This is a genomic window from Acidobacteriota bacterium (assembly GCA_016208495.1).
Taxonomy (GTDB): Bacteria; Acidobacteriota; Blastocatellia; order Chloracidobacteriales; family Chloracidobacteriaceae; genus JACQXX01.
On sequence record JACQXX010000021.1, the window covers coordinates 1 to 50889 of the forward strand.

43 protein-coding genes are annotated in these 50889 nt (G+C 51.3%); 23 read left to right on the forward strand and 20 right to left on the reverse strand.

Annotation, left to right across the window (positions count from 1 at the left end; translation table 11 throughout):
* Positions 1–206 precede the first annotated feature (206 nt).
* The 5 genes from HY774_03995 (at position 207) to HY774_04015 (ending at position 5698) form a co-directional block, all read left to right on the forward strand.
* On the forward strand, positions 207–401 hold the full coding sequence (locus tag HY774_03995; GenBank protein MBI4747622.1) for a type II toxin-antitoxin system HicB family antitoxin: 195 nt from the start codon (positions 207–209) through the stop codon (positions 399–401).
* Positions 402–528: 127 nt separating this feature from the next.
* On the forward strand, positions 529–1839 hold the full coding sequence (gene aroA, locus HY774_04000) for a 3-phosphoshikimate 1-carboxyvinyltransferase (GenBank protein MBI4747623.1): 1311 nt from the start codon (positions 529–531) through the stop codon (positions 1837–1839).
* Between the two features lie 137 nt (positions 1840–1976).
* Positions 1977–3119, forward strand: a complete 1143-nt coding sequence (bshA, locus tag HY774_04005; protein ID MBI4747624.1) for an N-acetyl-alpha-D-glucosaminyl L-malate synthase BshA — start codon at positions 1977–1979, stop codon at positions 3117–3119.
* Between the two features lie 335 nt (positions 3120–3454).
* Complete coding sequence (locus HY774_04010; GenBank protein MBI4747625.1) at positions 3455–4864, forward strand: sigma-54-dependent Fis family transcriptional regulator; 1410 nt, start codon at positions 3455–3457, stop codon at positions 4862–4864.
* 72 nt (positions 4865–4936) lie between these two features.
* Positions 4937–5698, forward strand: a complete 762-nt coding sequence (locus HY774_04015) for an HNH endonuclease (protein MBI4747626.1) — start codon at positions 4937–4939, stop codon at positions 5696–5698.
* 45 nt (positions 5699–5743) lie between these two features.
* Here the strand turns inward: HY774_04015 and HY774_04020 are convergent, their stop codons facing one another.
* The 9 genes from HY774_04020 to icd all read right to left on the reverse strand — a co-directional run bounded on the left by HY774_04020 (position 5744) and on the right by icd (position 14716).
* The gene (locus tag HY774_04020) at positions 5744–6067 is read right to left on the reverse strand and encodes a hypothetical protein (protein MBI4747627.1); all 324 of its coding nucleotides are present in this window, start codon (positions 6065–6067) and stop codon (positions 5744–5746) included.
* A 141-nt stretch (positions 6068–6208) separates the two neighbouring features.
* Positions 6209–6661, reverse strand: coding sequence for an IS200/IS605 family transposase (tnpA, locus tag HY774_04025; GenBank protein MBI4747628.1), 453 nt, complete (start codon positions 6659–6661; stop codon positions 6209–6211).
* A 494-nt stretch (positions 6662–7155) separates the two neighbouring features.
* Positions 7156–8130, reverse strand: coding sequence for a D-glycero-beta-D-manno-heptose-7-phosphate kinase (rfaE1, locus tag HY774_04030; GenBank protein ID MBI4747629.1), 975 nt, complete (start codon positions 8128–8130; stop codon positions 7156–7158).
* Positions 8131–8180: 50 nt separating this feature from the next.
* Positions 8181–8891 (reverse strand): FHA domain-containing protein, encoded by a 711-nt coding sequence (locus HY774_04035; GenBank protein MBI4747630.1) that lies wholly within the window; start codon positions 8889–8891, stop codon positions 8181–8183.
* A gap of 111 nt (positions 8892–9002) precedes the next feature.
* Complete coding sequence (locus HY774_04040; GenBank protein ID MBI4747631.1) at positions 9003–9179, reverse strand: hypothetical protein; 177 nt, start codon at positions 9177–9179, stop codon at positions 9003–9005.
* A gap of 26 nt (positions 9180–9205) precedes the next feature.
* Positions 9206–10018 carry a hypothetical protein gene (locus HY774_04045; GenBank protein ID MBI4747632.1) on the reverse strand — a complete coding sequence of 271 codons (813 nt, stop codon included), beginning with the start codon at positions 10016–10018 and terminating at the stop codon, positions 9206–9208.
* 881 nt (positions 10019–10899) lie between these two features.
* Positions 10900–11460, reverse strand: coding sequence for a hypothetical protein (locus HY774_04050; GenBank protein ID MBI4747633.1), 561 nt, complete (start codon positions 11458–11460; stop codon positions 10900–10902).
* Positions 11444–13129 (reverse strand): hypothetical protein, encoded by a 1686-nt coding sequence (locus HY774_04055; GenBank protein MBI4747634.1) that lies wholly within the window; start codon positions 13127–13129, stop codon positions 11444–11446. Before HY774_04055 ends, HY774_04050 begins: the two co-directional genes overlap by 17 nt.
* Positions 13130–13471: 342 nt before the next feature.
* Entirely contained in the window at positions 13472–14716 is a 1245-nt protein-coding gene (gene icd, locus HY774_04060; GenBank protein MBI4747635.1) for an isocitrate dehydrogenase (NADP(+)), read from the reverse strand.
* Between the two features lie 369 nt (positions 14717–15085).
* On the opposite strand from icd, the gene HY774_04065 reads away from it, so the two are divergent.
* From HY774_04065 to HY774_04115, 11 genes are all read left to right on the forward strand, one after another.
* Positions 15086–18445, forward strand: coding sequence for a CHAT domain-containing protein (locus HY774_04065; protein MBI4747636.1), 3360 nt, complete (start codon positions 15086–15088; stop codon positions 18443–18445).
* 223 nt (positions 18446–18668) lie between these two features.
* Positions 18669–20345: a methylmalonyl-CoA mutase family protein gene (locus HY774_04070; protein MBI4747637.1), complete on the forward strand. Its 1677-nt coding sequence runs from the start codon at positions 18669–18671 to the stop codon at positions 20343–20345.
* A 132-nt stretch (positions 20346–20477) separates the two neighbouring features.
* Entirely contained in the window at positions 20478–21176 is a 699-nt protein-coding gene (locus tag HY774_04075) for a response regulator (GenBank protein MBI4747638.1), read from the forward strand.
* Between the two features lie 276 nt (positions 21177–21452).
* Positions 21453–21860, forward strand: a complete 408-nt coding sequence (locus HY774_04080; protein ID MBI4747639.1) for a cobalamin B12-binding domain-containing protein — start codon at positions 21453–21455, stop codon at positions 21858–21860.
* Positions 21861–22014: 154 nt separating this feature from the next.
* Entirely contained in the window at positions 22015–22818 is an 804-nt protein-coding gene (gene pgeF / locus HY774_04085) for a peptidoglycan editing factor PgeF (protein ID MBI4747640.1), read from the forward strand.
* Positions 22819–22855: 37 nt separating this feature from the next.
* Positions 22856–25054 (forward strand): DUF2723 domain-containing protein, encoded by a 2199-nt coding sequence (locus tag HY774_04090; protein MBI4747641.1) that lies wholly within the window; start codon positions 22856–22858, stop codon positions 25052–25054.
* 6 nt (positions 25055–25060) lie between these two features.
* Complete coding sequence (locus tag HY774_04095) at positions 25061–25909, forward strand: 5'-nucleotidase C-terminal domain-containing protein (protein MBI4747642.1); 849 nt, start codon at positions 25061–25063, stop codon at positions 25907–25909.
* Entirely contained in the window at positions 25906–26817 is a 912-nt protein-coding gene (locus HY774_04100; GenBank protein MBI4747643.1) for a metallophosphoesterase, read from the forward strand. The genes HY774_04095 and HY774_04100 overlap by 4 nt, the downstream gene beginning before the upstream one ends.
* 304 nt (positions 26818–27121) lie before the next feature.
* Entirely contained in the window at positions 27122–27670 is a 549-nt protein-coding gene (gene rpiB / locus HY774_04105) for a ribose 5-phosphate isomerase B (GenBank protein ID MBI4747644.1), read from the forward strand.
* A 218-nt stretch (positions 27671–27888) separates the two neighbouring features.
* Positions 27889–28644, forward strand: a complete 756-nt coding sequence (gene deoC / locus HY774_04110) for a deoxyribose-phosphate aldolase (protein MBI4747645.1) — start codon at positions 27889–27891, stop codon at positions 28642–28644.
* Positions 28645–28784: 140 nt separating this feature from the next.
* The gene (locus HY774_04115) at positions 28785–29447 is read left to right on the forward strand and encodes a class I SAM-dependent methyltransferase (protein ID MBI4747646.1); all 663 of its coding nucleotides are present in this window, start codon (positions 28785–28787) and stop codon (positions 29445–29447) included.
* Positions 29448–29715: 268 nt separating this feature from the next.
* On the opposite strand, the gene HY774_04120 is transcribed toward HY774_04115, so the two are convergent.
* From HY774_04120 to HY774_04130, 3 genes are all read right to left on the reverse strand, one after another.
* Positions 29716–30822 (reverse strand): serine/threonine-protein phosphatase, encoded by a 1107-nt coding sequence (locus HY774_04120; protein MBI4747647.1) that lies wholly within the window; start codon positions 30820–30822, stop codon positions 29716–29718.
* A 109-nt stretch (positions 30823–30931) separates the two neighbouring features.
* Entirely contained in the window at positions 30932–31597 is a 666-nt protein-coding gene (locus HY774_04125; GenBank protein ID MBI4747648.1) for a DUF480 domain-containing protein, read from the reverse strand.
* Positions 31598–31852: 255 nt separating this feature from the next.
* Positions 31853–33520, reverse strand: coding sequence for a protein kinase (locus HY774_04130; GenBank protein ID MBI4747649.1), 1668 nt, complete (start codon positions 33518–33520; stop codon positions 31853–31855).
* A gap of 310 nt (positions 33521–33830) precedes the next feature.
* Between HY774_04130 and HY774_04135 the strand changes: the two genes are divergently transcribed.
* The gene (locus HY774_04135) at positions 33831–35147 is read left to right on the forward strand and encodes a DUF58 domain-containing protein (GenBank protein ID MBI4747650.1); all 1317 of its coding nucleotides are present in this window, start codon (positions 33831–33833) and stop codon (positions 35145–35147) included.
* 88 nt (positions 35148–35235) lie between these two features.
* On the opposite strand, the gene HY774_04140 is transcribed toward HY774_04135, so the two are convergent.
* Entirely contained in the window at positions 35236–35526 is a 291-nt protein-coding gene (locus HY774_04140; GenBank protein MBI4747651.1) for a hypothetical protein, read from the reverse strand.
* Positions 35527–35645: 119 nt separating this feature from the next.
* On the opposite strand from HY774_04140, the gene HY774_04145 reads away from it, so the two are divergent.
* Both HY774_04145 and HY774_04150 read left to right on the forward strand, forming a co-directional pair.
* The gene (locus tag HY774_04145) at positions 35646–36059 is read left to right on the forward strand and encodes a MaoC family dehydratase (GenBank protein ID MBI4747652.1); all 414 of its coding nucleotides are present in this window, start codon (positions 35646–35648) and stop codon (positions 36057–36059) included.
* A gap of 128 nt (positions 36060–36187) precedes the next feature.
* Entirely contained in the window at positions 36188–37168 is a 981-nt protein-coding gene (locus HY774_04150; GenBank protein ID MBI4747653.1) for an Rpn family recombination-promoting nuclease/putative transposase, read from the forward strand.
* 112 nt (positions 37169–37280) lie between these two features.
* Here the strand turns inward: HY774_04150 and HY774_04155 are convergent, their stop codons facing one another.
* From HY774_04155 to HY774_04180, 6 genes are all read right to left on the reverse strand, one after another.
* Entirely contained in the window at positions 37281–38009 is a 729-nt protein-coding gene (locus HY774_04155) for a lysophospholipid acyltransferase family protein (protein MBI4747654.1), read from the reverse strand.
* A 9-nt stretch (positions 38010–38018) separates the two neighbouring features.
* A complete protein-coding gene (locus HY774_04160; GenBank protein MBI4747655.1) occupies positions 38019–38540 on the reverse strand; it encodes a hypoxanthine phosphoribosyltransferase in 522 nt (173 codons plus the stop codon).
* A gap of 267 nt (positions 38541–38807) precedes the next feature.
* On the reverse strand, positions 38808–39785 hold the full coding sequence (locus HY774_04165) for an ABC transporter ATP-binding protein (protein MBI4747656.1): 978 nt from the start codon (positions 39783–39785) through the stop codon (positions 38808–38810).
* A 5-nt stretch (positions 39786–39790) separates the two neighbouring features.
* Positions 39791–40684: an ABC transporter permease gene (locus HY774_04170; GenBank protein MBI4747657.1), complete on the reverse strand. Its 894-nt coding sequence runs from the start codon at positions 40682–40684 to the stop codon at positions 39791–39793.
* Positions 40685–40738: 54 nt separating this feature from the next.
* Positions 40739–41740 carry an ABC transporter permease gene (locus HY774_04175; GenBank protein ID MBI4747658.1) on the reverse strand — a complete coding sequence of 334 codons (1002 nt, stop codon included), beginning with the start codon at positions 41738–41740 and terminating at the stop codon, positions 40739–40741.
* A gap of 222 nt (positions 41741–41962) precedes the next feature.
* A complete protein-coding gene (locus tag HY774_04180) occupies positions 41963–43579 on the reverse strand; it encodes a peptide ABC transporter substrate-binding protein (GenBank protein MBI4747659.1) in 1617 nt (538 codons plus the stop codon).
* A gap of 384 nt (positions 43580–43963) precedes the next feature.
* On the opposite strand from HY774_04180, the gene carB reads away from it, so the two are divergent.
* Positions 43964–47197 (forward strand): carbamoyl-phosphate synthase large subunit, encoded by a 3234-nt coding sequence (gene carB, locus HY774_04185; protein ID MBI4747660.1) that lies wholly within the window; start codon positions 43964–43966, stop codon positions 47195–47197.
* A 277-nt stretch (positions 47198–47474) separates the two neighbouring features.
* Here the strand turns inward: carB and HY774_04190 are convergent, their stop codons facing one another.
* Complete coding sequence (locus tag HY774_04190; GenBank protein MBI4747661.1) at positions 47475–48278, reverse strand: sulfotransferase; 804 nt, start codon at positions 48276–48278, stop codon at positions 47475–47477.
* A 166-nt stretch (positions 48279–48444) separates the two neighbouring features.
* Between HY774_04190 and HY774_04195 the strand changes: the two genes are divergently transcribed.
* The 3 genes from HY774_04195 (at position 48445) to HY774_04205 (ending at position 50687) form a co-directional block, all read left to right on the forward strand.
* A complete protein-coding gene (locus HY774_04195; GenBank protein ID MBI4747662.1) occupies positions 48445–49050 on the forward strand; it encodes a thymidine kinase in 606 nt (201 codons plus the stop codon).
* Between the two features lie 4 nt (positions 49051–49054).
* The gene (locus HY774_04200) at positions 49055–49534 is read left to right on the forward strand and encodes a 2-C-methyl-D-erythritol 2,4-cyclodiphosphate synthase (protein ID MBI4747663.1); all 480 of its coding nucleotides are present in this window, start codon (positions 49055–49057) and stop codon (positions 49532–49534) included.
* Between the two features lie 256 nt (positions 49535–49790).
* Positions 49791–50687 (forward strand): sulfotransferase, encoded by an 897-nt coding sequence (locus tag HY774_04205; GenBank protein MBI4747664.1) that lies wholly within the window; start codon positions 49791–49793, stop codon positions 50685–50687.
* Positions 50688–50889 lie beyond the last annotated feature (202 nt).

Below are 50889 nucleotides of genomic sequence, written 5' to 3' on the forward strand. Positions count from 1 at the left end.
TCATTTCGGCTTCTCCTTTCAAGGTCCTTGTTTTTTTAACCTTTTCATCTTGCCTGGAGAATGCCTTCCTGTCATTTTCTTATTACCTTATCCTGTTTATTTGTAACATTTTGCGTTCCAACTCAAAATAGCCGCACCCAACTGATTTTTTGGGGCGAACACGCTTCGCCCCATTGTTTTTTCCCGCAAAAAGCAAGGGGCCTGGTATGAAGAATGTTTACACGGCAGTGATCAAACAAGATGGTGACTGGTGGATTGGTTGGATCGAAGAAGTGCCAGGAATCAATTGTCAGGAAGCGACCCGCGCAGAGCCACTGGAAAGCCTCACTATAACATTACAGGAAGGACTGGATGAACCTCAGGATTTGAAAACCAGGGCCTGGGTCTCGTCCTGGTCCTAACCGTGGGCTTCGCACCACGGCTATTACACGACGACCCTTCGGGCCTGAAATCTTTATCCTGGTACTTAATGACCCTGAACCCTGAACCCCGAACCCTGGTTTTCACCGCCAGAACCCTCAATCAAATATGTCATCAACTGTTTCGCTCTCAAAAACTTTAAGTCTTGCCGGCACTCTCACGTTGCCGGGAGACAAATCCATTTCTCATCGGCTTGGGATGCTGGCGTCCCTGGCCGATGGAACCACCCACATCATCAATTTTGCCACCAGCGCTGATTGCCAGAGCACGCTCAATTGTATGCGGGCACTTGGGGTCACGGTCGAGGTGACGGATTTGGAGACGAACTCGATTGCGATTGAGGGCAGGGGGCGGACCGGGTTGCAACCTCCGAGTCGGGTGCTTGATGCCGGCAATTCGGGGACGACCATCCGACTCCTGTCAGGAATCCTGGCCGGACAGCCGTTTGTCAGTACCATCATGGGTGATGAGTCCCTGTCTCAGCGTCCAATGCGGCGCATTATGACACCGCTGACCACAATGGGCGCCCGGATCGAGGCGACCAATGACCAGTTTGCCCCATTGACAATTCATGGCGGCGCATTGCATCCAATTCAATACGCCTTGCCAATGGCCAGTGCCCAGGTGAAGTCGTGTATCTTGCTGGCCGGGCTGTATGCCGACGGTGAAACCTCGGTGATTGAACCAGTTCCAACGCGTGACCACACCGAGCGCATGCTGCGTGCGTTTGGGGTCAACCTGACAACAGACGGGAAGGAAATCCGAATCCAGGGCGGCCAGCGGTTGAAAGCGCCGGCGACGAGTTGCACGGTGCCATCGGACTTTTCGTCTGCGGCCTTCTTTCTGGCGGCGGCGTTAATGGTTGAAGAAGCCGATTTGACCATTCGCAATGTCGGCATGAACCCCACCCGGACGGGAATGCTCCAGTTACTCCAGTCGCTTGGGGCCGAAATTCAGATTGAAAACGAACGAGTTGAGATTGGCGAACCAGTGGCTGATTTGCGGGTCACTCACCATCATCGAGTGGCCGCCGCACCCCTGGTGCTCAAGGGAGACATCATCCCCAACATCATTGATGAATTGCCGATTCTGGCTGTGCTCGGGGCATGTTTAGGCGGGGTTGAAATTCGCGACGCCAGAGAACTCCGGGTCAAAGAAAGCGACCGCATCCGGCTGGTGGTTGAAAATCTTCGGCGGCTGGGAGCTGAAGTCACCGAGTTTGAGGACGGATTAAGCGCGCCGGGCAATCAGCCCTTCCGCGGAACAGTCATTGATACCGCCGGAGACCACCGCATTGCCATGGCGTTTGCCATTGCCGCCCTGGTTGCCGATGGAAACACCCATATACAAGGGGCTGAATGCGTTGAAGTTTCTTTCCCGAAGTTTTACAACGTTTTACACGCTGTCAGGCAGGCGTGAAATACACTCGAATCATTTTCGAGTCTCTGGTGATTGGTTCCTGATGCGTTTAACCAACCAGGAATGTCACATCCCAGAAATACAGAGTCATTAACCAGGCCCTGAGCATAGAGAAACCAACCAGTTGGGGGTGTACGGTGAACATTGGAATTACCTGTTATGCAACATATGGCGGGAGCGGTATTGTCGGATCGGAATTAGGCATGGAACTGGCCCGGCGTGGCCATCAGGTGCATTTTATTTCTTCGGCTTTGCCCACCCGAATTACTGAACTCAACGACAATGTGCATTTTCACGAAGTCGAAATTGCCAATTATCCGCTCTTTGATCATCCTCCCTATACCCTGGCGCTGGCGGTCAAAATGGCTGAGGTCATTCGCGAACAAAAACTGGATTTGTTGCACGTCCACTATGCCATTCCACACTCGGTGGCGGCCTTTCTGGCGCGTGAAATGCTGGTTGATTTCAAACATATTCCGTTTGTGACCACCCTGCATGGTACTGATATCACACTGGTTGGGGCTGATCGTTCATATCTTCCGATTACGCGGTTTGGGATTCTGAAAAGCGATGGCGTAACGGCGGTTTCCCAGTACCTGAAAACGGCGACCTGCGAAGTATTTGACGTGCCCCAGGATGTGATCGAAGTGATCCCAAACTTTATTTCACCCCAAATTTATCAGCGCAAACCACAGGATTGTCTGCTTGAGAAATGTGCTCCCAAAGGCGAAAAGATCCTGATGCACATTTCGAATTTTCGTGCGGTCAAGCGGGTAACTGATTGTATCCGCATCTTTGCCCGGCTCAACGGCAAGTTAAAAGCCAAATTGTTGATGGTGGGTGATGGCCCAGAGAAATCACAGGCCGAGTGGCTGGCGCGTCAGCTTGGGGTTCACAAAGACGTGGTGTTTGCCGGTAAACAGCCCAATATTCCGGCCTACCTGTCGCTGGCCGATGTCTTGCTGTTGCCGAGCGAAACCGAATCCTTTGGACTTTCCGCACTTGAAGCCATGGCCTGTGAAGTTCCGGTCGTTGCCAGTCACGTCGGCGGCCTGCCTGAAGTCGTCATTGATGGCGAAACCGGGTACCTGGCTGACGTCGGCGATATTGAAGCCATGGCAAAATATGTTCAAAAAATATTGACGAGCGAGTCATTAGGCAAAAAAATGGGCGCGCTTGGGCGACAAGTAGCTATCGAACGATACAGCGCAGCGAGTATTATTCCGCACTATGAAGCCTATTATCAGAAAGTGCTGGATCGAGCGAATTCAGCCGCTTGAAGGTGTTTTTCACGTGCCGGTTTTTGGTTTTGCATCGCGAAGCGCTGCCGTTCGGATAGCCGGTCGGTTGGCCGCTTTGGGCCTACCACCGGACACGACAGCCTCTTCTTTTCTCCCCGCTCCACCCGCGCCCCTGCGGGGCGTGGGTGGAGCGGGGAGAGGTTGGAATAACATTTTTCCGGTGGTAGCTCCCAAAACCTCGCAACACACCGGCTATCCGAACGGCAACCCTTCGGGGTGCTCAGAGTAATTCGGAGAGACAATCAAAACTCCAATCAACTGGTGGTCATTACCTGCACAATACCAGTCACCAACTCTCATTTCCCCAAATTCACATGGCCAAAAAAGGTTCAATTCTTGTTGTTGACGATGAAGAAATCATGCGAGACGTGCTTGAGACCTTGCTCTCAAGCGCCGGGTATCGCGTCGGACTGGCAAAAACCGGTGAAGAAGGGCTGGAACTGTATCAACAGCAGCCGTTTGACCTGGTTTTGCTCGATGTCTCAATGCCGGGAATGGGAGGCTTAAACACCCTGGAAGCGCTCCTCAAGCACGACCCGGAAGCCGTGGTGATTATGATTACCGCCTATGCCACCTTTGACACCGCTGTGACCGCGTGGCAGGTCGGCGCCTATAACTGCATCCGCAAACCTTTTGAAAACAACCAGATCCTGCGAGTGGTCGAAGGCGGGCTTCGGCGGCGGCGCAAGGACGAAGAGCACCGCGAACTCAAGAAAACGCTCCGTCAGGTGAGCCAGAAAAACGAGATCATCGCCCGCAGTCCACGGATGCTCGAAATTCTGGAACTGGTTGAGCAGATTGCCCCGGCGCGGACGACGGTTTTGATTCAGGGCGAATCCGGAACTGGAAAAGAGTTAATTGCCCGGGCATTGCATTTTTCGAGTCCGCGTTCTGAAAGCGGCCAGTTTGTGACGGTCAACTCGGGCAACATTCCAACTGAACTGCTTGAAAGTGAATTGTTTGGCCATTTGCGGGGTGCGTTTACCGGGGCCTTTACCGCCAAAAAAGGGTTGTTTGAAGTGGCCGACGGCGGCAGTATTTTTCTGGACGAAATTGGAAATCTGGCAGTCGAGACCCAAAGCAAACTGCTGCGGGTAATTCAGGAGCGCGAGTTCATTCCATTGGGCGATACGTCGCCGCGTCGGGTAGATGTGCGGATCATTGCCGCCACCAACGTAGATTTGCGCCAGCACGTCGCGGAAGGGAAATTCCGCGAAGACCTGTTTTACCGACTCAACGTGATCAGCATTGACCTGCCGCCGCTGCGTGAACGCCGCGAAGACATTCTCCCGCTCGCCAAACATTTCATTCACAAGTACAACGAAGAGAATGCCCGCCACCTGGCTGAAGAAATCCGTCCGGAAATCCTGGCCTTGCTCGAAGCCTACCCCTGGCCGGGCAATGTCCGCGAACTGGCGAGTTCGATTGAGCGGGCCGTTGTGATTTCCCGCAGCAACGAACTGGAGCTGGAATACCTGCGCGATGAGATTTTGCATCCCGAGCGCAAGTCAGGCACCTTCGGCAGCGAGACTGGGCCGCTGTCGCCGCCGGTGGATATTTCCCAGGGCATCTCGTTTTATGACGAAGTTGCGCGTTTTGAAGTGAGCCTGATCCGCAAGGCCATGGACCTGACAAGCGGCCACCAGAGCCGCGCTGCCAAGCTGTTGGGCCTCAACGCCACTACGCTCAACAGCAAGATCAAGACCTACAACATTAAAGTCTGAACATTCTGAAAAAATATGGCGGTTGGCAAGAAGAAGGGAAAACGATGGTCCCGTGATGAATTGCTGTTGGCAATGAATCTGTATTGTGAAATCCCATATGGAACAATGCACGCGCGTAACCCCAAAATCATCACGTTCGCGCAGGCACTTGGGAGATCACCTGCCAGTATCGCTATGAAGTTGGTCAATTTTGCTTCATTAGATCCATTTCATCAGGCACGTGGCATTAAGGGGCTTCAAGGTACAAGTCAAGCCGACCGTGAAATCTGGACAGAATTTCATTCCGACTGGGAAAAACTAGCCACCGAAAGCGAATCTTTGCGCCTACAAACTCTTGGGGAAATTGAAGTAGCCGAAACAACGCCGCAACGTCAATCAAGATTGAGTCAAACTGAAATTCAAGCGCCAAGCTTGCCGTATTCCGGCCCAACTGAAAAAGTCCAATCTGTGAAAGTTCGACTGGCTCAAAACTTCTTTCGCCGGACGGTATTGGGGTCGTATGGTACGCGCTGCTGTATCTCCGGAATTTCGTTACCGGAGCTTCTGATTGCCAGCCACATTTTACCTTGGAACCGATTTCCTGATTTTCGGACCAACCCCCACAATGGTCTGTGTTTGTCTCGACTTCACGATGGTGCTTTTGATCGCGGATTGATCACACTTGATGAAGACCATCGAGTGGTTTTGAGTCAGTACCTCAAAGACGCACTTCCCAACAAAGCGTTAGAGCTGAATTTTGTTGCATTTGAAGGTGTTCCGATTCGACTGCCTGAGAAATTCCAACCTGAACCGAACTTTCTCAAACAGCACCGGGAAGAGATTTTTCTTGGATAAGTGAAACCCCGAGTTTTAGAGTAGGTTCTTGACCTCTTTTAATGGTTATTCAACTTGTAGAAAAGCAGAGGTAAAGACACCTTCTTGGGTTAAATTGCAAATCGTCTCGCGAATTACTTCAGGAGTCAGCTTTTCCACAACAATCATATCTGGTGTGCAAAAATAGAGACCAGCCGCACATTCTCCAGTCCTTTTATTTTTGTCAAAGAGTGATTGTAAGTTTTTTAGGGTAAAGAAGGTGGCAACATACCGTGTCCCATTTTGGAATTGGACTTCTACGTCCACATTATCGTCATCTGGATCAAGTTTTTGTTCTCCGGTAAAAATAATTGTTTGGTAAGTTTCTTCCGATTGAACGATTTTCCACATTTTTTCTTCCCAAATGGATCGTAACTCTAGGATTACAGCGAGGTTTCAGTTTTAACCTTCGAAGCAGGTAGTAAACAATAGCCTATGGAGGGCTGGTTGGCGGTTCGGGTTAGTCTCGAAGCTTGCGGCAAAGAAGGGGTATCAATCAAATATGTACCGCTCATCATAGGGAATTCCATGGGCTTTTAGAAACGCCACAAATTCCTCTTCAAATGTCATTCGATGGTGATGAGATTCTTGATTTTGGATGTATTGACGAACTTTTTCCATTTGTGATTGGCTGACTGAAAAGGCGCCATATCCACGCTGCCATTCAAACCGCGAATGAATGAAACCGGATTCATTGACCCATTTAGAAGTGCTTGATTTCAAACTGCGAAGAAAATCAGATAGAGAATACTTTGGGTGCAAGCTCACCAACAAATGGACGTGATCTGCCACACCTCCCACCTCAAGGGCGACACTGTCCATGCCTCGGACTGTGCCGCCCAGGTATTGATGAAGCTGTGAACGCCAACTTTCATCAATACATCGCTGACGGCGTTTGGTCGAAAAAACGATATGCATCAATGAATTGGTGAAGGCATGGGACATCGGTTGCGTTCGCGCCTTTCTGTCGGCTGCTTCGCAGGTTGAAATTTGATGGTGTGCGGTTCACCAGGATTATCGGATTCCTCTGGCTGCATTCGGGATGAGCCAGCCATTATCCGTAGTTTGCACAGCCGATGGCAGGACGTCGTCCTCAAGGGATCGGTTGGCCGCCATTCTAACCTGCGAAGCAGGTGATAGACAGTAGCCCCCGGTGCAACCGGGGGATTGGTTGACCCTCACCCCAACCTGCGCAGCAGGTGACAGACAGTGATCAGGGGAATTGTTGGTAACCGGGAATTGTATTATTGAAGGTGCGTGATTGGGTGGCGTTTGTTTCTTTCTGTCACCTGCTTCACAGGTTGGGATGTGACAGCGTGCGATTCCCCCGGTTGCACCGGGGGCTACTCTCTTTAACCTGCTTCGCAGGTAGAAAATGTTGACTCTCCTACTCATCGAACCCATCACGGAACAATTTACCGACGGAACTGTTTTGATGGCTAACTAAAACTTGCCAACACTTCCTGTGGTCGTGCGGTGGCGGTGCCGACTTTGCCGACGACGACGCCGGCGGCGTGATTTGACAAAATCGCCGCTTCGAGCATGGACGCTCCGGCGGCCAGCGCCAGGGCCAGGGTGGCCACAACAGTGTCTCCGGCACCGGTGACGTCATAGACTTCGCGGGCAACGGTTGGAATGTGCGTCAGGTCGCCCGAAGCCGCAAATAACGACATGCCTTCTTCGCCACGCGTGATCAGGACGTTGGGGAAGTCGAGCATCCGGCGGACTTCGTGCCCGATCTCGATCAGGGTTGCTTCGGACTCAATTGTGCGGCGGGTAATCGCTTCGGCTTCGTGATGGTTTGGGGTAATCACCGTCACGGGTTTGTAAAAGGGAAAGTTCCTCAGCTTCGGATCCAAACAAACCGGAAGGTCCTGGCGCCGGGCCTGGGGCAACACGGCCTGTAAAAGTCCCGGCGTCAGGACTCCCTTGTCATAGTCGGAAATGACCACGGCATCAACTTCGTCGAGAAATTCAAGCGCGGTTTCGATCAAATCCTGTTCGATCTGGGCATTGACTGGTGACCGGTTTTCACGGTCCACCCGCACCACCTGTTGCGAATGGGCAATCACACGGGTTTTGACCGTGGTCGGACGCGACGCATCGGCCACCAGTCCGCAGGCTTCAAGTCCAAGCTTTTCAAATTCAGCTTTCAGGATTTCACGTGAGGTGTCGGTTCCAGTGACTCCGACCACCAGCGGGATGCCGCCCAGGTTCAAGATATTGGCCCCGACGTTGGCCGCTCCGCCAAGGTGGCGGGTCTCGCGTTCGACCTCAACCACGGGAACGGGGGCTTCGGGGGCGATTCGGCGGGCACGTCCCCAGGTGAATTCATCCAGCATAATGTCGCCCAGGACCAGGACCCGACGACCTCGAATTTCATTGAGCAGTTTTTGAGCACGAGTTCGCTTCATTCGGTTCGGTTCAAATGTTCCTTTTCAGAAAATGCCCCCGGCAAAATGGCTTATTCGAGGGTGATTTTGACTTCGATGTCGCCAAACTGAACGATCTGGCCAGAAGCAATTGGGGTGCTGCCTTCAAGCGCCGTTGGCGAACCGGAGAGAAAAGTTCCATTTGTACTGCCTAAATCCTGCAAAATCAAATGATCTGGTGGAGAAAAGCGCAACACGGCGTGAAACTTTGAAACACTTGGATCTTCAATGACCAGCATGTTGTCACGGGTACGACCGATTTTGATGGCGATATCTGACGGGAGAAGCTGGCTGAAAAGTTCCTGACCATCCGAAGTGCGGATCACCTGGAGGTAAATTGGCCGCACGGTGGACGTCGTGGCGACCGAGACCGGTGCTTCAAACCCGACCCGCAGGGTTGGCGAGTCGTGGAAAACATCACTGATGACCTGAACCAGCACTCCGGCGCGCAGGCTGTAGCGCCGGTCACGAATAAATTGTTCGATGGATTCTTTGAGTTGTTGTGTCAGTTGGTCGCGGTGGGTGTCGGAAAGTTCGCAAAAGAGTTTGTAGGGCAGGGCGACGGTAATGACGTGCGGTGCGATATAGCGCGTTCCGTCGCGTTCGAGGCTTTGCTCCAAAAGTCGTTGCAACCGTGGGCTCAGCTTGAGATAGAGTTCGCGCAAGTTTGTGTCTTGACCGCTTCCGGCGGAATCCAATTTACCTCCCAGGCTTTCAAGAATGCGGCGAAACCAGTGTTCCATACAGAATGAGGATTCAGAGGAAAAAAATAGCTAACTATCAGTAATTCAACTGGATAGCTGTTTTGCGGGTCATTCTTCAATACTGGCATAAACAGTGTTTGGGAAGCAACGTCAGCGACGCTTTACCGATTGATACAGGACCTCCGCCAGCCAGCCAAACCCAATCCCCAACACAATACCAACCAGAAATTGTACAATCTGTCCAAATCCAAGAAATCGAGCGGTGCCCGCGCCCAGGATGACACCTGCAAAAAAGCCGGCGGTGTTGACAACTTCCTTTGTTTTCATGGAAAACCCCACGCAAGTGCTTCAAGTTAAGGTTTTAAGTTCAGGAACATGTGCGTTCGAACACATTCCATAAGGGTCGCTTTGACAAGGCCATCAGCGATCAGGCAGCCAATGCCAGCAGCGATTCGAAGTCGTCGAGAAGTATCTGGCGGATGAGTTGCTTCCGTCAACTGCCTGAAGGACCAGGCTGTAACTTCATAGGTAATAAATAAATAACCACACCCGCGCAAAATGGACCAGAGATGCCAGCCCAGAACCAGCGCCAGCCAGCGGTTGGTGCTGACACCGATGAGTTGCGCGTTGTAATAATTCATCAAATCAACTTCGTAAAACCCCTGGAAAAAAATGATGCTGCCCAACGAGGTATAGCCAAAGACAATGGCGGCTCCCAGCAGCAGGAAATGAGCCGGCACCCAGTTGGCCAGTTGATATTCCGGTTCATACCCGGTTTGTATCCAGGCCCAGGATTTTTTCCAGTAGGCTTCGGCATCGGGTAAAACCAGTGCCATTCCCTGGGGATCATGGATGGAAAACAGAATTACCACCAAGGAATGAAACAGATAGGCTAACGCCAGGGTTGCCATTCCCTGGGGCCAGGCATTGATTCGAATACTGTATAAACACACCACGGTCAACAATATCGCTGAAATCAACTGATGACCTTTGACCGACAGCCAGTACGAGCCGACAACCGGCAAAACCCCAATCAGAATCGCGGTTCCGATCCACCGCTGATGGCGACAGCATGGCTCGGCCAGATCTATGAAACGGCCAGCCGCTTTTCGCCACGCGGTTGGGATCGGAAATGGCCAGATCCAGTATGGATGGCGGTGCATCATGGGTTGGAATGGGCAATTCCCAGTTTGGAAAGGTACTCATACCAGTTTGTAGTCAGTAGATCGTAGTCAGTAATTCACTAACTTCAATTGATTGAATTACTTGACTGTTTTCTAAGACGATCACTTCATTCCAAAATGGTATCACTCTGTGGAGTTGAGACTGAGAATGCTGGTCATGCGTGAGGCTGATAGCCAGCTTCACGGCAAATCAATAATGTGAAAAAAGAGTTGAAAAAAGAGCAGTTTTGAACCCGCGAAGCGGGTGGCAGGTTCGTCGCCCAGGGTGCAATCCTGGGAAAAAGTTCGTTCCTCACCCCCCGTCCAGCCAGCCGCCGCCTACGGCGGCTGGACGGGCGGGGAAAAGGTAGGGGATGACCAGGTTCCCAGGGCTCGAAGACTCGCCCTGGGCTACGAGCCGGCGCCCAGTTCTGGGCTGAGAACCAAAAACGGCTTCAGCTCTTAACTGGTATCAATGGTTAACGTCTTGGAATTGGAATAATGTACCATCCCGTGGTGAAATAAAGGATGGCATTTCCGACTACAAAGATGAGGATAAACCAGACAATCCCACCCCACCCGCTATCATCATCATCGTCACTCATACAGTTTCCTCGCTTTCTCAACGATTCATTCAAAAAACTGGTGTGAAGTCTCCCTGCAGGTTGGCACGTTCAGGAGAACGACTGATCATTACCTGGGCGCTTCCAACGACTGGTCGTCGGAAAACCAAAAAATGGCTGTTTATAACCTGCAAGATTGAATGTTGTTTGATTGTAACTGACACTGAATGAACTACTTGTTGCGATGTAACTTCCCAACAATACACATTTGCTCAAAGGCCGGCAAGGTCAAAACAAAGGAAATGACAAAAGAATTTTTACTTACCTGATTGGAGCGCGCCCAATTGTATTTTCTGGCTGTAATGCCTGCTGAATTTGCTCAACCAGGGCGGTGTCGTGGCGTTGCTCAGCCCAGTTCAGTGCTTTTTGAAGGATCGGAATGGCTTCTGAATGGTTTGACTGCTCCAGAAAGAAGACCGCTCGCCGTTGCTGGTCAGGGTTTCCGCAGACCAGCGTTCGTTCGGCACGCGTCAGATACAGTGGTGCATCCAGTCTGGTCAGGAGGCGCGGGGCAAGGTCAGATGGATTGGCGGCAAGCATCCAATCGTCATAGAGTCGAAGCCGGTCAGGCTGGGGTAAGTGTTGAAACTGGGTTATTTCAGAGACTGAGAAATCTCCGTCCACGGCTGAATCAACCAGTGGTTTCAAATTTGCCGGGAGTGCCTGATAGGTTTCAGACCGGTATTTTTCAAAGAACGTGCGTTGCGTGGCAATTCCAGCCGCCAGGACCACACTGCCAGCAAAAAGGCCGCCAATCAGAAGGAGTTGTCCCGTTAGTGATCGAAGATCATCCGGTGAGAGCCGTTTATGAAGCGGTTGCATGTCCAAACCGTCCTGCAAAAACCCGTTTTACCTGCCACTGAAGACCGATGACCACCAGGACCAGCAGGGCCAGGTATCCGGCAAAAATGGGTGCTGATCGAAGCGCTGCCACGTGGGCAACGCCAAAAAATAAAGCTGCCGTATTGATGGCTGCGGTTGTTCCAACATTTCGACCGAGAATTCCTCCTCTGGCCAGCGGCATTGAAAAAGGCAATCGGCGCGTCACTCCAAGCAGCGCCGCTGAACAGCCAGCATCCACAACCAGCCACCCGGTGATGCCATGGAGCAGGGCATAGAGTGGCTGCTGCCACTGGATTCCAAGCACCAGGATCATTCCCAACAGGACTGGGAGCAGAATCTGCGTCATCACCGCTTTGCGCATCCCCTGGGCCACCGCAAGTGGGTTCTGGAGCGGGGCTGTCTGTACTATCCAGGCGGCTTCATAGGCTTGACTGTAGTTCAAATTGGTGAAGATGGTCGGAATCGGCATCACGAGCAGGTACAGGCTCATCACCGGGATTGCCGCCTCGCGTGACGGCATCCAAAAGGGACAGTCCAGTCGGTTTGTCAGAAAGCCTAAACCAAAAAGCGCAACGGCCATTCCCATTGTCGGCCAGATTCGCATGCGAAGATCCTGATCCCGGCGCAGCATCGTGCCGCACAGCCAGTACACGGCACGTTCGGGACGTGATCTGGTCAGCCAATCGGTTATCTGTCCACCCAGACGACCTGGAATTGCGAGTGGGGGAAGTTCGATGCGCTGCCAGGCGGCATTCCCTGGACTTAAATGTTGAAACGACTGTGAAAGTTGACGCAGGACCAGGGCCCATAAGCCAATCATCACCACGAAGGCAATTCCGAAAATCCACCACTGCGCCTGCATCAGGCCATCTCGGAAACTATCAACGGCGGACGCCAGCCAGCTTGATGGCAGGTAGACGAGCCACGGCGGCGGGGTATAGGCCACCATTTCAATCCGCCCCTGAGTATCTCGGAAAATAGCCTGTCCGCCATAAAAGGCGACCATAATCAAAATAATTTGAGTCCAGGCCAGCAACTCGCGGGCTTTATCGCCTGGATGTGTCTGAAACCAGAGGGCATACACCAAAATGATACTGGCGACCGTGATCAGATTGGCTATGGTGGCAACCGTGAGATAAACCAGCGGAAATACCCAGGTGGTATCGCGCAATCCAAGCCCAATGATAGCTGGAAAGAGGTTCAAAGCGGCAGTCATCATCAGCACGTAGCCAAGCAAATTGGTCAAACGTGCCGCCGAATACGTCCGACCAAAGACAGGATGATGCCCAAGGGTATTGATATCGCCCGGATCAAAAACCACTTCATTGAATTCAACAATGATGGCCGTCCCAATCATGGCCATTGAAGTTGAAAGACAGACAAAGGTGAAAAACCAGGCATCAACGCGAGTAAACAGGACAGTCGCCACTAGCCCGCCCAGGATCAGGTATTGACCGACGATCCAAAAGAGCGGAGAGATTGCTTCCGTTGGTTTTGAGGCCGTGGCACGACCAAAAAACTGACTGCGCAGGTCCATGACGACAAACACAGTCAGCAATGCTCGAAACGAGCGGGTGTGAATCCCAAGCCAGTTTAAAAACCGGTCAATGGCTGTGCCTGATCGCTGCAATCCATCATGAGGGGTCATAAACAATCAGAAAAACCGCGGGAAGTAATACCATTTAGGGCTGAAGGGTATCGGGCTAAGGGATAAGGGAACAGAGCCCGATCTGGACAAGGGGACAAGAGGACAAAGGGACAAGGAGAAAAACATTCTCCCGCTCCCAACGCCGGGAGGAGGATCTCCTTGTCTCCCCATCTCCTTATCTCAAACAGGCTCATATTTCCTTATCCTGGCGCTTATGACCGGCACCGTGGTCCGGGTATCCTCCGGCAGCTTGACGTCGCTTTCATAAAAAACGGCTTGACACTCGTTCAGTGTCAAGCCGCGGGATTTCAAAGCCGCGTCAAGCTGCGGCACTCCAAAAAATTACATGTTTTCCACAATCGCGGCGGCAAACTCGCTGGTTTTGACCTTGGTGGCGCCTTCCATCTGGCGTTCAAAGTCATAGGTCACGCGTTTTTGAGCGATGGTTTTTTCAAAGCCGCTCATGATGAGATTGGCGGCTTCGTTCCAGCCCATATGCTCAAACATCATCACGCCTGAGAGAATCACTGATCCGGGGTTGATGACATCTTTGTCGGCATATTTCGGAGCTGTTCCGTGCGTGGCTTCAAACACAGCGCCAAAATCGCCGATGTTGCCACCGGGAGCAATCCCAAGTCCGCCAACCTGGGCCGCGGCGGCGTCTGACAGGTAGTCACCGTTGAGGTTTGGCGTCGCCAGCACGTCATATTCATCAGGACGAATCAAGATTTGCTGGAACATTGAATCGGCAATCCGGTCTTTGATCAGGATTTTGCCTTCGGGCATCTCGCCGTCATATTTGTCCCAGAGTTCCTGTTCGCTCACGGTGACATCGGCAAACTCTTCACGAGCCAGTTCATAGCCCCAATCCCGGAACGCGCCTTCCGTAAACTTCATGATGTTGCCTTTGTGGACCAGCGTCACACTGGGGCGATTGTGATCAATCGCGTATTGAATCGCCCGGCGAATCAGCCGTTTGCTGCCAAAGGCCGACATGGGCTTGATGCCAAGTCCGCTTTCCGGTCGGATTTTTTTGCCGAGTTTATCGCCCAAAAACTCAATCAACTGATTGGCTTCATCGGTGCCAGCTTTAAATTCAATCCCGGCATAGACGTCTTCGGTGTTTTCACGAAAGAGCACAATGTCGAGTTTGTCAGGATTTTTGACCGGTGACGGCACACCGCTGAAATAACGAACCGGACGCACACAGGCATAGAGGTCCAGATCCTTGCGGAGCGCGACGTTGAGCGAGCGAAAGCCTCCGCCGACCGGCGTGGTCAATGGTCCTTTGATCGCCACGACAAACTCGCGAATGGCATTGAGGCTGTCTTCTGGAAACCAGTTGCCAAACTTTTCATAGGCTTTTTCGCCAGCGAAGATTTCAAACCATTTGACTGACCGCTGGCCGCCGTAGGCTTTTTCAACCGCGCCGTCAAACACCAGTTGTGATGCCTTCCAGATGTCGCGACCCGTGCCGTCGCCTTCGATAAAAGGAATAATCGGATGGTTGGGAACATTCAATTTCCCATTCTCAATGGTAATTTTCTGTCCGTCCGTAGGGACTTCGACCCCGTTAAATGAAGCCATGTGATGCCTCCTAAATTTCGATGTTTCAAAGGAATAATGACGTGAGGACACTACAGGATACTGTAATGAATGTTGTGGAAGCGCTGAGTCTATTCAGTTGGGGGAAAGTGTCAAGAAGGCTTTGTTTATTATTTTCAAGCACAAGCGTGGTGGTTCCTTGTTTCAGACCCCAGATTCAGCGAAGATACTCTCTCCATCCCAAATCACGTTTCATTTCTTCAATTTCCAGCTCAAAAACGACTGTATATGAAGCCCATTTCTCTCTTTTCTCTGTGCATGACTGTGTGCCTTGCCGTCAATGCTCCATATTTAGCGGGAGTATCTGATCTGTTTTCACGAATTTATCCTGGTTTGGTTCAGGTACAACCCATGACCGAACTGGTACCAGGGGGGCATGTCTTGCGTGACTTAAAGGGTGGGGAAACACATAGTTACACGCTGAAGCTAAAAGTGGATCAATTTGTGGACCTGCAGGTGATGCAAAAAGGCGCGGATGTGGTGCTGCGCATTTGTGGCCCGGATGGGGCAAAACTTCAGGAAATTGACAGCCCAAATGGTTCGGACGGCCCGGAATCGTTGTTTTGGGTTTCGTCTATCGCAGGCGAGTATCGGGTGGAAGTGAGGTCCCTCGAAAAAAATGCACCTTCCGGCCAGTATGAAATTGAACTCCGAACCGTGCGTCAGGCAACTGAGGCAGATCGTGAGCTTGGCAGCACCATTCAACTTGATCTGGAGGCGGCTGAATTCCTGAAAGCAAACCAGCTTGATCGGGCGCTTCCACTCGTCGAAAAAGCCCAGGCGATTCGTGAAAAATTTCTGCCAATTGAACATGTACAGGTACTTACCGGGCTCGACCGGTTGTCGCGTCTCTACCAGGCAGCAGGTGAAAATGCCCGCTGGATTTCAACCGAAGAACGGCGGGTTGCTGCCTACCGCAAAGCTTTAGGACCAGAGCATCCAAATGTTGCGGTGATGTTCAACGATCTGGCAGTGGCCTATCAGAGTCTTGAAAATTTGGCCCAGGCTGAATCCCTCTTTCAACAGGCGCTGGCGATTTATGAAAAAACCCTTGGCCCGGAACATCGGGAAGTCTCGGTGACGATGAACAATTTAGGGCTTTTGTACCAGGCCAAAGGCGAATATACGAAGGCCGAAACTTTCTTTTTAAAATCACTGGTGATGCGAGAAAAGCTTTTTCCTCCAGGTCACCCAATAATTGATCAGGCCCGCAACAACCTGGGCTGGCTGTATCGGGAAAAGGGGGAGTACGGTAAAGCCGAAGCCATTTTGCAGCAAGCGTTAATCGGTTTAGAAAAATCCATTGGCCCCCAACACCGCAATGTGGCTTATGTGTTGCTCAATTTGGCGAGCGTGTATCAAGACCTGGGCAACCTGGGAAAATCTGAGCTTTTGCTACAGCGGGCTCTCAATATTCGGGAAAAAGCATTGGGTCCAGATCATCCTGAAGTGGCCGTGACACTCAACAACCTGGGGTATTTGTATCGGGAAAAAGGCGATTATGACAAAGCGATCCAGCTTCTGGAGCGGGCACTGACAATTTATGAAAAGAAGCTCGGCACTGAGCATCGCGAAATAGCGAACTCATTGAATAATATTGGCTTAGCCTATTTTGGTAAAAAAGAATTCACTCGGGCTGAACAATATTTTCAACGCGCTCAGGCCATGTATGAAAAGGTCCTGGGACCTGACCATCAACTGGTGGCTCGACCACTTGCCAATCTGGCAAACGTGTATCAGGAAACAGGCCAACTGACTCAGGCTGAGGCCCTTTTACAACGTGCATTAAAAATTACCAACCACTCAGTCGGCCAGGAATCAGTCCTTTCGGCCAAAATACTGGCGAATGCGGGCAAGGTGAGTCAGCAAAATGCCGACTATTTGGCTGCCGAGCAGTATTTTCAACAAGCGCTGATGATTTGGGAAAAAACCTGTGATGATGCCTATCCGCTTCTGGGGAACACTTTGACCCAATTGTCTCGGCTCTATCAAGTAACCGGTAATTTTCCCAAAGCGATTGAAGCTCAGGTTCGAGCAAATGAAACCAGAGAGCGTGATCTGGCCCGCAATCTGGTCACTGGTTCTGAGCGCCAGAAACTCACCTATCTTGAACTTAGCTCCAAAGAGAAAGACATATCACTCTCACTTCATCTTCAGCACCAGTTTGACAACGCACTGGCCGCCCGAATGGCGTTCCAGGTTCTTCTCGTTCGTAAGGGGCGGGCGCTAGATGCGATGACGGATGTCATGGAGCGTCTTCGCCGACAGGCTGGGCCCGAAGACCAGAAACTTATTGACAATCTGGCGGCTGAAAAAACCGCACTCTCGCAACTGACGTTGCGAGGGCCTGGGAAAGAAGGCGCGGCAACATATCGCACGACACTTCAATCCCTCGAAGCCAAAGTCGAGCAACTCGAAGCCGCGCTCAGTGCCAGAAGTGCTGAATATCGGGTTCAAACTCAAGTTGTGACGCTTGAAGCCGTCACAAAGGCCATCCCGGCTGATTCGGTGCTGGTGGAATATGTCGAGTATCGTCCCTTTGATGCCAAAACAGCCGGCTTCGGCAAGCCTCGCTATGCGGCGTATGTGCTGGACCATACCGGGAAACTGGCCTGGGCTGATTTGGGCGAGGCCGAGAAAATCGAAGGACTGGTTCAACAGTTCCGGTCGGTGCTTCGGACAAAATCCGCCAACCTGGAACGGCAAGTGAAGCCCGCCGCCCGGGCAATAGACGATCTGGTGATGGCACCTATCCGCCGATTGGCGGGAAACAAACGCCATTTGTTGATTTCACCGGATGGCGCCTTAAACCTGGTTCCCTTCGGCGCGTTGGTGGACCAGAAAGGGCGCTTTCTGGTTAAAACCTATACCACAACCTATCTGACCAGTGGCCGTGATCTACTTCGGATGCAGGGTGGGATTCCAAATCAGCATCCGCCGCTGGTGGTGGCTTCGCCTGATTTTGGCTCGCAGACTGATACCTCAGCCCTCGAATCAGGGAGAACTCTCGTTCTGAACGACGTTCGAGTATTCTTTTTGCCACTTCCCGGAACACAAAAAGAAGCTCAGTCCTTGCAGCATATATTTCCAACGGCGACCGTGGTTACTGGGAGCGCGGCCACTGAAACCGCTCTCAAACAGGCAAAAAGTCCGAAATTGCTCCATATTGCCACCCACGGTTTTTTCCTGCCGGGCGAGCCTGGAAAGCCGGATGTTCCATTGACAACTGAGCTGGATCGGTCCCTGCGCAATCTAACACCGTTGATGGTCAGTGCTGATGAGTCGGTAACCAATCCCTTGCTGCGTTCTGGTCTTGGTTTAGCCGGGGCCAATCTCCGTAAGAGTGGCGACGAAGATGGTATTTTAACGGCGCTGGAGGCGACCGGGCTTGATCTGTGGGGCACCAAACTGGTGGTGCTTTCGGCCTGCGACACCGGAGTGGGCGATGTGAAAAATGGGGAAGGTGTCTATGGGTTACGGCGAGCACTGGTTCTGGCTGGTTCGGAAAGCCAGGTGATGAGCCTGTGGCCGGTCTCGGATCGCGGGACGCTTGAGTTGATGATCGGATATTATCGGAATTTACTGGCTGGTCAGGGCCGAACCGAAGCCTTGCGCACCGTGCAACTTCAGATGCTGCGCAACCCCAGATATCGCCATCCCTTTTACTGGGCAAGCTTTATCCAATCGGGGGCGTGGGGGAAGTTGGAGTGACTGCCGGGGTCCAAATTGCCTTATCTTCTGCACCGGTAGGGCAACAACCTCGAAACCTTTGATAAACCGGCAAACGTTGACACTGGCGGAACCCGTCAACTATTATCGCCCCCAGTACTCATCCAAGCTGTATTTTCTTTATCTCTTCATAGACAAATCAGTTACCGAACCTTCAAGGTTTCAGCCTTCAGGCCAGTTTATCTGCCATCCAGGGGAAGTTTTCATGACGACGCACCACATTACTCATCCACTTGACGAAGTCCAGCGCGAGTGGGAAGAGGGGACACTCAAGCGCACGCTGGCCAAAATGCCGGAGTCACAGGACACCTTTACCACTGTTTCTCTCAAACCAATTCAGCGTTTGTACACGCCAACTGACCTGCCCGATTTTGAGTATGAGCGGGACCTTGGGTTCCCGGGCCAGTTTCCCTACACGCGGGGCGTCCACGCCACCGGGTATCGAGGCAAACCCTGGACCATGCGTCAGTTCGCCGGGTTTGGCTCGGCGGACGATACCAACCAGCGGTTTAAATACCTGCTGGCCCAGGGCCAAATGGGGCTTTCGGTGGCCTTTGACCTGCCGACCCTGATGGGCTATGACTCAGACAGCCCACTCTCAAATGGCGAAGTCGGAAAGTGCGGCGTGGCGATTTCCAGTCTGGAAGACATGGAGCGCCTCTTTGATGGCATTCCGCTAGAGCAGGTCACAACTTCGATGACCATTAATGCGCCGGCCTCGGTGATTTTTGCCATGTATCTGGCGGTGGCCGAAAAGCAGGGCGCCGATCTGAAGAAAATCTCTGGAACGCTCCAAAATGACATTCTGAAAGAATACATTGCCCAGAAAGAATGGATTTACCCACCGCGTCCGGCCATGCGGTTGATTACCGACATCTTTGAGTATTGCGCCAAAGAAGTCCCCAAATGGAACTCAATTTCGATTTCCGGCTATCACATCCGCGAAGCTGGTGCCACCGCCGCCCAGGAACTGGCGTTTACGCTCCGCGATGGCATCGAATATGTCCAGTTTGGCATTGATGCCGGCCTGGATGTTGACGAATTTGCCCCACGTCTGTCCTTCTTCTTTAATTCGCACAATGATTTCTTCGAGGAAATCGCCAAATATCGCGCCGCCCGCCGGATTTGGGGCCGGGTGATGCGTGACCGGTTCAACGCCAAAAACGAGCGGTCCTGGATGCTGCGCTTCCATGCCCAGACCGCCGGATGTACGTTGACCGCGCAACAGCCATACAATAACGTGGTTCGGGTGGCCATTCAGGCCCTGGCGGCGGTGCTGGGCGGCGCGCAATCACTCCATACCAATTCGCTGGACGAAACGCTGGCGCTTCCAACTGAAGAATCAGTCACGATTGCACTTCGAACACAACAAATCATTGCCCACGAAACCGGGGTTGTGAACACGGTGGATCCGCTTGGCGGAAGCTACTTTGTGGAAAAGCTAACCAACGAACTCGAAGCCGAGGCGATGGAGTACATCAACCGGATTGATGCCATGGGTGGTATGGTCGAAGCGATTGAACATGGCTTCCCCCAGAAGGAAATCCAGGAATCGTCATACCTGTACCAGAAAGCGTTTGAACGGAAAGAAAAAATCGTGGTCGGCGTCAACGAATTTACCCAGGCTGAATCCCAGCCGTTGTCAACACTGGTCATTGATGATGCCGTTGAACTCGACCAGCGCCAGCGCCTGACCGCGCTCCGCGCCCGTCGTGATCAGCCCCGGGTTGAACAAACCCTCCGCGCCCTGGCCGAAGGAGCACACGGAACCGCCAACACAATGCCTTTGATTTTGGATTGTGTTCGGGCCTATGCCACATTGGGCGAAATTTGCGATTGCTTGCGGCCAGCGTTTGGCGAATACAAAGAACCAGCCTTTTAAGACAGAATGAAGAATCTTTTGAGTGAAGAATGAAGAAAAAATCCGCATAATTTCTCAATTCTTCATTCTTCATTTTTCATTCTCAATTCTCAATTCTTCATTCAGATAAGCCTTTGGAAATAAAGGATATTTATGGCACGAATCTTGGTGATAGACGATGAAAGCGACATCCGAATGGCGACGATTATGGCCCTCCAGACAGGAGGCCATACCATCGTTGAAGCCGACAGTGGAATTGCCGCGATGAAGCAGCTCAAAGATCAGCTCCGGTCAAACACGCTGGTTGATCTGATTGTATGTGACGTAATGATGCCCGGGATGACTGGGCATGACGTCTGTCAGTTGGTACGGCTTGACCCGGCGCTGAGCGACATTCCGTTTATTTTCTTGAGTGCCAAGCGTGACGCCGATGAGCGTCTGGAAGGCATCGAAGCCGGGGCTGATGACTATGTTGGCAAGCCTTTTTCGCTGCAGGAACTACACCTGCGGGTCAATGCGGCACTGGCAAAACACAAACAACTGGTCGCCACCGGGCAGCGCATCTCCGCCGACCCGCTGATTCAACTGTCACTGGCCCAATGTATTGATTTGATTGTTCGCCATACCTTGAGTGGGAAACTATCGGTGTTACTCAAAGGAACCATTCAGGGCACAATCTTTTTTGAAGGTGGGCATGCCGTCCACGCCAAGCTGGAAGACAAAATCGGAGAGGCGGCAGTGCGTGAAATTCTAGCGTCTCAACTACTTATGTATTCCTTTGAAGCCTATGAAGTAACCGACCAGATGACGATGGCCATGGATATTTCGCGGGCAATCAAACGACCGAATTAAAGGGTTCCGGGTTCCGGGTTCCGGGTTCCGGGTTCCGGGTTCCGGGTTTTCGAACCCAAACCCGAACGTCGTGTTATTTCAGATCCTGATAAGTCTTTGCGGAAAAAATTCCCCGTTTCTAAAGGTTCAATGATTGAACAGATTGTCTTCCCTGAACCCTGAACCCTGAACCCTGAACCCTGAACCCTGAACCCTAAATTGTGTTGCCCCACGCTTCAAAAACTGCCGTCTGGCAGAAAAAATTCAAATTTTGTTGAAAGAACTATGCAACCGACCATGAGTGAAGCACCTGAAAAGAAAATTCGAATCCTCATTGCCAAGCCTGGCCTGGATGGTCATGACCGGGGGGCAAAGTATATTGCCCGTGTGTTGCGCGATGCTGGAATGGAGGTAATTTACACCGGACTTCGACAAACGCCCGAACAAATTGTCACGGCTGCACTCCAGGAAGACGTTGATGCGATTGGCGTTTCGATTTTATCTGGTGCGCATATGACGTTATTTCCTCGCATTTTGGAACTGATGAAGGACAAAGAGCTTGATGATGTGCTGCTCTTTGGCGGTGGAATCATTCCGGATGAAGATATTCCAAAGCTTAAGGATCTTGGGGTTGGTGAAATTTTCACCCCCGGCGCCCTTTCCGAAGACATCATTCGCTACCTGACCGAGTCCATTCGCAAGTAATCCCTGGGCTGAAGAAACCGGGCTGAAGAAGTTGGGTAATTCAGTCCTGAGCTTGCGAATTTTCAGCCCGAAGTCTTCAGCCCGAAGTTTTCAGCCCCAAGCCCTGAGCTTGCGAATCTTCAGCCCAAAGTCTTCAGCCCCAAGCCCTATTCTTATGTTTGAGCTTCGACACCACGGCACCACCGCCGTTATTGTGTGTTCCACATTGGAAAATCTGGGATTTATCAACGGATTCAGTACCCGTCTGGGCGGAGTGAGTCCGTTGCCTGAATCAGCACTGAATCTGGGACATTTTGGCGGCGATACTCACGAAAATGTGGATGAAAACCGCCGCCGATTTTTGACGGTTTTGAACGCCGCTGAGTATCCAATTCATACCTTGAAACAGGTTCATTCAGCACTGGTGCATCAAGCTGATCCTCAGGATATCACTGGACCAAAACGTGAAGGAGATGCCCTGGTTGGTCAGGAAGCCGGAAAGCTGGTTGGTGTGTTGACGGCTGACTGCTTGCCGGTTTTGATTGTGGATCCGAAAACCGGGGCCTATACGGCGGTTCATGCCGGCTGGCGCGGAACCCTCCAGCGCATTACCGAAGAAGCGGTTCGCGCCCTGTCTGAAGTGTTTGGAGTTTCCCCATCTGATTGCCACGTGGCGCTTGGTCCCTGTGCCACGGCGACGCACTATGAAGTTGGCGACGAACTGGTTGATCAGTTTCGGGAGGTCTTTGACGAAGCGGCTGAGGGCTTTTTTCAGCGACCTGCTGGAAGTCGCAAGGCCCATCTGGATGTGCAGGCGGCCAATCTTCATCAGTTGGTCAGGGCTGGGATTCCACGTCATCAAATCTACATTTCCGAGTACTGCACCATGCAGCGCAACGACTGGTTTTTTTCCTACCGGTGCGAAAAAGAAACTGGCCGGGTTGGGCGGCTGCTGTCGGTTGTCGGACGCAAACTCTGAAGCAATTGCATAATTCATAATTGACACGCCGTTTACGATGAAACAAGGTAAAAAACGAACTCCATCACCGACCCAACCTGACCCAAGCATCGAGTTACCCGCCGGTACACCTACCTCAGAACCACAATTTACACTTCCGTCCTCAGTCAGTGCCGTGATCCCCCTGGTTACCTTTGTGGTGGCACTCACCGGGTACTGGTTTACCATGGCCCGAACCGTCACGCTGGTTGACAGCGGAGAACTCATTTTGACGGCGGCCACCTGGGGGGTGGCGCATCCACCTGGAGTTCCGCTCTACACCTTTTTGGGATTTTTCTTCAGCAAACTCCCGATTGGCAGTGTGGCTTTTCGCATCACGCTGATGTCGGGTGTCTTTGCAGCGTTGACGGCGGCGATGGTGACGCTCCTGACTCGTGAAATCTGGTGGTTGATGCGTGAGAAAGAAGAATTAGCCCGACGTCGCCCCAGCAACAAAAAAAATGAGCCGGGTGGAGACTCCGCCCCACTTGCCCAATGGTCAGTGGTCTTTGCCGAAGTTTTGATTCCACTTGGTACTGGACTGGCCTTTGCCTTCTCAAAAACGCTCTGGTATTACGCCTCGGTCGCTGAAGTCTATTCCTTGAATCTGGCGCTGCTCGGCATCGTGATTTTTCTGGTGACACGCTGGTTGCGAGTCAGAGTTCAAAACCTGGCAACTCAATCCGAGTCGTGTGAAACCTGGTGGCTGATTGCCGGGGCCACGCTGGTCTATGGTCTGGCGCTCGGGGTGCATCACGTGACAATTGTGCTGACCTTTCCGGCGTTTGTGATTCTGGTCTGGATGTCAGCCGGAACCGCATTTTTTCGCAGCCGTGAGTTTGCCTGGTCAGTGGGGACGGCTGTGGTTGGAGTGGTCCTGGTCTATGCCTATCTGCCGCTGGCTGCTTTGCGTGAACCAGTACTGAGTTGGGGCTATCCGGCAACTGTCGAGCGGTTTCTCTGGCACATTTCCGGCAAGCAGTATCAGGTCAATCTTTTTTCGGCGGATGGTGAAAAGGTGGCGGCTGAATTCCGCACTTTCTTAGCGTTGCTGGTTAATCAACTGACCCCGGCTGCCACAGTGGGAATGCTTGTCGGAGTATGGGCGCTCTGGCACAAAAACCGCACCTGGCTCATTTTTCTCTTGCTGGTCGTGGTCTTGAACGTCGCGTACTCAATCAACTATGAAATTGCCGAGGATAAAGACGCCTATTACCTGCCGACCCATCTTGCCTGTGCCCTGATGCTTGGGATTGGGCTCCAGTTTCTGGTGGAACAGATTCGGCTTTTTGGGAAAGTTGCAATTGCCGTGGCTGGAGTGGCGATTGTGGCCTTGCCGGCGGTGTGCTTCGGCTTGCATTTTCAGGAAAACAACAAACGCACCTACCTGATTGCCCGTGATTATGTCGAAAACACCCTGCGCACCGTGTCACCCGGCGGACTGCTGTTGACGCTCGACTGGCAGGTATATTCGCCCTATCTGTATCTGCGCCATATCGAAGGCTTTCGGACAGATGCCACTGTGGTGGATGTCAATCTGATGCGACGCTCGTGGTACGTGGATCGGTATTTGCCGCGACAATATCCGGAGATGATGCAGGCTTGTGCGGCTGAAAAACAGGCGTTTCTGGAAGATTTATCACTCTTTGAACACGATCAGCCCTATAACGCCGAGCAGATTCAAAAACACTTTCTAGCCCTCATCGAAGCCATGGTGAAATACCACCTCTCCCGGCAAGGCGTGTGGTTGATGTTGCCGATGGAACCAGGGGTTGGTCAGGGGTACACCTGGGTGCCCGAAGGTCTGACCATGCATGTGGTTTCTGAATCACAGACCGAAGCCCAGCGCAAATATACAACGGCGCCAGCCCTGGAATTACGTGGGCTCCTGGATCAGTCCGTGTTTTTGGACGAAGTCGCCAAAGGAAAAGTCGCTGAGACCTATTCGATGATGATTGCCAATCGTGGAAAATATTTGACTTTAATTGGCCAACCAGAGGCTGCATTTGAGCAGCTTCGACTTGCACTTCAACTCGATTCGGACAATGATCGAGCCTACGAATTTATGGGCGATATCTATGTCTCGCAAGGTCTGCTTGGAGCCGCCCAGGATGCCTATCAGACCGCCCTGCAGTTCAATCCCAACAACACCAGTGCTCGCCAGAGTTTACAACGGTTGATTCCGCCACCGGCCCCGGCGACACCCCCAAAACCTTAAAAAAGCATGATGAATTTTCGGTCGCGTTTGCTTTCCTTGTGGTTGTTCATTTCACTGGTCGCCGTACCAGTGGCAGGCATTCCAGCATTCGCCACGGGCCAGAAGGCTGCTCAACAGCCGGTTCGCCGTGTTGAAGTCGAGCCGGAAAAAACCAAAGCCACCATCCTCACGGCTGATGAAACCGTCGCTGAAGATCCGGAAGTCAAAATATTTGTCGAAAAGTATGGGGCTTCAATCAAGGCCAAGCTTTCAGAAGTGATTGCTCACACCCCACGTGAGATCCGTCGTGGATCTGGCTCCGATTTGGGGCGACTTGTGGCTGATGCCATGCTGGCCGTTGCCCATCAGAAAACCAAACGAAAAGTTGATCTGGCGATTTCAAATACCTATGGCATGCGTGGTGATTTACCGGCTGGCGATATCACGATTGCCAATGTTTTTACCATTATGCCGTTTGAAAACCAGCTTGTGTTGCTCGAATTAACCGGGCAACAATTGCTGGAAGGTTTTGAATATGTCGCCACACACTTTGACGAATCGGCGGGTTTTCCGCTGGCCAACTGTATTGTCCGAGTCAAAGACGAGAAACTGGTAAGCGTCGAAATTGGCGGCCTGCCGCTCGATCCAAAGAAAACCTACACGCTCGCCACCAGTGATTATTTGTACTATGGGGGCGATGGCTACCACTTTAGCCAGGGCAAGAATTTCCGCCACGTCGGGGTTACGCTTCGGGATGCCATCATTAGTTACATGCGTCAGCAAAAGACGGTTGAAATCCCAACCCAGGCCCGATTTATCAACGAATCAGCGCCAACCGATACACAACGGGAAACACCAGCAGGAGGTCAGCGATGAACCGAAGAACTTTTTTGACCACCGGACTGGCTGCTACGACAGGTGTTGCCCTTGGCGGCTTTCCCTCAATTATCAAAGCCCAGTCCGCCGAAACGCGAATCACGGTTTTGCACACCAACGATACCCATTCTCAAATTGAACCGATGGTCGCCGGGGTGAATGTCGGGAAGGGCGGTATTGCCCGTCGCATGACACTCATCAAGCAAGTCCGACAGGAATCTCCTAACACGATCCTGGTTGATGGTGGCGATGTTTGCCAGGGCACACCGTTCTTCAATTTCTATCGGGGTGAGGTCGAGTACAAGGCAATGTCAATGATGGGGTACACGGCTGGAACGCTGGGAAATCATGAATTTGACAATGGCGTGGGCCCGTTGGCCAAAGCCCTTTCATTTGCGAATTTTCCGATTGTGAATTCCAACTATGATTTTTCAGGCGCGCCAAAATTACGGGCGCGAGTCAGGCCCTTTATCGTGCGCACTATTGGAGGTATCCGGGTCGGGATTTTTGGGCTCGGCGTCAATTTCAAAAATTTGGTTTTGCCCGATAACCATAAAGGGATAAAGTACCGCGATCCAATTGAAGTCTCACGACAAATGGTCAAACAGTTACGCGAACGTGAAAACTGTGACTTTGTCCTGGCACTCTCTCATTTAGGTTACCCCAAAGACAATATTGGGACCAATCTGCTCATTCATGACATCATGGTGGCCGAACAAGTTGAAGGCATTGATTTTATTGTCGGCGGCCACACCCATATGTGGATGGATGAACCTGACGTTATCACCCGCTCAGGTGGTGGCAAAACGGTGTTATTCCAGGCTGGATATGCGGGGGTCAGAATGGGGCGGGTTGATTTCTATTTCCGTGATCGAAAACTGGCTGCCTGGAACGGAAAACCGAGTTAAGAGAATGAAGAGTGTGGTTAGGAGTCGTTAAAAAACAAGTTCCCATTTTGAAAAAAAGTGCTATCCAGCCAAAGAGAGCGAAGAGTAAGGGACTGTAAAAATACAACTTCCCGTTTTTATCGAAAGTCACCCGGAGAGATCCAATTTCAGAACAGGAAGGTTTCTAACCACTCATCACTAGCCACTAACCACTATGATTGCTTCATTCTTTCTTTCACCGAGGCTTATGGCTGAATTTAATCTGACCGAAAAAAGCATCATCACCGAAAGCGATTTACAAAAGATCCCGGCTGGCGCTCAGTTGATGATTAGTGCTGATGCTCGTCTGACACCGCTGGCACATGATTATGTGGCGGCTCATTCACTGACGATTTTGCGCAAGCGCCGGGGTGATACTCGGGTCCGCAAGCTCGCCATTGGCGCCGATCATGGCGGGTTTCAAGTGAAAGAAAAGCTGAAGGTTTGGCTGGCAGGCAAGGGAATTGAAGTTCAGGATTTTGGCACCCACGATGAACGGGCCGTGGATTATCCCGATTATGCTCATGCTGTTGCGGCAGTGGTTGGAAATGGAACTTTTCCGCTTGGAATCTTGCTTGATGGTGCTGGAATCGGCTCCTGTATGGTGGCGAACAAAGTTCCCGGTGTCCGGGCGGCGATGTGTTATGACGTGGCTTCGGCACGCAACAGCCGCGAGCACAACGACGCCAACGTGCTCACGCTCGGCGCCAAAATGCTCTCAGAAGAGAAAATTCTGGAAGTTGTCGAAGCCTGGTTGAACAGTGTTATTCGGGAAGATCGCCACATCCAGCGGGTCAATAAAATCAAGCAGGTTGAAGCACGGTATTTGAGATAGGGTAATAGGACATAAAGGACCTAAATGTAAGGGGGCTGTTGCTGTGAACTGCACCCACTTTGAAAACCCGGAACCTGGAACCCTGAAGAATCCACACGAGGACACACAACTCCATGTCACATTCAGAATTGAGCGTTGAAGCCCTGATCGCCCAGATTACTGACGAAATTTATGCCCGGTTAACCCAGGAAGCGGCACTGCATTGCTGCAGTTCTGATATGCAGTATGCACTGCATTGTGGAGCGGAGCGGCTTGGGGTGCGAGCTGAACTTTCGCCTGCCGCCCGTGAGATTGCTTCTTCGATTGATCACACCTTATTAAAACCCGAAGCCACCGAAGCCGAAATCGAGCAATTGTGTCGGGAAGCGGCTGAATATGGCTTTGCGTCGGTGTGTGTCAATCCAGGTTGGGTTCGCAAAGCTTACCAGATTTTGCGCTGTACGGACGTGCTGGTCTGTACCGTGATTGGCTTTCCACTTGGGGCCAATACACCAGATGTCAAAGCGTATGAAGCCCGTCGCGCGATTTTTGATGGGGCACGCGAAGTGGATATGGTGATCAATGTGGGAGCGCTCAAATCGGTCAACCACGAACTGGTTGAACGTGACATCCGGTCTGTGGTTGATGTGGCCCACGAAGCCGGTGCCATCTGTAAAGTCATCATCGAAACCGCACTTCTGACTGATGAAGAAAAAGTTACCGCCTGCCTGCTTTCAAAAGTGGCTGGTGCTGATTTTGTGAAAACTTCGACCGGGTTCAGCAAAGGCGGCGCCACGGTTCACGACGTCGAACTGATGCGGCGGGTGGTTGGCGCGGAAATGGGCGTGAAAGCTTCGGGTGGAGTTCGAGATTTTGCCGGGGCACAGGAAATGATCAAAGCCGGAGCTTCCCGAATTGGCGCCAGCGTTGGCGTCAAGATCGTGCAAGGGTTGGGCAATCCGACCCAGGTGGCGGCTTCTGGCGGTGGATACTAAGCCGAATCCGGGTTCCGGGTTCCGGGTTCCGGGTTCCGGGTTCCGGGTTCCGGGTTCCGGGTTCCGGGTTCCGGGTTCCGGGTTCCGGGTTCCGGGTTTTCGAAGTGAGCTTCATTCTTCATTCTTCATTCTTCATTTCTATGTCAAACACCAGCGCTTTTGTTCAAAACGATATTCACAATTATATTTTGTCAGTCACACTGCGGGAACCTGAGCTTTTACAGCGATTACGGGAAGAGACTGCCAGCCATCCGATGTCGCGAATGCAAATTGCGCCGGAGCAAGGACAGTTTATGGCCCTGCTGGTTCAAATGCTTGGAGCCAAAAAAACACTCGAAATAGGTGTTTTTACTGGCTACAGCTCGCTCAGTGTTGCCCTGGCTCTGCCGCCAGATGGAAAAATTGTGGCCTGTGATGTGAGTGAAGACTGGACCAATGTGGCCCGACGATACTGGAAAGAAGCCGGCGTTGAGCACAAAATTGATTTGCATCTGGCCCCAGCCGTCGAGACCTTGAGTCAATTGCTGGCTGATGGAGAAGCCGGAACCTTTGATTTTGCGTTTCTGGACGCCGACAAAGACAACTATGACACGTACTATGAACTTCTCTTGCCGTTGCTTCGACCCGGTGGCGCGATTGCGATTGATAATGTGTTGTGGTCAGGGCGAGTTCTTGATCCTGAGGTCAATGATGCCGATACGGTAGCGCTCAAGGAACTGAATCAAAAACTCCATCACGATGAGCGCATTAGCTTGAGTATGCTTCCGGTTGCAGATGGTTTGACGCTGGCGGTGAAGAGATGAAGTGAGTCAGTAGTCAGTAGTTGATAAGTCAGTAGTCAGTAGACAAAACCCAGATCGTTGAATCCAGGGAACTCTTGAAAAGAATTGTTCATAACTGACTCAAATAGAATAAAATACTCTTGACATGAACTCCCAAATCCCAACACTCGACTACTGACTACTGACTACTGACTACTGACTACTGACTACTGACTACTGACTACTGACTACTGACTACTGACTACTGACTACTGACTACTGACTACTGACTACTGACTACTGACCCAAATCAAAACCCAACAATTTTGAACAACAGATATAAAACTGTGAGCAGTAAAATCGAACTCAACCCGATGAGGAGTTTGGTATGGGCCCGGGCGTAGCGTTCGCGGCGGATATTGAGCATCTCCCGAAGTTCCTGCCGGGTAAATTCGCCTGATCGAATCGGGTTGTAATCCTGCAACATATGAAATGAAGAGGAAATTTCTTCATTGTTGTCCGGCAGATTCAGGCTTGTTCCACTGACCTGAGCGATGACCACCGTTGCGTCATCGTGTGACCCACGTTCGCGTGCCATTTCGGAAAGTCTGGCTGTTGCCGCGGCTGGTGACTTAGCAGCCAGAACCGTCGCCAATATTTCATCATTCGACACAGTGTTGTACATTCCATCGCTACATAAAATCAGCCAATCGCCTTGTTTGACATCAACGCTGGTTTGGGCCACGGTCACGGTGCTTCGTAATCCAACCGCCTGCAATACCACGCTGTTTCCAGTGCTATAACTAGCATCTGTGCGCGACATCTCGCCATTCTTGACTAACATTTCCGAGACGGATTGATCTTCGGTGACCTGCCGTAACGTGCGATTTCGCAACAGGTAACATCGAGAATCGCCAACTTCGACCACGTGAGCGGTGCGACCAAGCAACAGGACGGCGGTTAAGGTGGCGCCCATCCCGTGCCAGGCTGGATTATTTTGCCAGGCTGACCAGACGCGTTCGTTGGTTGCCTCAACCGCTTCGAGAAAAGCTTCTTCGGGTGGGCGTTGTTTGTAGCGGACAATCCATTCTTCGGAAAGTGCCTGCACCGTTAAACCACTGGCAATTTCACCAGCCAGATTTCCTCCCAGGCCATCCGCCACCGCGAGCAAAATGCCTTTCGCTCCAACCGGTGCCGCCAGCGTATCACCAGCTTCGGCCCGGCGATGTTGATCGGTGTGAAACACCAGGAAATTGTCTTCATTGGCAATATGGGTTGTGCCCTGGGTGCTCAGGCCGCAGGCGGTCGCTCGGACGTCAAAGGAAAGTTGAAGCGACCGGAGTTCACTCAGCCGATCGGAACTGGGACCAAATGCCGAACTGGAGTCGCTAAAGGGCGGGCTCATAACAGCAACCATAAATATGTTGATACCTCTGCTTCTTCAATGGACTTTGAATCTGAAGAAGCAGCGTCGCAACGGGAAAACCGAAGAAAATCCCCTGGGCCCTGAGAGGCACCTGGGAGGCTCATTCGAATTGTTTTCGGAATTCGAGGAATTGCTGCTTGAGATCGGTGAGTTCCTGGCGGAGCGCCGCAACTTCAGATTCAAGTTGCGCCATACGTTCATTTTCCGCTGAGGGTTTACTGACAACGCTTTCCGTGGCCGAACTGGGTTCGGGCCTTTCGATTTTAATTTCTCCGCTGAGCAGGTGGGCAAACCGTGTCTCTTTGGTTCCTGGCTGACGTGGTAACCGAATGATCAGTGGGTCTGGACTGCGGGTTTCCAGCGTCTGGAGGGTCTCCTCAACTTCGGCCAGCGAGCCGAATTCATAAATTCGCCCCCCACGGCTCCGCAGTTCGCCAGGGGTTTGAGGTCCGCGGAGCATGAGAACATCCATCACTGCGATTTCCGGCATTTTGAGGGCAAATTCTTCCGTGAAAATCTCAGCATATTTCGGCACCCGGTGGTCGGCACCGCTGATTTGACGAGCACACCGTTTCCCCCGAAGGTTAAACAGTGCATCCAGGACGGTTGAATCGTCATAGGAAACCACGGGTTCGCGGTTCGACAGTTGATTACAGGCGTTCACCAGCGCATTGAGGGTTAATGGGTAGTAGTCAGGCGTGGTGAATTCTTTCTCGATCAGTGCGCCGAGCACTCGCACTTCAACGGCAGTCAGGATGAAGTCCACGGCAAACTCGCTTCCTTTTTGGGAGATGAACTCTTCGTCTAGAAGAAAACAAATGTGAGGCTGGATAAACACTTATGCACCAAGCCACGCCAGATGTAAAGCTATATAAGAATGAAGAATGTGATTAGTGGCTAGTGGTTAGTGATTAGTGGTTAGTGGTTAGTGGTTAGTGGTTAGTGGTTAGTGCGTGGTTCTTGGTTCTTCTTCGAAAGCATTGATTTCTAACCACTAACCACTAACCACTAGATGGTTTCTTCATTCCGAGCTGGTTGGACCAAAAAACTGAGAACTGACCCAGCCATCTTCAACGCTGGTGTCAGAGCGTCTGACCCACTCCACTGGTCGCACCCGATACCAGCGGCCTTGTTCTTCAAGGATTTCCACCCGAACTCCCCGTGCCAGTTCGCCCACGACATTATTTTCAACCCGTGGCGCCGACCGAACATTGACCCCCGTTGTCGTCACGGCATATCGCGTGGATCTGGTCCAGATTCCACGCGTCTTAAAAAACTGAAAGTCAGCCACATACTGTTTGGTGGTGCGATAAATGACCACCAGACTGGTGACAAAAAGGATCGCAATCGTCAAAGTGGTTAACCAGTGAATGACCCCAGGGGTAAAGATCGCCCACCATCGAGATGGTCGAGGTTGAACTGGAATTTCGGGCGTGGTCGCCGGCTGGTTTGCCGCAATGGTTTGAGGGACAGTTCCTTCGGGAATTGAAAGGGGAATGAATGATTTGCCGCCACGGGCCTGTTCAGAGGGGGCATTTCCTTTGCGAAGGGAAACGGGTTGGGTTGAGTGAGCTGAATCAATCGGGATGACAATTCGACTAACTGGTTTTGGGATGGGGCCACGTGATTCGGAGGCTGAGACTGAACCAAGAAGCCGGGTTTCGCCGTGCTCAGTGGCAGCCGGGGCAATCTGAGTGGCTGGAATAAAATGGGCGGCTGGCGGAGCTTCAGGAATTTCAAGCGGGGCACTGCGGGCTGAACGTGGTTGAACGCGGGTGACTTCATCCTCTTGCCACTCACCAAGACGAGAAAAGTCTGTCCAAAATGACTCAACATCCGGATACCGCTCCCTGGAGTCAGCAGCGGTGGCTTTTTGCAGAATGCGCAGGAGTTCCTGGCTATAGGGAAGTGTGATAAGCGGGTGAGGAAGTGCCGTAATTGGCCTGCCGTTAAACATCTGAGGTGCTTTTCCGCTCAGGACCGTGTAAATCGTCTTTGCGAGGGCATAAATATCAGCCGCGGGTGTCAGTCGTCGCCCCCAGGTGATCTGACCATCAAAATTCGGATGATGTTCAGGTGGAGCATAGACATTGGTGCCAACGCGGGTGATTTCTTCATCTTCCCGATGGGCAATTTTCGCCACACCAAAGTCAGCAATCTTGATAACTTTCAAATCCGCTGAGAGCAGCAGGTTTGAGGGCTTCATGTCCCGATGTATGATCTGTGACTCGTGAGCATGTTCGAGCCCTTCGGCAACTTGCTGGAAGTAAAACAGGGTTTCTTCAAGTGACAGCGGGCCGTGTGAGCGGCAGAAATCGAGCAGATTTCCACCAGCCATATATTCAAGCACAAGAAAATAAAAGGGTTTCCCTTGCAGATCAGTGGCCATTCCGTGCCCAAGCCGCCGAACAATATTGGGATGGCGGATGGTATCGAGTACCTGAGCTTCGGTCTCGAAATTCTCAACTAAAACCCGATCCAGTTCTGGTTCGAGTGAACCTTGCAAGCTGGTATTGAGGGCTTTAATGATGACGGTTGCCCCGTTGAGGTGATCATTGGCGATAAAAATCTCCGCATAGCTCCCCTGTGCAATACAGCGCAGCACTGCAAAACGGTCGTCAATGAGTGTGTTTTCGAGAGAAAGTCGGTTCATGGCAAATGGTGATCGAGAGGGTGCAATCGTCATCATAAGTAGCCAGCGAAAAATGAAAAGGGAAAAAGTAAAAGCTGCAGCCAGATGTGGAAATGCGACTGGTTGCCATACGCCACTTGCCCGTGTATGTTTCGGGGACACAAGACATGGGGCTTAGGGCTTGGGGCTGAAGACTCGCAAGCTCGGAGCAAAGGAAGGGATGAGGGATGAAAGATGAGGGATGAAAGAAAACCAATTCTTCAGCCCTCAGCCCCAAGCCCTCAGCCCTGGTTTTCTCAGCCCGACTGCTTCAGCCCGACTGCTTCAGCCCGAAATTTTCAACCCACTTTCTTCTGAGTTTCCAGTCATGAACTTTGTTTTTACCAACCGATTTTTGTGGCTTTTTGCCATTGGGCTGGTTTTTTTAATTGTGAGCTGGGTGGTGCCACCGCTCCGATGGCTGGTGCTGATCTATGACCTGGCGTTGGTGGCAGCGGCTATCTGGGATTACCGACACACTGAATCTCCAGAAATCTTCAAAGTCAATCGGGTGTGCGAAGGCCAGTTTTCAATCGGTGCTGAAAACCCGGTTACAGTGACCGTTGCCCATTCGGCCAAACGTCCAATCCAAATCCACTTAAAAGATGAATACCCACCAGAATTGATCACCGAACAGCGTGAAAGTGAACTCGTGGTCAACCCTCGTCATCAGGCATTTTTCAGCTACACGGTATTTGCCACTTCGCGAGGGGCGTTTACCTTTGGTGGCATTGCGGCACGCTATCTTGGCCCGCTGGGGCTGATCTGGCGTCAGACGACATTCCCGGCGACCCAAACTGTCAAAGTCTACCCTAACATTCAGGAAGCCAGAAAAAATGAACTGATTGCCCTTCGAAATCGGGACCTCCGGCTGGGTCAGCGGCGAATGCGCCACAAGGGGCAGGGCCGTGAATTTGAATCGTTGCGCGAATTTGTAACGGGTGATGAAGTCCGCCATATTTCCTGGTCAGCTACGGCCCGGCGTGGAAAGTTAGTGACTCGTGAATATCAAGTCGAGCGCAGTCAGAATATTGTGGTGATGATTGATTGCGGACGATTGATGACCACCCGCATCGGAAAGCTGACCAAACTCGACTACGCGGTCAACGCGGCGCTTTCAATTGCCTATGTGGCCACGGCCAGTGGCGACAATATGGGGATTTTGGCTTTTTGCCGACAGGTCACCCACTACCTGCCACCCAAACACGGGCGGACACAACTGGCGAAAGTTCTGGATAGTCTCTATGACGTGAAGGCTGAATTGATTGAACCATCCTATGCGCGTGCTTTTTCCTACCTCAACACGAACTGTCGGCGACGGTCGCTGGTTATCATTCTCACGGATCTGGTGGATCGTGATGCCTCGGCGGAACTTCTGACCCACACGGCGACCCTGTTTCCGCGTCATTTGCCCTTGATTGTAACCATTGGGGATAAAGATTTGTGGGGGCTGGTTCGTGAGGTGCCAAAGACTTCTGAAGCGGTGTTTGAGCAATCTGTCGCTGAGGAGTTACTGTCTGAACGAGAGTCGGCACTTCGTCGGATTACGCAACTTGGTGGGCTGGCGCTTGATGTCCCAACCGGAAAACTCTCATTGGAACTGGTCAACAAATACCTGGAAGTGAAGGAACGAGGGCTCTTGTAACCCGTGCCTGGTGGCCTGGTTTTTCAACCCTGATTTTCAGCCCTCAGCCCCAAGCCCTCAGCCCTGGTTTTTCAACCCGGAACCCGGTTCACCTGTCTTCCGGTGAGTCAGGCTTGCGTTGTGCCAGATCCAAATAGCTTTCCTTATTTTGAATTTTTCGGGACATGTCGTCCATCGTGCCTTCAAACTGCCCGAAATCACTCATGAATTTGGACATACTGGGCGGCAACGAGCCAAGCGCCGCCGATGAGGTATCAATTTTGTTGCGCTGGTCGGTCAGGTCCGCAAAAATCAGGGCTTCGTCGTCAGTGAGTGTTCCTTTGTATTTTTTGAGTGCGAGCTGGCGATAGAGGGCTTCAAGGTCTTCAGACAATTCCATAATCAGATACTCCTGAGCGTGATTTTGCAGTGGAAAGTGTGAATAATATAGAGGCCGCAATCTTCCAATCGCAACCTTTAAATCAAGTTTAACTCCCAAGATTTCCTGAAGTTACATTTATGAGTGAACATACCCCACGAACTTTTTCCATTGGCGAATGGGCTTCGCTGTCAAAAACCATCACTGAAACTGATGTTACTCTGTATGCTGGCATTACTGGCGACTTTAATCCGGTGCATATTGACGCTGAATATGCTAAAACGACTCGATTTGGTGCCCGAATTGCCCACGGGATGTTGACCACCGGGTTTATTTCAGCCGTGCTTGGCATGAAGCTTCCTGGTCCAGGGGCTATCTACCTTGGCCAGGAATTGAAGTTCCTCAAGCCGGTGTACATTGGCGACACCATAACGGCACGCGTTGAAGTTTTGGAATTTCATGCTGAGAAAAAAATCCTGGTGGCTAAAACCGAATGCCTGAATCACCGTGGCGAAATTGTTTTGACTGGAACGGCCAAATTGTTGGTGTCGTGAGAAATTTGAAAGATCAGGTGTGTACCCGTGACAGTTAAATTTTGATTGAACATTCAATGGAATGACACTTGCTGAAGTGATCCCAAACTATCGAAATTGATTTCAATTCGAAAAGAGGGTCCTTCCACATGCCGTTTGATAATTTGTGCAAATATCTGGCAGAGCAGTATCCACTGGACTTTGCCGAATGGATTTTAGGATACCGGCCTGCTCAATCTGAAGTTCTGAAAACAGAACTCAGCATTGAGCCGGTTCGGGCTGATTTTGTGACCTTTCTGAAAATTGAAGGGCGCATTTTGCATATTGAGTTTCAAGTCAATGCCGATGCCAAACCCCCGATGGAATTTCGCCTGTTGGAATATTGGGTTCGGCTCTATCGGCAGTATCAACTTCCAATTACTCAGGTTGTGGTCTTGCTGAAAGATTCGCTGGCAGCTCGGAATCTGCCCAGTGAATTTCGGGCGGAAAACACCTTCCACCGGTTTCACATTATTCGGATGTGGGAACAACCACCCCAATTTTTTCTGAACAGTTTGGGGCTTGTCCCGCTCAGTGTGCTGACACAAACTTCGGATCCAGGTGATTTGCTTCGGCAGGTTGCCACCAAACTCAACACTATCTCTGAACCAAACCAAAGACGAGACACCCTGGCCTGTGCCCAAATCCTGGCTGGGCTTCGGTTTGACAAAAATCTCATCAAAAGCTTATTGCGGGAGCGTGTTATGCGGGAATCAGTGATTTATCAGGAAATTTTAGAAGAAGGCTTGCAGGAAGGTCGTGAACGCGGTTTACAACAAGGACTGCAGGAAGGTTTACAACAAGGACTGCAGGAAGGTTTACAACAAGGACTGCAGGAAGGTTTACAACAAGGACTGCAGGAAGGTTTACAACAAGGTTTGCAACAAGGTTTGCAACAAGGCCAGATTCAGGGAGAGCAATTTATAATTTTGCGGATGCTGGCTCAGAAATTAGGAAATTTGCCAGATCATTTAATTTCGCAAATTAAACAGTTGCCAGCGTCGTCACTTGAAATTTTGGCTATCAAACTTTTTGATATATCTTCGGTTGAGGATGTTCAAAATTGGCTGGCTTCGCATCCAGTTGAATAGAAACTATACTCATTATGAAGGATGAATTATGAATTATGAACTGGCTATTTAATTGAAAATCAAGTAGTTCGTTCATTCATAATTCATAATTCATAACTCATAATTACTATAACTACCACTTCTGACTTTGGTCTTCGAGTGCATCAAGGGCTGCCTGCAATTCTATTTGTTGGGCAGCCATTTCTGTTTCGTTTGCCTGACGGGACACCACAATCGGGCGACCATAGGCAATCCGGGCGCGTGAAAAGGGTTTGGGCACCCGAAATCGGTCCCAGCTTTTCAATTCCCAATATTTTTGAGTGGTCACACACATTGGCAAAATCGCGGCTCCGCTCAGACGAGCCAGCATCACGGCCCCAGGTTTGGCTTCATATTTTGGTCCTTTCGGACCATCAATTGTAAAGGCGGTATCGTGCCCATCGCGAACGCAACGGGCCATTTGTTTGAGTGCCTGGATACTGCCTCGAGTCGCTGAACCGCGCGAGGCCCCATAGCCAAAAAGCTGGATGACCCGAGCGATGATTTCTCCGTCAAAACTTTGTGACGTCATCACGACAATTCCTCGCCGCCGAAAAAACAAAGTGGCGCCCAGGATTCGATTGTGCCAGAAGGTATAAATGATCGGTGTGCCTTCGGGAACAGCACCGCGTTTGTCAGTCGGATCGGCTGTTCCTTCGCCGGTTTTGTCCCAACGGAGCGTGAGACCAATTCCCGTGAGCACCAGATAGGTGAGATAAGCAACGAGATGAATCATCAGCCGCTGCCGGAGTGTGTATCCACTCAGGTCAGCGGCCTGATACGGATCCGTCCCAATTGGAGAAACAAGAGGTCTATCACTCAATGCTGGTTATTATTCCTTGGTAACGTCTGTCAGAGCAGCCAGATAGGGAAGTTGTCGGTGTTGATCATGAAAGCCTAGCCCATAGCCGACGATCATGTCTTCAGTTCGGGAAAATCCAACGAAATCAGGTTTAATCTCAACCTTGCGAAAATCAGGTTTGTCAATTAACACCGCTGATCGAATTGAATTGGTGCCGAGGGATTGAATATGCGAGAAGAGAAAGTCGAGCGTGACCCCGGTATCGAGAATCCCGCCCACCAGAAGAATATTTTGGCCTTTCAGATCACTCGTCGTTGAGTAAATGATACCTTTATGTCCAGCCTCATGTTGTTCAGTGGCTTTCATAAAACCGCAACGCACTGGTCGCTGAAAGGCCCGCAACAAATCAGAGAGAAACATAAAAGAATCTTCCAGCAGACCGATCAGCGTCAGGTCCTGCCCTTCATAGGCGGTTTCAATTTCCTGCGCCAGTTCCTGAACCCGGGTTTTAATTTCCTCTTCGTGGACAATGACTTGCAGGTTGTCGGACATAAAGTAATCTCCTTACGATTGAATGAAGACTGCGTTTGTGACTGGACCGAATGCCCCATTCTAGGTTGGGTATCCAGGGTTTTCAACTCAGGCTTGTGAAAAACCAGGGCTTGAGGCTGAAGAAACCAGGGCTTGGGGCTTGGGGCTGAAGACTCGCAGGCTCGGAGCACAGAAAGGGATGAGGGATGAAAGATGAGGGATGAAATAAAACCAATTCTTCAGTCCTGAGCCCCAAGCCCTGAGCCCCAAGCCCTGAGCGCGAAGTCTTCAGCCCGAGGTTTTCTCATGCAACCAGCAGGCTGACCAGTGGGAAGCTCCGATTTGATAGAGTGGCGGGGCTGCGCTTCGACACCGATCCTGGACTTCACTACAGCGAGGTGCAAACGCGCAACCCGCCGGCAATCTGGCTAAATCAGGAGGCAGTCCAGGGATTTGATAGAGTTCAACCTGATCCAAACCCGGATCCGGAATTGATTTCAGAAGTCCCACCGTGTACGGGTGACCGGGCGATTCAAACAGGTTTTCAGTTGGTGCTGATTCAACAATTTTCCCAGCATACATCACGGCAATGCGATCAGTCATTCCCGCGACGACACCTAAATCGTGGGTGACCAGGATCACCGACATTCCAATTTTTGAGCGGATATCTTTCATCAACTCAAGGATTTGAGCCTGAATCGTCACGTCCAATGCCGTAGTTGGTTCATCAGCAATCAGAAGTTTAGGAGTGCAGCTCAGTGCCATGGCAATCAGGACACGCTGGCGCATTCCGCCTGAGAATTCATGTGGGTATGCGTCAATGCGTTGACTTGCCTCCGGAATACCAACCTGTTCCAGCAGTTCAATTGCTTTACGGCGAGCTTCAGTTTTGGTCAATCCCAAATGTAATTCGGTCAACTCAGTTAACTGGCGGCTGATTTTCAAAAATGGGTTGAGCGACGTCATCGGATCCTGAAAGATCATGGCGATTTGCTTGCCGCGAATCTGCCGCATTGCCCGTTCTGACAGCGCCAATACATTTTGTCCGTCAAATTCAACCACTCCACCAGTGATTTTCCCTGGCGGATCCGGAATGAGTCGCATCAACGACAGGTTAGTGACTGATTTTCCACTTCCGGATTCACCAACGATGCCCAGTGTTTCACCTTGTTCCAGTTGAAACGAAATCCCATCCACGGCTTTGACAACGCCGGACTCAGTAAAAAAGAACGTTTGCAGATTTTTGACTGAAAGCAATGGCGGCATGATGGTCAGTTTTTCCTCATTTGTGGGTCGAGTGCATCCCGCAAGCCATCACCGACAAAATTTAAGCTTAACAAAGTAAGTGTCATCAGGACCGCAGGGAAAATCAGTTGCCAGGGATAAATCGAAATTGACTGGACGCCTGAGCTGACCATCGTGCCCCAACTCGCCAGTGGCGCCTGCACACCCATCCCCAAAAAACTCAGGAAGGATTCTTCCAGCATCACAGTTGGAATCGTGAGGGTTGAATACACAATCACCGGCCCCAGCGTGTTGGGCACCAAATGTCGAAAGATAATACCGGGGCGACTGACACCAATGGACACCGCCGCTTCAACAAACTCCTGGTTTTTAAGCGAAAGCACCTGTCCGCGCACAATCCGTGCCATCGTGAGCCACGAAATCGCTCCGAGTGCGATATAGAGCAACATCAGGCTTCGCTCAAAAAAACTCAGCAGGACGATAACAATAAAGATAAACGGCAGAGCGTAAAGCACATCCACCGCCCGCATCATCACTTCATCGGTTTGGCCTCCGATATAGCCCGAAACTGCGCCATATGAGACTCCGATCACAATACTGACAAAGGTTGAGACCAGGGCTACCTTGAGTGAAATTTGCCCTCCGGCCAGACACCGCACCAGAATATCCCGCCCAAGTTCATCCGTCCCAAACCAGTGTGCCAAACTTGGGGGTTGGTTCAGCGCATTAAAATCTTGCTGGTCATAGGTATACGGTAAAAATTCCGGCCCAATCAGAACCATGCCTATCATCACCACAAGCAATATTCCGCCCACCACGGCCAACTTGTTTTTGAGCAGCCGACGCCAGGCATCTTTCCAAAGACTGGTGCCTTCAGCCAGCTCAAATGATTCATTCGTTGCGGAAAGGAATGTGGGCATTGAGGTTCAGGGTTCAAGGTGTTCGAAGTAGGGGGCGGACCGATGTGTCCGCCCTTAATAGCGAATGCGCGGGTCAATCGCCGCATAGGCAAGGTCAACGAGGAAATTCGCCACAATCAGAAAAACCGAAACCAGCAGCACTACGCCCATAACCAGCGTGTAATCACGGGAATTGGCGGCTTCGATAAAGAAATTTCCCAATCCGGGAATCAGAAAAATTTTCTCAACAACAATCGTCCCACCCAGCAGAAAAGCCAGCGCCGGACCTGAAAATGAAACTACAGGCAGCAGTCCTCCGCGGAGGGCGTGCCGGAAAACCACCGCGGTTTCCGAAAGTCCTTTCGCGCGAGCGGTGCGGATGTAATCTGCTCGCAAGACTTCGAGCATCCCGGACCGGGTCAGGCGCGCAATATAGGCCGAGTAGAGGCCGCTCAGGGTAATCGCCGGCAAAATTAAATGTCGGAAGTCTCCCCATCGCGCCGGGGGCAACCAGTACAAGGTCAGTGAAAAGACCAGAATCAACAGTGGCCCCAGGACAAAACTTGGAATTGATACCCCAAGCACGGCAAAGAACATCGCTCCATAATCAATGACCGTGTTTTGCTTGAGTGCTGCCAGGATTCCCAATCCCAACCCGACCACCAGTGCAATCACATAGGCCGCCAGCCCGAGTGCCACCGATTTCGGCAGACTGTCCCGAATGATGTCATTCACAGTTTGATCCGCATACCGGGTCGAGGGGCCGAGATCAAAGGAAAAAACCACTCGTTTCAAATAGTTCCAGTACTGGTTGTCGCTGCCATTCCATTGAAACGTCAGTCGTTGCTGCCACGGGCGATGCTGTTTGGGGTCGTCAGGTTGAACCAGTGAGAGAAAAAAGATGGGTTTATCCAGGCCATATTGACGGTTCAAACTCTCAACAACTTGAGGTGGGAAGGCTTTGGCATTGGCAAAAGGATTCCCTGGGGCGCTCCGAATCAGAAAAAACGAGAGCGTCAAAATCAAGAGCAGTAATGGAATCAGGCCAGCCAGGCGAATCAGAAAAAAACGAAACATGAAAAGGTCAATGAAGAATTGAGAATGAAGAAAACCAGGGTTCAGGGTCATTAAGTACCAGGATAAGGATTTCAGGTCCGAAGGGTCGCCGTTCAATAGCCGTGGCGCGAAGCCCACGGGAAGAGAATGGAAAAAGAATTGATTCGAAAACCCTGAACCCTGAACCCTGAACCCTGAACCCTGAACCCTGAACCCTGAACCCTGAACCCTGAACCCTGAACCCTAATTCTGAATAGACACAAACTTCATTTGATGGGTGTCGAGCAGGTTGACGTGATACCCCTTGACAAAGGGCTTGGTCATAAAACTATTGGTGTAAAAATAAATTGGAATCAACGGCACCTGGTCAATCAGGTAATTTTCAGCCTCGGCCAGGATCTGAAGTCGTTTGGCCGGGTCTGATTCGGTGCTTGCCTGTTTGAGCAGCCCACCGTATTTGGGGTCAAGCCAGCCAGAGTGGTTATTGAGATTTTCAGTCTGGTAAATATCAAGAAACGTTGTTGGATCAAGATAATCACCCTGCCAGACGTCGCGGCATACATCAAAATCGCGTCGGTCCCACCGGGCTTGGAAGGTTTGCCATTCTTCGTTTTGCAGTTCGACCGTTAATCCAAGATTTTCTTTCCACATGCGCTGAATTGTTTCAGCAATCTGTTTATGGCTTTCCTGGGTGTTGTAGTAGATGGTGAATTTCGGAAACCCTTTTCCATCTGGAAAGCCAGCCTGAGCCAACAACCGTTGGGCTTCGGGTGGGTTAAAATCAGGGCCTTTGAGCACCGGATACCCTGGAATCCCTGGTGGAATGAGCATCGTGGCTGGTTGAATGATTCCATTAAAGAGTTTTTCGGCAATTTCGCGTTTGTTGATCGAAAGGTTTAACGCCTTTCGAACCAGCGGGTTATCAAAGGGTTTTCGGGTGACATTGATCGAATAATAATAAGTGCTGAAAAAGGCGCCAGTGCAGTAATCCTGCTTGGTTTGGATGATTTTCATAAACGGAAGCGGAATCAACCCGCTCGTCATCACATCCAGTTCGCCTGCTTTATACAAATTCATCGCGGCGGCGTCATTGACTGGTAAAAAGCTGATTTCATTGAGCTTCACTGTGGCTGCATCCCAGTAGGTGGCTGATTTGCGCAGCACAATCACATCATTGGGGCGATGTTCGGCCAGTGTAAAAGGTCCGTTCGTTACGATTTTCGCTGGTTCAACCCACTGTGCACCGTGGCGTTTGATGGTCCATTCCGGCAAGGGGACGAACATAAAATGAGCGGTCAGTTTGATGAAAAATGCGGTTGGATGCTCCATTTCAACCCGGAGCGTCAAATCATCAACTGCCTGCACTCCAAGCGTTTCAACCCCCATTTCGCCGTTGCTGATCGCTTCGGCATTTTTCAAGCAAAACATCAGGGCGACATATGGCGAGGCTGTTTCCGGGTCAACCGCGCGCCGCCAGGCATACACGTAGTCGTGAGCCGTCACCGGGCGTCCATCTGACCAGCGGGAATTGTCGCGCAGGTGAAAGACCCAAACCTGGGCGTCATTGTGTGATTCCCACGAGACGGCACTCCCTGGAAGCGGCTCCAATGTCTCAGGATGGTAGACCGTCAATCCTTCAAACAATTCCTTAATGATATTGCTTTCCGCCACGCCAGTGGTCTTGTGAGCATCGAGTGAGCGTGGCTCAGAGTGGTTCCCGAAGACAATTTTTTGCTCTTTCGGGGCGACAATGGTCCCAAAATAGCCACCTGGTGGAATAACACAGGCGGTCAAGGCACAACTTGCCACAAGCCAGGCAAGCGCGAAATACCTCGAATGATTGGACTTCAAGGTGGACATAAGCATTGGGATACAACAAGTGGTTGAAATGGATCGTGAGAAAACGGTGCTGAATGGCCTGTGAGTTATTACTCTAAAGGCTGGAGATGACTTTTGGCAACCTGCGGGCTGGATTGCATCCATCATTCCTTTTGCGTTAGAAACCCTGGACCGAGCGCCAGGATGACAAAATGACAAGGTGACAAGATGACAAAATGACAAAATGACAAAATGACAAGGTGACAAGATGACAAGGTGACAAAATGACAAGGTGACAAGATGACAAGATGACAAGGTGACAAAATGACAAAATGACAAGGTGACAAGGTGATTTTATTTCATCCCCCATCACTTCCGAAAATCCTGAACCCCAAACCCTGAACCCTCAGCGATATAAACACTACCATGCCCAAACGTACTGATATTCAAAAAATTCTGATCATTGGCTCCGGACCGATTGTGATTGGCCAGGCTTGTGAGTTTGACTATTCGGGGACTCAAGCCTGCAAAGCCTTGAAAGTCGAAGGATTTACCGTTGTCCTGGTCAATTCGAACCCGGCTACGATTATGACTGATCCGGGGCTGGCTGACCAAACTTATATTGAACCACTGACGGTCGAAGCCCTCGAATCAATCATTGACCGCGAGCGGCCCGATGCCCTTTTGCCGACGGTTGGTGGCCAGACGGCGCTCAACCTGACCGTTCGACTGGCTGAAAAAGGAATCCTGGATCGCTATCAGGTCACTTTGATTGGCGCCAAAATCGAATCTATCCACATGGCTGAAAATCGCCGGCTTTTTAAACAGGCAATGGATGAAATTGGTCTTGAAATGCCGAAAGCCGCCTTTGTGACTTCACTTGAGCAAATTGACGAAGTCATTCAAAAGATTGGGTATCCGGCCATTATTCGACCGAGTTTCACCCTTGGCGGGGCTGGAGGCGGGGTTGCTTACAACGACGAAGAATTCCGCCAGATTGTGGCACGTGGGTTAGCACTTAGCCCAATTACCGAAGTGCTGGTTGAAGAATCAATCCTGGGCTGGAAAGAGTATGAACTCGAAGTCATGCGCGACCATGCCGACAACATCGTGATTGTGTGTTCGATTGAAAACTTTGACCCGATGGGGATTCACACGGGCGACTCGATCACGGTGGCTCCGGCGCAAACGTTGACAGATCGCGAATATCAAATTTTGCGTGATGCGTCGTTGCGGATTATTCGCAAGATCGGGGTTGAAACTGGCGGCTCCAATATCCAGTTTGCCGTGAATCCGCATGACGGACGCTTGCGCGTGATTGAAATGAACCCACGCGTGTCGAGGTCTTCGGCGCTCGCCTCAAAAGCCACCGGGTTTCCGATTGCCAAGGTGGCGGCCAAACTGGCCATTGGCTACACGCTGGACGAAATCCCCAATGACATTACCCTCAAAACTCCAGCCAGTTTTGAACCGGCGCTTGATTATGTGGTGGTCAAAATCCCGCGATGGGCCTTTGAAAAGTTCCGCGCTACTGAGGCAGTGCTTGGCACCCAGATGAAATCCGTTGGTGAGGCCATGGCAATTGGCCGAACGTTCAAAGAAGCTTTTCTCAAAGCCCTGCGATCACTTGAAACCGGAAAAACCACGACGCTTGAGTACGTTGATGACCAGCACCTGCGCAATCAACTGGTCACACCCAACCCGGATCGCGTCGGATATTTGATGATGGCCCTCAGTCGCGGCTGGTCGTGTGAGACATTGCATCAGTTGACCTCGATTGATCCCTGGTTTTTGTTCCAGTTGCAGCAGCTTTCCGAAGTCGAAAAAGACGTTCAGGCTCAAACGCTGGCTACCCTTTCAGATCAGCGATTATTTGAACTCAAACAACTTGGGTTTGCCGACCGCCACCTGGCGGATTTGCTTGGAATTGATGAACCAGCGGTTCGCGAGCGCCGCCTGGCGTCTGGCATCAAACCGGTCTTTAAACGGGTGGATACCTGCGCGGCTGAGTTTGCTTCGTTTACGCCCTATCTCTATTCAACCTATGAAGATGAATGCGAAGCCGAGCCTACCGACCAGCCGAAAATCATGATTTTAGGCAGCGGTCCCAATCGCATCGGACAGGGCATTGAGTTTGATTACTGTTGCTGCCACGCCAGTTTTGCCCTCAAAGAAGCCGGATATGAGGCCATTATGGTCAACTGTAATCCAGAAACCGTTTCGACTGACTATGACACGGCGGATCGGTTGTATTTTGAGCCAGTGACTTTTGAAGCGGTGATGAACATTGTTGATCTTGAAAAACCAACCGGAGTGATCGTCCAGTTTGGTGGCCAGACGCCGCTCAATCTGGCCCGACGGTTGATGGCCGCCGGCGTGCCGATTATTGGAACGTCGCCAGATTCAATTGATCTGGCTGAAGATCGCGAGCGGTTTGGAAAATTGCTGGCTGATCTCAACATTCCACAGCCTCCAAATGGAATGGCGCTCTCTATCGAAGAAGCCATTGTGATTGCCAATCGGATTGGCTATCCGGTGCTGGTGCGTCCAAGTTATGTCCTTGGCGGACGTGCCATGATGATTGTGTATGATCAGGCCGGGCTCGAACAATATATGACCGAAGCCGTCGAAGTTTCTGCCGGGAAGCCCGTGTTGATTGACCGGTTTTTGGAATCAGCCTTCGAAGTTGACGTGGATGCGCTGTGTGACGGCGAAAAGGTGTGTATTGCAGGAATTCAGGAACATATTGAGGAAGCTGGTATCCACTCTGGCGATAGTTCGAGTGTGTTGCCGCCCTACATGATCGAACCCTGGCATCTGGACCAGATGCGGCGCTATACCCGGCAACTGGCCCTGGCGCTCAAGGTGGTCGGGCTGATGAATATCCAGTTTGCAGTCAAGGATGACACCGTCTATGTCCTCGAAGTCAACCCGCGTGCTTCGCGAACCGTGCCGTTTGTGAGCAAAGCCACGGGGGTTCCACTCGCCAAAATTGCTGCTTTATTGATGGTGGGCAAGAAGTTAACCGATTTCAATTTGCCGCCGGTGCTCTCTGTCAACCGGTTTTATATCAAGGCGCCGGTGTTTCCATTCATTAAATTTCCTGGTGTGGATCCAGTCTTGGGGCCGGAAATGCGCTCAATCGGGGAAGTGATGGGGGTGGCTGATAGCTTTGGAATGGCCTTTTTGAAATCGCAGTATGGCGCGGGTATCAACCTGCCACAGCGTGGAACGGCTTTTCTCAGCATCAATGATCAGGATAAACCCAATGCCATCAAGGTCGCCCAGCGACTGCATAACCTTGGGTTCAAATTGATTGCCACTCGCGGCACCCAGGACATGCTTTCAAAGGCTGGATTGCCAGTTGAAATGGTCTTTAAAGTCAACGAAGGCCGTCCGCACATTGTGGACATCATCAAAAGCCGCAAGGTAGATCTGATTGTCAATACACCACTTGGCAAAATGTCCTACTTTGATGAACAGGCCATTCGCAGCGCCGCTATTCAGTATGAAGTGCCCTGCATTACCACCATTACCGGGGCGGTCGCCGTCACCAGCGCGATTCAAGCGCTTCAATTTGAAGCCATTGAAGTTCAGAGCCTGCAGGAATATCACCGCTCAGGGCTGGACATCGTTTTGGGGCTGAAGGCATCGGGCTGAAGAAAGCGGGCTGGGGGCTTGGGGCGACTGAAGGGATGAGGGATGAAGGATGAGGGATGAAATAAAACCAGTTCTTCCGCCGTCTTCTTCAGCTCCGAGCCACCAGCTTTCACGTGTCGGTTTTTGGTTCTCATCCCGGAGGGATGGAGCAAAGTTAGCCGGTGGTCAGCATCGCTTTGGATGCGCCAAGCATTATTCAATACCAACGGAAAGGCCACGGGTTTCTTATCCTGGCGCATATGGCCCCAAGCCCTGAGCCCTGGTATTCCCCAGTCCCTCAGATTTTCCAATCCTCAAACTTGAGCCCCGTAAAGGCTTTTAATTGTTCAATATCCGGGTGGAGATACTCCATAATTCGATGTTTGGTGGCTTCGTTTATGGTGGGCCGTTCCAGTTCCTGCCCAAACAAATGGAGCAGGCGACGGCGGCGCGGGGAAGTTCGCGGAAACATCTTGAGCACGACCTGTGACACAAAAGATGGTTTCCGTTTGTGCTTTGATTGATGGAGTTTGAATGAAAAATCTTCGTGGGTGAAGGTGTCGTCTACCCCCAAAAATTTGAACACACGCTGAATGGTCGCCACCCGTTGATTTTCCAGATCCTGATTATCAAAAATAAGGATCCGATCTGCCGGGTAATACTTCAGAAATTGTTCCAGTTGCCAGTAATAGCGGGTGCAGTTGATCAACGGATTGTGATCAAGTTTTTCCAGGGTTGCTTCCATTGTCCGGGTTTCAAGCCCGGCTGAAATCTGGTGGATATAGTGCGAAACAATGCGCTCAATCGGGTGACGGACAATGTAGACCAGTTTGGCATCTGGAATGACCTGGTGCATCCGCTCAGGAACCCCAGGGAAATTTGGGTGTTTGGTGTAGTTAGGTGATGATTCCCCGCGAATCTCAGCCGGTTCAGGAAATTGCGCTTCATACCAGTCCAACCCGTTCGCCCAGCCTTTCGATTTGATAAAAAAGTTCAGTTCCTTCTGTTCAGACATAAAAATCTGAGGGTGAAGACTTAAGTAGCCGTGGAGACTGGTGGTTCCACATTTCATGGCCCCAATGATGACAAGGTTGGGAAGCATAGATTTTTGATTTTCTTCAGAGATGTGATAAGAGAGAACGTTCGAAACTGCCACAAATAACACACAAAGGATTTTCGGGCAATCTTTCCACCGGGAAAGTCAGGGAGAGGCTCGCTCTGTGATCGGCTCTCGTCGGTTGGTCGTGGCCCGAAGCACAAAATAGCTTATGCACATTGAACATCACCCACGACACTCCGGCTGGATCGAAGTCATTGCCGGAGGCATGTTTTCTGGAAAAACCGAAGCCCTGATTCACCGGCTCCGGCGTGCTCAGATCGCCCGATTAAGGGTCCAGACCTTCAAGCATGAAATTGACGAGCGCTATGCAACCTATCACATTGTCTCGCATAGCCAGCTTCGATTCGAGGCTGAAAATGTGACCCGATCCTTAGACATTTTGCCGATGGTCAAAGCTGAAACCGATGTGGTTGGCATTGATGAAGGCCACTTTTTTGATGCAAATCTGATTGAAGTCTGTTCTGAACTCGCCAACCAGGGAAAGCGGGTGATCGTGGCCGGCCTGGATCAGGATTACCTGGGCCGTCCGTTTGAACCGATGCCGCAATTGCTGGCGATTGCTGAGTACATCACCAAGCTCCAGGCGATTTGTGCCCAATGCGGCAATCCCGCCAATTTCTCACAGCGTCTGGTCGCCAACGAAGCCAGGGTCCTGGTCGGGGCCGATGGATTTTATGAAGCCCGGTGTCGGCGCTGTTTTGTGCCACAGGTTTTGAGGGTCGAACCGGCGGTCAAAGTTGAAAGCGAGCATTGAACCTATGTTTCGAATCGGAATCGGATATGACGTCCATCGTCTGGTCGAAGGGCGCAAGTTGATCATCGGCGGAGTTGAAATCCCATATGACCGTGGGTTGCACGGTCATTCGGATGCCGATGTCCTGACCCATGCCATTTGCGATGCGCTGCTTGGGGCTGCCGCGTTGGGCGATATTGGCCAACATTTCTCTGATCGTGACCCTCAATGGGCAGGCATTGATAGTTTTCACATGCTCAAGCACGTCGTCCATCTGGTCGGTGAGTGCCAGATGAGAGTGGTCAATGTTGATAGTAATATTGTTGCCCAGGCGCCAAAACTGGCGCCGTATATTCCCGCCATCCGCCAGCGATTGGCTGACGCACTCCACCTGCCACTCGACGCCGTGAGTGTGAAAGCCAAAACCAACGAAGGGCTGGACTCAATTGGACGCAGCGAAGGCATTGCCGCCCAGGCAGCCGTTCTTGTGAAGATTTCGGGCTGAAGAAGTCGGGTTATTTTTGATCCAATCCACAGGCAGTCAACCCTTTTAAACGCAGGGTTTTGGGTTTGCACCGCGAAGCGTTGCCGTTCGGATAGCCGGTGGTAGCTCCCCAAACCTCGCAACCACCGGCTATCCGAACTGCAGCCCTTCGGGATGCTCAATCCAATTCTCAAAATACCTGGTTCTGCTGAAGGACAATCAAAGAAATTACAGAGTGAAAGTCTCCCCCCAATCCCGAAGTCTTCAGCCCTGACGTATGTCCACCACATCGCCACCCATTTTTATTCTTGGAATTACCCAGCGAAGCGGGACCAATTACCTGCATGATTTACTTGCCTTGCACCCTGATTGCCGTCCCGGTGGCGTGATTTTTGAAGATTTTCTCATTCATTATTCCGACCCACTGGCCAAATATGTCTCAACTGTCTATGACCACTGGAGTCCAGGATGGAACGTCCTTGAAAAAATCGGTCCAGAAGAAGTGCTGTTTGAATGCCTTGGAAATGGTTTGCTTGAGTTTCTGACCCGCCAGTGGAAATCAGCGTCAACTGAAATAAATCCACGGCAACGGCTGCTTTCAAAAACTCCAAGCGTGGTCAATTTGCGTCACTTTTTCCGGTTTTTTCCGCACGCTCACCTTCTGATTGTGGTGCGCGATGGACGGGCAATTGCCGAGTCGGCCCACCGCAGTTTCAATACCGCATATGAACGGTCATTTCAGGAATTAGCAGAAGGTGCGCGGGAAATTCTTCGATTTAAACGAGTTACAAACCAGGAAACCCACCCCTTTTCAATTGTCCGTTACGAAGACCTCTATCCTGACCCAGAACCCAGGCTTCGCGAACTCTTTGCTTCTCTGGAGTTAGATCCACAACGCTTTGATTTTGATCAGGCGCGAAACCTGCCGGTTCGTGGCTCATCGGATGTGAAACAAGCTGAAGGCCAGTTACACTGGAAACCAGTTGAAAAGAAAGCAGATTTTAACCCGTTAAACCGGTTTGCCCACTGGCCACCTGCATTGCACGAACGATTTGCCTGGGTTGTTGGGCCATATCTGATTGAACTTGGGTATGAGCCAGCTCAAGTGACGGCACCTGGCTTCCTGAAAAAACTCCGCCACCGCTGGCTGGATTGGCGAGGAAAGAGCGAATAGCGAGTAGCGAGTCGTCAATCCAAAAAGTGAAAAGTGAGTAGCGAGTAGTATCCAAAACAAGCTATAGGTTTTCAGAAAAAGAATCCGGAAAATGTAACGCATCGAGTCAAAAAACTTGACGATGGAAAAAGAACTGAGTATTCCCCGCAAAAGAAAAAAATACCAAAGGAGAATACTCAGAATGAGACCACGTCTTACCATA

Bases quoted from the DNA above. Each gene is read 5' to 3' on its own strand.
- HY774_04160 (MBI4747655.1), bottom strand. From the start codon at position 38,540: ATGTCCGACAACCTGCAAGTCATTGTCCACGAAGAGGAAATTAAAACC.
- HY774_04180 (MBI4747659.1), bottom strand. From the start codon at position 43,579: ATGTCCACCTTGAAGTCCAATCATTCGAGGTATTTCGCGCTTGCCTGG.
- HY774_03995 (MBI4747622.1), top strand. From the start codon at position 207: ATGAAGAATGTTTACACGGCAGTGATCAAACAAGATGGTGACTGGTGG.
- rpiB (MBI4747644.1), top strand. From the start codon at position 27,122: ATGATTAGTGCTGATGCTCGTCTGACACCGCTGGCACATGATTATGTG.
- HY774_04175 (MBI4747658.1), bottom strand. From the start codon at position 41,740: ATGTTTCGTTTTTTTCTGATTCGCCTGGCTGGCCTGATTCCATTACTG.
- HY774_04135 (MBI4747650.1), top strand. From the start codon at position 33,831: ATGAACTTTGTTTTTACCAACCGATTTTTGTGGCTTTTTGCCATTGGG.
- icd (MBI4747635.1), bottom strand. From the start codon at position 14,716: ATGGCTTCATTTAACGGGGTCGAAGTCCCTACGGACGGACAGAAAATT.
- HY774_04190 (MBI4747661.1), bottom strand. From the start codon at position 48,278: ATGCTTCCCAACCTTGTCATCATTGGGGCCATGAAATGTGGAACCACC.
- pgeF (MBI4747640.1), top strand. From the start codon at position 22,015: ATGTTTGAGCTTCGACACCACGGCACCACCGCCGTTATTGTGTGTTCC.
- HY774_04200 (MBI4747663.1), top strand. From the start codon at position 49,055: ATGTTTCGAATCGGAATCGGATATGACGTCCATCGTCTGGTCGAAGGG.
- HY774_04020 (MBI4747627.1), bottom strand. From the start codon at position 6,067: ATGTGGAAAATCGTTCAATCGGAAGAAACTTACCAAACAATTATTTTT.
- deoC (MBI4747645.1), top strand. From the start codon at position 27,889: ATGCAGTATGCACTGCATTGTGGAGCGGAGCGGCTTGGGGTGCGAGCT.
- HY774_04040 (MBI4747631.1), bottom strand. From the start codon at position 9,179: ATGAAAACAAAGGAAGTTGTCAACACCGCCGGCTTTTTTGCAGGTGTC.
- HY774_04080 (MBI4747639.1), top strand. From the start codon at position 21,453: ATGAGTGAAGCACCTGAAAAGAAAATTCGAATCCTCATTGCCAAGCCT.
- HY774_04090 (MBI4747641.1), top strand. From the start codon at position 22,856: ATGAAACAAGGTAAAAAACGAACTCCATCACCGACCCAACCTGACCCA.
- HY774_04140 (MBI4747651.1), bottom strand. From the start codon at position 35,526: ATGGAATTGTCTGAAGACCTTGAAGCCCTCTATCGCCAGCTCGCACTC.
- HY774_04165 (MBI4747656.1), bottom strand. From the start codon at position 39,785: ATGCCGCCATTGCTTTCAGTCAAAAATCTGCAAACGTTCTTTTTTACT.
- HY774_04130 (MBI4747649.1), bottom strand. From the start codon at position 33,520: ATGATGACGATTGCACCCTCTCGATCACCATTTGCCATGAACCGACTT.
- HY774_04010 (MBI4747625.1), top strand. From the start codon at position 3,455: ATGGCCAAAAAAGGTTCAATTCTTGTTGTTGACGATGAAGAAATCATG.
- aroA (MBI4747623.1), top strand. From the start codon at position 529: ATGTCATCAACTGTTTCGCTCTCAAAAACTTTAAGTCTTGCCGGCACT.
- HY774_04065 (MBI4747636.1), top strand. From the start codon at position 15,086: ATGACCGAACTGGTACCAGGGGGGCATGTCTTGCGTGACTTAAAGGGT.
- HY774_04115 (MBI4747646.1), top strand. From the start codon at position 28,785: ATGTCAAACACCAGCGCTTTTGTTCAAAACGATATTCACAATTATATT.
- HY774_04055 (MBI4747634.1), bottom strand. From the start codon at position 13,129: ATGACCCCTCATGATGGATTGCAGCGATCAGGCACAGCCATTGACCGG.
- HY774_04015 (MBI4747626.1), top strand. From the start codon at position 4,937: ATGAATCTGTATTGTGAAATCCCATATGGAACAATGCACGCGCGTAAC.
- HY774_04045 (MBI4747632.1), bottom strand. From the start codon at position 10,018: ATGATGCACCGCCATCCATACTGGATCTGGCCATTTCCGATCCCAACC.
- HY774_04050 (MBI4747633.1), bottom strand. From the start codon at position 11,460: ATGCAACCGCTTCATAAACGGCTCTCACCGGATGATCTTCGATCACTA.
- tnpA (MBI4747628.1), bottom strand. From the start codon at position 6,661: ATGTCCCATGCCTTCACCAATTCATTGATGCATATCGTTTTTTCGACC.
- rfaE1 (MBI4747629.1), bottom strand. From the start codon at position 8,130: ATGAAGCGAACTCGTGCTCAAAAACTGCTCAATGAAATTCGAGGTCGT.
- HY774_04205 (MBI4747664.1), top strand. From the start codon at position 49,791: ATGTCCACCACATCGCCACCCATTTTTATTCTTGGAATTACCCAGCGA.
- HY774_04075 (MBI4747638.1), top strand. From the start codon at position 20,478: ATGGCACGAATCTTGGTGATAGACGATGAAAGCGACATCCGAATGGCG.
- HY774_04170 (MBI4747657.1), bottom strand. From the start codon at position 40,684: ATGCCCACATTCCTTTCCGCAACGAATGAATCATTTGAGCTGGCTGAA.
- HY774_04120 (MBI4747647.1), bottom strand. From the start codon at position 30,822: ATGGTTGCTGTTATGAGCCCGCCCTTTAGCGACTCCAGTTCGGCATTT.
- HY774_04145 (MBI4747652.1), top strand. From the start codon at position 35,646: ATGAGTGAACATACCCCACGAACTTTTTCCATTGGCGAATGGGCTTCG.
- HY774_04150 (MBI4747653.1), top strand. From the start codon at position 36,188: ATGCCGTTTGATAATTTGTGCAAATATCTGGCAGAGCAGTATCCACTG.
- HY774_04195 (MBI4747662.1), top strand. From the start codon at position 48,445: ATGCACATTGAACATCACCCACGACACTCCGGCTGGATCGAAGTCATT.
- HY774_04070 (MBI4747637.1), top strand. From the start codon at position 18,669: ATGACGACGCACCACATTACTCATCCACTTGACGAAGTCCAGCGCGAG.
- HY774_04095 (MBI4747642.1), top strand. From the start codon at position 25,061: ATGATGAATTTTCGGTCGCGTTTGCTTTCCTTGTGGTTGTTCATTTCA.
- HY774_04035 (MBI4747630.1), bottom strand. From the start codon at position 8,891: ATGGAACACTGGTTTCGCCGCATTCTTGAAAGCCTGGGAGGTAAATTG.
- HY774_04100 (MBI4747643.1), top strand. From the start codon at position 25,906: ATGAACCGAAGAACTTTTTTGACCACCGGACTGGCTGCTACGACAGGT.
- carB (MBI4747660.1), top strand. From the start codon at position 43,964: ATGCCCAAACGTACTGATATTCAAAAAATTCTGATCATTGGCTCCGGA.